Below are 55675 nucleotides of genomic sequence, written 5' to 3'. Positions count from 1 at the left end.
CACCCCCATGACGACGCCCGCGGTGTCACCGCCCGCCCCGCTCATCTCGCTGACCTGGACCGACCACGCCACCGGCCACCAGGGTCACCTCGTCGTCGACCGGCTGGTGCGCGGGGTGTCCAGCGGCGGGCTGCGGATGCGGCCCGGCTGCACGCTGGACGAGGTCGCGGGGCTGGCCCGGGGCATGACGATGAAGGAGGCCCTGCACTTCGACGCGGACCGCACCGGGGCCCGCTACATACCGCTCGGCGGCGCCAAGGGCGGCATCGACTGCGACCCCAGGGACCCGGCGGCCTACGGCGTCCTGGTCCGCTACCTGCGGGCGATGCGCCCGTACATCGAGAACATCTGGACCACCGGCGAGGACCTGGGCCTCAGCCAGGACCTGGTGGACCGCGCGGCGGCGGAGGCGGGTCTCGTCTCCACCGTGCAGGCCGTCTACCCGCTGCTGGAGGACGAGGCCGGGGCCCGCCGGCGCCTCGCCGACGCCTTCGCCGTCGAGGTGGACGGCATCGGCCTGGACGAGCTGGCCGGCGGCTGCGGGGTCGCCGAGGCGGCGCTCGCCGCGCTGGACCGCGACGGTGTCGCGTACGGCGACGCCCGGGTGGCGCTCCAGGGCCTGGGGACGATGGGCGGGGCGACCGCCCGGTTCCTGTCCCGGGCCGGGCTCGAAGTGGTCGCGGTCGCCGACGTCAAGGGCACGATCGCGAACCCGGCCGGGCTCGACGTCGAGGCGCTGCTCGCCGCCCGGGACCCGCACGGCACGGTGGACCGGGGGGTGCTGCGCCCCGGTGACCGGGAGCTGCCGGCCGGTGCCTGGCTCGGCCAGGACGCGGAGGTGCTGGTGCCCGCCGCCGTGTCCTACGCCGTGGACGCCGCGAACCAGGCCGGCGTCAAGGCCCGCTGGGTGGTCGAGGCCGCCAATATGCCGGTGCTGCCCGAGGCCGAGGCCCTGCTCGCCGAGCGCGGGATCACCGTGCTGCCCGACGTGGTCGCCAACTCCGGCACCAACGCCTGGTGGTGGTGGACCCTGTTCGGCGACATCGGCGCCGACGCGGACGAGGCGTTCGCGCACATCCGGCGCTCGATGCGGGCCCTGGTCGGCCTGGTGCTGGCCCGTGCGGAGGCGGACGGCTGCACGCCCCGGGCGGCGGCGCACGCGGTGGCCGCCGACCGGCTGCCGGTGATGGCCGAACGCTTCGGCTGGTACCGCTGACCCCCGGGCCGTGGAAACCGTGGCCCCGGAACCCGCCCGCGCATCCAGTGCCCGGACGGGCATTGGTTAGGGTGACGCCGTGGCAAGAGTGCGGTTGGGTGTGGCGGAGCGGCGCGAGGAACTGCTGCGCGCTGCCGTCGAACAGATCGAGGTGCGCGGCGTCGCGGCCGTGCGCATCGCGGATGTGGCGTCCGTGCTCGGCGTGAGCAACGCCCTCGTGCTGTACCACTTCTCCACCAAGGAGAAGCTGGTCGCGGCCGCCTTCGCGCACGCCGCCGAGATCGATCTCGCCCACCTGCGCAAGCTGTTGAGCCGCCGCACGACCGCCGTGCGCAGGCTGCGCGCGGCCGTCCGCTGGTACGCGCCGACGGGCCAGGCCAAGGGCTGGCGGCTGTGGATCGAGGGCTGGGCGGCCTCCCTGCGCGACCCGGCGCTGCGCAATGTGGCCGGCGATCTCGACCAGCAGTGGAAGGCGGAGCTGGCCGAGGTCATCGAGGAGGGCGCGGCGGCGGGCGAGTTCCACTGCGACGACCCGATGTCCGTGGCCTGGCGGCTGACCGCCCTGCTCGACGGGCTCGCGGTGCAGATGATGTCGTACGCGGGTCCGCTGTCCCGGGCCACGATGCTGGAGTGGACCGAGCAGGCGCTCGCCCGCGAACTGGGCATCGATCACGCGACCCTGACGGCCTGACGGGCCCGCGCGCGCCGGCTGCCCGACGGACGGCGCCCATCGGCGGGGCACGCCCGACCACCCCTGGCTCCGGTGCGCGGTCAGGTCTGCTGCAGCGGTGCGTAGGTCTCGCTCTGTAGCCCGAACGTCCAGGCGACCCCCTCCCTGGCGGTCCTGGTCGTGGGCGGCACCCGCAGCCAGTACGTGCGATGGGTCCCGTCCGGCTCGGGTGTCGAGTTGACCACCTCCACCATGACGACGTCCTCGTCACCGGCGAGCGCTATGCGCCAGAGGATGCCCGTCTCGTCCCGGTGTACCGGTTCGGCGCCCGACTCGGTGAGATAGCGGTCGTATCCGTAGAACTCCAGCATCACGCGGCGCAGTTCCGCGTTCTCCTCGGTGCGGATGCGCTGCGGCGTCAGCGCGGCCAGTTCGTCCAGGAAGGCCGGCGGGACGGGCATGCCGCGCCAGGCGTACAGGGCGAAGCCGTCCGGGTAGGAGAGCGCCGGTCCGTCGCCCCGGTCCAGCCGGCCCGCCTCGTCGCGCCGCAGGACCTGAGGGCGCTCGCTGATCACGACGACGCGCTCGTAGGGCCACCACCAGCCGGCGCTGCGCGCGACCGCCGCCAGTCCGTCGAGCCGGTCGCCCCGGCCGTCGAACGCGGCGAGCCAGGCCGCGTCGTGCTGCCCGAGGACCGCGTCGAGCAGGAGGAGCCGCACCCGGGAATCGGCGTCCGGGTCCCCGCCGAGATCGGCCACCACACCGGCCCGTATCCGCTCGGCGAGGCCGGCCGTGGTCTCCCACAGCTGGGCGCCGGTGGCGGACCAGAGGGCGGACCAGCCGGCCGGGCCCAACGCGTCGTACAGCCGGCGCCGTTCCTGCGCCCAGGGGCGGGTGCGCACCTCGTCGCGGACGGAGCGGCCCGCGTCGGTCAGCTGGGCCACGGCTTCGACGGCCGCCCTGGGCGAGTCGGCCCAGACGAATTCCTCCGGCTCCGCGAGTCCCGCGCCGCGGTAGGCGAGCCGCACCCCGTCCTCGGCCGCCGCCCGGTCCGCCGCGCCCGTCGCCGCCGCAACGGCCCGCCAAGAGTCCACGTACTGCATCGGTTTCCCCGTCCCCTGTTCCGCTCTGATCTCTGATCCCGCACTTCGGTCCTGCGGTACTTCCCGCCGCACGCCCGGCCGTCACGCCGGTGCGGCCCGCTCAGTCCGCGACGATGCGGACCGCCCCCGGCGCGTACTCCCGCTGGCGCACCACGCGGAACCAGCCCTGCGGCAGCGGGATCGTCGCGTGCTCCTCGTGCACCACGCGTCCACCCTCGGGGAGGTGGAGCAGCATCGGGCCGAAGACCCCGCGCTCCCGGATCAGCCGTCCGGGGCCGGGCACGGCATGCGCGTGTCCGGTCACCTCGCCGAGCGCGAGCACGAGCCGGCCCCGCGCGTCGCGCAGTTCACCCGGCGCCTCCAGGAGGTGCGCGGGCACCGCGGACTCCTCCAGCGCCACGATCAGTACATCGCCCTGCCGGTACACAGACCTCTCCCCTCCGCGGCGGCACCCGCCGTGCCGGCCACATCGAAAACGCTACGGCGGGGGTCTGACAATCGGCCGCCGAGTCGTCACGGGCAGGGGCCGGTCGGCCCGTTGTCAGTGGGCCTTGATAGACCTTGCGGACATCAATCCGTCGCCGTCATCAGGAGCTCAGGGCCATGTCCGTGGACCACCTGCACGAGTTGCTCGGCCTTCCGGCCGTCGATTTCCAGTCCGGGACGGACGGCGGCCCCCGGCCCGCTCCCGACGCCGCCGCCTGGCGGGTCTCGATCGACGCGTACGAGGACGAGGGCACCTGGGAGGAGGAGTTCAACGCCTTCCTGGAGGAGGTCGATCCGGCGGGCGTCCGCGCGCTGATCATCGGGCAGTGGGGCGAGTCGTACGAGGAGAAGTCGTCTTACCCGATCGGTCTCGTCATCGCCGCCGCCGACCGGCTGACCTCCCTGGAAGCGGTGTTCGTCGGGGATCTGACGATGGAGGAGGCGGAGATCTCCTGGATCGAGCAGAGCGACGTCACGGCACTGCTCAGCGCCTTCCCCGCACTGGTGGAGCTGGGGGTGCGCGGCGGGTCCGAGCTCGTCTTCCCGGCCACGCGCCACGAGCGCCTGCGGGCGCTGACCATCGAGACGGGCGGGCTGGCGGCGCAGGTGGTGCGCGGGGTGCTGGCCAGTGAGCTGCCCGCCCTGGAGCGGCTCGACCTGTGGCTCGGTGTCTCGGCCTACGGGGGCGACGCCGAGGTGGCGGACCTCGCGCCGCTGCTGTCGGGTACGCGTTTCCCGGCCCTGCACCATCTGAGCCTGCGCAACAGCGAGATGCAGAACGAGATCGCGGCCGCCGTCGCCTCGGCCCCGCTCGTGGCGCGGCTGCGCACCCTGGACCTGTCCTGCGGGACGCTCGGCGACGAGGGCGCCGCCGCGCTGCTGGAGGGCCAGCCACTGACCCATCTCGACGTCCTCGACCTGCACCACCACTTCCTCACCGAGGCGATGGAGGAGCGGGTCGCCCGGGCGCTGGAGCCGCACGGGGTGCGGGTGGACCTGTCGGAGCGCTGCAAGCCGTGGGGCGACCGCGGGGCCGCGGGCCGGTACGTCACGGTCTCGGAGTGAGGACGCCATGAACCGCATCGATCACCCCGCCTCGTTCCACGGCCTGCCCGTGTTCACCCTGCCGCTGCCGGACGAACACGGTCCGGGGCAGGGAGCGCTGCCCGCGGCGGACTCCGTCGCCTGGCGGCTGGACTGCGCCTGGGAGGGACCGGACTTCGCCGGTATCTGGCAGCACTTCCTGGAGACGGTCGACCCTGCCGGGGTCCGGGCCCTGCTGATCGGTCCCTGGTGGCCCGACGAGTACAGCTCGCTCGCCCCGGTGGTGGAGCTGATCGCCTCGGACGCGGACCGCCTCCCGGCGCTGCGCGCCTTGTTCCTCGCCGATGTCGTCGGTGAGGAGTGCGAGGTGTCCTGGCTCCAGATGTGCGACATCACGCCGGTGGTCGAGGCGTTCCCCCGGCTTGAGGAACTGGTGGTGCGCGGCGGCGGCAGCGGTCTGAACGAAGAGACCCTGGAACTCCAGCCGGTGCGGCACGAGGCGCTGAAATCCCTGCGGTTCGAGTCCGGCGGTCTGCCCGGCCAGGTCGTGCGCGCGGTCGGCGCCTGCGAACTGCCCGCGCTGGAGCGGCTGGAGCTGTGGTTCGGCTCCCAGTGGTACGCGGGGGACGCCACCGTGGAGGACATGGCTCCGCTGCTGTCCGGCGGGGGTCTCCCCCGGCTGCGCCATCTCGGGCTGCAGAACAGCGAGATACAGGACGAGATCGCGGCGGCCGTCGCGTCCGCCCCGGTCGTCGCGCAACTGGAGTCCCTGGCGCTCTCCATGGGCACCCTCAGCGACACGGGAGCCCTGGCCCTGCTCGGCGGCCAGCCGCTCACGCATCTGACCGCGCTGGACCTGCACCACCACTACCTGAGCGAACCGGTGATGGCCCGCGTCCAGGAGCTGTGCGCCCGCGAGGGCATCCGGATCGGTCTCGACGAGGCCGAGGACTGGGACCCGGAAGACGAGGACGAGCCCCGCTATGTCGCGGTCAGCGAGTAACGGCGCGCCGCGTCTCGCGGTCGTCGGCAACCCGGGCAGCCGCCGGGTCTCGCTCTTCCAGGACGCGGTGCGTGCCGCAGGGCTGCCCGAGGCGCGTACCGTCTCCTGGCTCGACGTGCTGAGGGGCGTGGCGGACTTCCTGCCCGGGGAGACCGTCCGCATCGAGTCGCCGGGCGAGGACGCCGAGGTCGACCGGTGGCTCCGCGGGGCCGACGACCCGACCAGGGTGGAGGGTTCGGCCCTCTGGTACGCCGGGTTCACCGCCGCCGTACGCGAGGTGGCGCGGGCGGCTGCTCGGGCCGGGGCCGGGCTGCTGGACGGCCCGGCCGACATCGCGGTGCTGTTCGACAAGCGGCTGTGCCACGGTGTGCTGGAGGCGGCGGGGGTGCCCGTGCCCGCGTCGCCGACCTCCGGCCCGGCCGCGCCCGCGGTGCGGGGCTGGGCCGATGTGCGTGCGCTGATGGCGGAGCACCGCATGCCCCGGGTGTTCGTGAAGCCCGCGCACGGGTCGTCCGCCTCCGGTGTGCTGGCCGTCGAGACGGCCGGGGCCGGCCGGGTCCGGGCCACCACCTCGGTCGAGCGGGATCCGGCCGGCCGCCTCTACAACTCGCTGCGGGTGCGCCGGTGCACGACGGAACGGGAGGTCGCGGCGATCGTCGACGCGCTCGCCCCGGACGGGCTGCACATCGAGCGCTGGCTGCCCAAGGCCGCGCAGGGCGGCCGGGTCGCCGATCTGCGGGTCGTCGTGGTCGACGGCCGGGCCACCCATGCCGTGGTCCGCACCAGCCGCTCCCCCATGACCAATCTGCATCTCGGCGGCGAGCGCGGTGACCTGGACCAGGTGCGCGCGGCCGTCGGGGCGGCGGGGGCCGACTGGGGCGCTGCCCTGGCCGTCTGCGAGCAGGCGGCCGAGGCGTTCCCGGACACGCTGTGCGTCGGCGTCGACCTGCTGCCCGTGACCGGCTGGCGGCGCTTCGCCGTCGGCGAGGTCAACGCCTTCGGCGATCTGCTGCCGCGCCTGACCGGCCTGCCCGGCAGCGGCGCCGAGGGCCTGGACACCTACGCGGCGCAGGTCGCCGCCGTACTGAACCGAGCAAGGAACACCCGTGTCACCCCAGCCCCCTGAGCCCTCCCCCGGCGTCGCGCACGCCGCGAACCCCGACATGAGCGAGGTCGTGGGCAGCCACGACCTGCTGCTCGTCACCCTGGACACCCTGCGGTACGACGTGGCGGCGGAGCTCGCCGCCACCGGGCGCATCCCCCACCTGGCCCGCCACCTGCCGGGCGGCGCCTGGGAGGAGCGGCACGCTCCGGGCAGCTTCACCTACGCCTCCCACCAGGCGATCTTCGCGGGGTTCCTGCCCACCCCCGCCGCGCCGGGGCCGCATCCCCGGCTGTTCGCCGCCCGTTTCGCCGGCAGCGAGACCACCGCGGAGCGCACCTTCGTCTTCGACACCCCCGACCTGGTCTCGGGCCTCGCGAAGGCCGGATACCGCACGGTGTGCATCGGCGGTGTCGGCTTCTTCAACCGGCAGGGGCCGCTCGGCTCGGTGCTGCCCGGGATGTTCCAGGAGGCGCACTGGGAGCCGGAGTTCGGTGTCGCCTCGCCGACCTCGTTCGAGGCGCAGGTGACCCGCGCCGAGCAGGTGGTGGCCGGGCTGCCGCCCGAGCAGCGGCTCTTCCTCTTCGTCAACGTCTCCGCGCTGCACCAGCCGAACTGGTTCCACCAGGCCGGGGCGACCCGTGACGCCGGCGACAGCCGTGCGACGCACGCGGCGGCCCTGGAGTACGTCGACGCGCACGTCGGCCGGCTCTTCGCCGCCGCGAGCAGCCGCCGCCGCGCCTTCGCCGTCGTCTGCTCCGACCACGGCACGGCGTACGGCGACGGCGGCTACACCGGTCACCGGCTCGGCCACGAGTCCGTCTGGACCGTTCCGTACGCCCATTTCTTCCTGGAGCCGGGGACCGCACGATGACCACGACGCACACCGTCCGCCCGTACCAGAGCTATGTGTACGCCTATCCGCACAAGACGGCCTACCGCCCGCTCGCCGAACATCCCGGCGGACGGCCGGTGCTGAGCGAGCTGTGGGCGGGGGAACGCAAGGACGCGCTCTCCCTCTATCTGCACATACCCTTCTGCGAGGTCCGCTGCGGCTTCTGCAACCTCTTCACCCGGATCGGCGCGCCCGACGAGCTGACCTCGCGGTATCTGGACGCACTGGACCGGCAGGCGAGCGCCGTGCGGGACGCGCTGGGCGACGGGGAGCCGGTCCGGTTCGCCGCTGCGGCGTTCGGCGGCGGCACCCCCACCTTCCTGGAGGCGGCCGAGCTGGAGCGCCTGTGCGACATCGCGGAGAAGCGCATGGGCGCCGACCTGAGGTCCGTGCCGCTGTCCGTGGAGGCGTCCCCGTCGACCGCGACCGCCGACCGGCTGGCCGTGCTCGCCGAGCGGGGCACGACCAGGATCAGCATCGGCGTGCAGAGCTTCGTGGAGGCCGAGGCCAGGGCGGCGGTGCGCCCCCAGCGCCCCGCCGACGTCGAGCGGGCCCTCGGCCTGATCCGGGACACCTCCATACCCGTCCTCAACATCGACCTGATCTACGGCATCGACGGCCAGACCGAGCGGACCTGGCGCACGTCCCTGGACGCGGCGCTGCGGTGGCGGCCCGAGGAGCTGTACCTCTACCCGCTCTACGTCCGCCCGCTGACCGCGCTGGGCCGGCTCTCCGCGGGTGCGGCGGACGCGGCCTGGGACGAGCAGCGCCTGCGCCTGTACCGGGCCGGCCGCGACCACCTCCTGGCCCACGGCTACGAGCAGGTGTCGATGCGGATGTTCCGCCGCGCCGACGCCCCCCGCACGGACGGGCCGGACGACCACGCCTGCCAGACCGACGGCATGATCGGCCTGGGCTGCGGCGCCCGCTCGTACACCTCGCGGCTGCACTACTCCTTCGACTACGCGGTGCGGATGGGCGAGGTGCGCGGCATCATCGACGCCTACACGGCCACCGGCGACTTCTCGCGCGCCGAGGTCGGACGGTACACCGACGGGGACGAGGCGCGCCGCCGCCATCTCCTCCAGTCGGTGCTCCAGGCCGAGGGCATGCCGGTGGACGGATACCGCGAGCGGTTCGGCACCTCGCCGTACGAGGACTTCACCACGGAGCTGGCCCGGTTCGAGGCCCTGGGCTGGCTCGATGAGGCGGCGCCGGCCGAGGGGCTGCTGCGCCTGTCGTCCGAGGGGCTCGCGCACTCCGACGCGCTGGGCCCCGAGCTCTTCTCCCCCGCTGTGCGGGCCGCGATGGCCGCGTACGAGCTGAAGTGAGTCACCCGTGGAACTGACGATTCTCTACCGGGGCCCGCTCGCCTCGTGCGACTACGACTGCCCGTACTGCCCGTTCGCCAAGCGGCGCGACAGCCGGGAGCAGTTGCGGGCGGACCGGGCGGCGCTCGAGCGGTTCACGGCGTGGGTGGCGGCGCAGACCGGCGACCGGGTCTCGGTGCTGTTCACGCCGTGGGGCGAGGGCCTGGTGCGCTCCTGGTACCGCCGGGCGATCGTGGAGCTGGCCGGGCTGGAGCAGGTGCGCCGGGTCGCGATCCAGACGAACCTGAGCGGGCGGACGCGGTGGCTGGCCGAGGCGCCGGCGGCGGCCCGCGAGCGGATCGCACTGTGGTGCACGTACCACCCGGGGCAGACCCCGTACGAGCGTTTCCTCGCCCGGTGCGAGGAGCTGAAGGGCCTCGGGGTGCGCCACAGCGTCGGCATCGTGGGCCTGGACGACCATCTCGGTGAGGCGCACCGGCTGCGGGCGGCGCTCGCGGACGAGGTCTACCTCTGGGTCAACGCCGCCGAGGGCCACACCTACACGGACGAGGAGGCGGACCGGTGGACGGCGATCGACCCGCTGTTCCCGTACAGCCGCCATCCGCACCGCTCGGCGGGGCTGCCCTGCCGGACCGGTGAGTCGGTGATCTCGGTGGACGGGGAGGGGACGGTGCGCCGCTGCCATTTCGTCCGGGCCGAGCTGGGCAATCTGTACGACGGCAGCTACCGCCGGGCGCTGGGTCCTCGGACCTGCCCGCTCGCCGTCTGCGACTGCCACATCGGCTATGTGCACCTGGAGACGCTGCCGCTGTACGACGTCTTCGCGGGCGGGGTGCTGGAGCGCATACCGGCCGCGCTGCCGCTGTCCCCGGTCGCGGCGACAGGAACGCGGGGCGACTGAGGACAGCGGACGGGTCCGTCAGAGCGGCAGCAGGTCCGGGCGCTTCGGCTCGACGTGGTCCCCGGAGGACTCGCCGCGCAGCCGTCGGCCGATCCACGGGACCAGGTATTCGCGCGCCCAGTGGATGTCGTCGCGCCGGACCTCGAGGGTGCCGCGCGGGGGCAGCGGCGGCCATTCCTGGTCCGGGTCGGCGGGCACGTCGAGGCCGAGGACCTGGGCGGCGCGGAGCGCGACCCGGGTGTGCCCCTCGGGCGACAGGTGCAGCCGGTCGCCGTCCCAGGCGCGCCGGTCCTGCACGGAGCGCAGCGACCACAGGTCGAGCACCGGGCAGTCGTAGCGGTCGGCGATGGCCCGCACGTGGGCGGTGTAGGTGGCGATCTTGCCGCGCAGATGGCGCAGCACGGGTACGCCGCGGGTGTCGAAGCCGGTGGTGACCATGACGGTGCCGACCGAACGGGTCAGGTCGGCGACCGCCCGCTCGAAGCGTTCGGCCACGTCGTCGGGGTCGGTGCCCGGCCGGATGATGTCGTTGCCGCCGGCGCAGAAGCTCACCAGATCGGGGGCGAGTTCCTTGGCGCGGGGCACCTGCTCCTCGACTATCTGGTCGAGGAGGCGTCCTCGTACGGCGAGATTGGCGTACCGGAAGTTCCCGTGGGCCAGAACGGGTGAGCCCTCGGCGCCCGCCGCCGGGCCGGGGTCCGGGAGCCGGTCCGCGAGAAGGACCGCGAGCCGGTCGGCCCAGCCGACGAATGTTCCGTCCGGGCCGGGGTCGCCGACTCCCTCGGTGAAACTGTCGCCAATCGCCGCGTACGACCCGATGGCGCCCTGTCGGTCGATGACGCCCTGTTGGATGTTGCTCGAATCGTCTGCCACAAGCGCATATCCTGCACCTTTCAATGTGACCTACGCGACCGTAATAAGGGGTTGACGGGTGGTGAGATAAACCACCCGGTCAGTTTTCGGTAAAGGGGGAATAAGCAGAGGGACGGTGCGCCGCCGCGCACCGTCCCTCTCTGTTCTGCCGCGACCCGGATCACCGGGCCGTAACCGCCTGGATCAGACGTAGATCCCGTGCGACGCCAGGTAGGCGATCGGGTCGATGTCCGAGCCGTACGCCGGGCCGGTGCGGACCTCGAAGTGGAGGTGCGGTCCGGTGGCGTTGCCGGTGGCGCCGGAGAGGCCGACCTGCTGGCCCGCGGTCACGGTCTGGCCCGCCGAGACGGAGAGCGAGGACATGTGGCCGTACTGCGAGTAGTGGCCGTCGGCGTGCTTGATGACGACCTCGTTGCCGTACGCGCCGCCCCAGCCGGCGGTGACGACGGTGCCGGAGGTGACGGCCTTCACGCTGGTGCCGGAGGCGACGGGGAAGTCGATGCCGGTGTGGCTGCCGCTGGACCAGCTGGCGCCGGAGGCGCGGTAGGCGGTGGTGTGGTTGCCGGGGACCGGGTGGACGTAACCGGAGGCGTTGTCCTGGGTGGCCGGGGCCTGGGTCTCCTGGGACGCGGAGGCGTCGGAGGAGGAGTCGGAGGCCGTGGACGCCTTCGTCTCGGTCTTCTCGGCCCCGGTCTTCGTCCCGGCCTTCTTCGCCGTCTGGGCGGGGGCCTTCGACGGGGCGGTGGAGGTGGTCGCGGCCGACTTGGCGCCGAGCGTCAGCTTCATGCCCGGGAGGATCAGGCTCGGATTGTCGCCGACGACCTCGCGGTTGTCCTGGTACAGCTTGTGCCAGCCGCCCTTGAGCTTGTGCTCGGCCGCGATCTTCGACAGGTAGTCGCCGGAGACCACGGAGTAGGTGGTGGTGCCGGTGCTCTTCGCGGGCTCGGCCGACGTGGTGTGCGCGGCGGCCGACTTGGAGGTGGCCGGGGCGGCCTGCTCCGCGGCGTGGGCACCGGTGGCGCCGAGCAGCGGAAGCGCGATGACGGCTCCGCCGGCGCTCGCGGCGACGACGCCACGGGCGATGGCGCTGGACTTGGGACGGCGGTGCTTACCCGAAATGGGCATGAAGGGTTTCCTCTCCGGCGCCTGCGAGGTGAGCTGTCGGGTTCGGGCTGGAGATGCCCGGCCGCGTCTGGCGCGACTTCACCCCTAGCCGGCCGGTTCTCCCGGTCGGCGGCTTACCTGGTTCCCCCGCTCCTGCCACACGGTGAGTGGGTGCGAATTCCGGACGGCGGCAGGATTGGGCGTTCCATCCGGATTGACATGGAACGTAAGCGAGCCGGGACGGCGGAAACAAGCCACGGGTTCCGCGCCGGATTCGGCACCGGAAATTCGGCGCGGAATTCCGGTCACACTCCGTGGATTACGGATCTTGGCATTCCGCGCGGCGTACGGACTACCCCGCCGCGGCGCCACCACACACCGTCACGGATATGATCCCGCTCACGAGCGGGTGATCATCTCCCTTGCAACCGGGGCATGTTCGGCAAACCGCCTCATTACGGACACGGCGTGCCCGTCATCCGCGTCGCAGCCGCAGCACCCGCGCGTCCAGATCGCCGCGCAGCCCCGTACGCAGCCCGTGGTGCAGCAGCACCGAACCGTGGTGCACGGCCCCCGTGTCCAGGCAGGTGTACACCGCCTCCGGGTCGAGCCCGCGCAGCCGCAGGGCCGGCGCCTCCTCCCCGTACCGCTGGGCGTGCAGCCACATCAGGACGACCGTGTCCGCGCCCCGCACGTACTGGACGGCGCCGAACCCGCTGCCCGGGGCACGCAGCCGGTACAGCTCCCCCAGCTGCACGACCGAGCGGATCTCCTTGTACAGCTCCACCCACCCGCGCGCCTCGTCCAGCTCGGCGTCGCTCCACTCGGCGAGGTCCCCGCCGATCCCCAGCACCCCGGCCATGGCGCTCACGAACCGGAACCGCAGCGAGGAGGAGCGGCCGTTCAGCTGGACGTTCGGGCTGTCGGTGACCCAGGCCGCCATCACCCGGGCCGGGTGGAGCTGCCCGAAGCCCTCCTGGATGGCGAGGCGGTCCAGCGGATCGGTGTTGTCCGACGTCCAGACCTGGTCCGTACGGGAGAGGATGCCCAGGTCGATCCGGCCGCCGCCGCCCGAGCAGGACTCGAAGGCGACACCGGGGTGGGCGGCGCGCAGCCGGTCGATCAGGGCGTAGAGGGCGTCCACGTGCTCGGTCCAGAGCCGCTGCGGGTAGTCCGCGCCCGGCCAGCCCGCGTCCGAGAAGCAGCGGTTGAAGTCCCATTTCACATAGTCGACCGGCGTGCCGGACAGCAGCGCGTCCAGTCGCTCCCAGAGATACGCCCGCACATCGGGGCGGGCCAGATTGAGGACCAGCTGATTGCGGAACTCGGTCCGCTCCCGCCCGGGGAAGTGCTGCACCCAGTCGGGGTGGGCGCGGTAGAGGTCGCTGTCGGGGTTGACCATCTCGGGCTCGACCCAGATGCCGAACCGCATGCCGAGGCCGTGCACATGCTCGGCGAGCGGGCCGAGCCCGTCCGGGAAGCGCTCCGGGTTCGGTGTCCAGTCGCCGAGCCCGGCCCGGTCGCTCACCCGCTGCCCGAACCAGGCGTCGTCCACGACGAACAGCTCGACGCCCATCACCGCGGCACGTTCGGCCAGCGCCCGCTGCTGGTCCTCCGCGATGTCGAACCCGGTGGCCTCCCAGGAGTTGTAGAGCACCGGGCGCGGCTCGGACGCGTCGGGGATCACATGGGCGAGCTGCCAGGCGTGCCAGGCGCGGCTGGCCCCGCCGAAGCCCGCCGCGCTCCACAGCCCGGCGAAGACGGGGCTCGTGTACGACCGACCCGGCGCGAGCCGCAGCAGCCCGGACTCGTCGTAGCCGGCGCCGCCGGTGATCTGCACGAGTCCGTCGGGCAGCCGCTGCACGGCGATGCGCCAGGACCCGGACCAGCCGAGCGCGCAGCCGTAGACCTCGCCGTCCTCCTCGGTCGCGGCGCCGTCCGGGTCCAGGGCGACCCAGGGCAGCCCCTGGTGGCCGGTGTGGCCGCGCCGGCTGGACAGGAGGTGTTCGCCGTACGCCAGCTCGGTGCGCTCCAGCTGGGTTTCCGCCGCCCAGCGGCCGTGCAGCCGGCTGAGCCGCCAGCGGTCGCGGGCCGGCAGGGACCATGCCGCCGCGTCGGCGCGGAGCAGTTCGAGCGGCGGACCTTCCGCTCCGGTGCGGATCAGCGTCGTCCAGCGCTCGATGACGTCGGAGTCGTCGCGCATCCGGTAGTGCAGGGTGACCGTGAGGTGGTGGACCGGGTCGTCGAAGGAGATCCGCAGCTCGTCGCCGTCCACGGTGTCGCCCGTGAACGCCCACGCGGTGCCGCGCACCTCGTCGGTGCGCACCGACAGGGCGGGGCGGACGAAACGGGGGCCGCCCTCCACCGGGTACTCCTCGCGGCCGTCCAGCGGGGATTCGAAGCCCCGGGCGGGAGGCGCGGGCGCGGCGGCGAGGGCTTCGGCGGCGGCCAGGGAGATCCGCGGGCCCCAGTGCAGGTGCAGCAGCTCGTGCCGGTCGGTGAGATGGAGGGCGTAGCTGCCGCTCGCCCCGGTCAGCAGCCAGGTCCGGCCCCGGTCGCCCGTCTCGATCATCGCGCCCCCGTCCGCGTGCCCACAGATTCACACAGTTCCGCACATCATCGACCGTGGGGCGACGGAGGGCAACGGTACGCACCCGGAAATCGAGCTCCGTACACCGCTGAAGAGGGCCGATGACCGAGATGGTTGCCCCGGGAATCGATGTCGTATCGTCGCGGGCGTGGGCCCGTCGGCGACACGCGCCGGGGCAGAGCCTTCAGGAGTGACCGTGACGCAGCAGCTGCCGCAGACCCCGCCGACGGAGCCCGTGCTGGCCGGCATCCGCAACTTCCGCGACGTGGGCGGACTGCCCACCACCGACGGCCGCCGGCTGCGGTACGGAATCCTCTACCGCAGCGGACACCTGGCGCACGCGACGGCGGAGGACGCGGCCTTCCTCACCGGGCTCGGCCTGCACACCGTCTTCGACTTCCGCAACGCGGCGGACCACAAGCTGGACGGCCTCGACATCGCGCTGCCGGGCGTCCGCAACGTGAGCATCCCGCTCAGCGACCCGGCGGACGGGGCCGCGTTCTGGCGGATGGTGCGCGACGGCAACATGGAGGAGCTGCGCTCGATCCTCGCCGACGGGAAGGGGACCCGCCGCATGGTCGACTCCTACCGGGCGATCATCCTGGACCGCACGGCCGAGCACAGCCGGGTCCTGCACGCCCTGGCCGAGGACAGCGTCCCCGCCCTGATGCACTGCGCGGCCGGCAAGGACCGGGCCGGGCTCTCCATCGCGGTGACGCTGCTGGCGGTCGGTGTCGGGCGCGAGACCATCGAGGCCGACTACCTCAAGTCCAACGACGCGCACCGCCGCTACCGGGTCCACCGCAGCGACACCTCGCCCGCCGGGACGTCGCCGGAGGTCATGGAGCTGTTGAACCCGCTCTTCGGCGCCCAGCCCGCCTACCTCGCCGCCGCCTTCGAGACCATCGACGAGACCTGGGGCGGCACCGACCGCTACCTCGCCGACGGGCTGAAGCTCACGCCCGCCACCCGGGAGCGGCTGCGCGAACGGCTCCTCGAAGAGAGCTGAGCCGGCGGGCCTACTGGTTGTGCATCCCGACCGCGAACAGCAGATAGAGGAACCCGGCGATGACGTGTCCGGCCACCAGGTAGGCGAACAGCCGGATGACGAGCCCGCGGGGCATCTTCTTCTCATGCGTGTCGGCGTTCGCGCGCTTGGCCGGGGTGAGCGGGTCGTAGTTCTCGGAATCGGACATGACTGGCCTCTCTGGCGGCCGGGGGCACCGGACGCGGGGACGTCTAGCGTCGGTGGATCCCGCCGCCGAGGCACAGCTCGGCGGCGGGACTCTGCAGCAGGGTGTGGACGAAGAGCAGCTCCGAGCCGTCCGGCTCCGGGGCCGCGATCCGGTGCGGGGTGAGCGAGTCGAAGTGCGCGCTGTCCCCGGGGGCGAGGTCGTGCACCGTCTCACCGAGGGTCACCCTGAGGCGGCCTGCCAGGACGTACAGCCACTCCTCGCCGGGGTGGACGCGGACCAGGTCGCCCTGGGCGCCGTACGGGACGCGGACGCGCAGCGCCTGCATGGCCCGGCCTGAGCCCCCGGCCTGCTGGTACAGCCAGCCGTCGGCCGCCGCACCCTCGAACGGGCGGCCGCGGACGATCGCGTCACGTTCCGGGGAGCTCTCGCCGAGCAGCTCGGAAACCGTCGTACCGTAGATCCTGGCCAGCTGGAGCAGCATCGGCAGCGAGGGCTGGCGCCGGCCCGTTTCGAGCCGGGAGAGATGGGCGGGCGAGAGCCCGGCGCGCTGGGCCGCGGTCTCCAGGGTGAGACCGCGGCCGCGGCGCAGGTCGCGCAGACGTGGGGCGACGCCGGGGAGCTCGTCGGCCACCTGGTCGTCCGGAGGATTCATGCCTCCATTGGGCCAAAATCTTTCCTCGGAGGCAAATTTCTTGCCTCCGAGGCAAACCTCAGCGGTTCGCGACCGCCTGCTTCACCAGGGTCCGGCCGAAGTCCCACATCAGCCCGCCGCCGTGCGCGTCGTCCATCACGGCGGTGAAGGCGCCCACGAACCGGTCCACGTCCGCGTCGTCGATCACCAGCGGCGGAATCAGCTTGATCACTTCGAGGTGGTCGCCGGAGACCTGGGTGAGGATCCGGTGCTTCTGCAGCAGGGGCACGACCACCATCTGCGCGAAGAGCCCCTTGCGGGCCGCCTGGAGCATGGTCCAGCGGCTGCGCAGCTTCAGCGAGGACGGGCGGCCGAACTCGATGCCGATCATCAGCCCGCGCCCCCGCACCTCGTGCAGAAGCTCGTAGCGGCCGACGAGCGCGGACAGCCGCTCGCGCAGCAGGTCGCCGGTGCGGCGCGCGTGCGCCACGGTCTCCTCGTCCTCCATCACCGAGAGCACCGCGAGTCCGGCCGCCATGGCCTGCGCGTTGGAGCCGAAGCTCGCGGAGTGGACGAGGACCCGGTCCATGGAGGAGTAGACCCGCTTGAAGATCCAGTCCTTGCCGAGCGTCGCCCCGACCGGGACGTAACCGCCGGAGAGCGCCTTGGCCACGCAGACCAGATCGGGTTCGACGCCCTCCTCGTGCTGGTACGCGTAGAAGTCGCCGGTCCTGCCCAGACCCGTCTGTACCTCGTCGGCGATGAGGAGGGCCTTGTGCTTGTGCAGCAGCTCCTGCGCCTCGCGCAGGAACCCGGGCGGCGGGGCGAGCACGCCCTTGCCCTGGATCGGCTCGACCACGAGTGCGGCCACATCGCCGCGCTTGAGCTCCCGCCGCAGCGCGTCGAGGTCACCGAGCGGGATGGCGGTGTCGGGCAGCAGCGGGGCGAAGCCGTCGCGGAAGCCGCCCTCGCCGTTGACCGAGAGGGAGCCGGTGGTCAGGCCGTGGAAGGCGTGGTCGCAGTAGAGGATTCTCGGCCTGCCGGTGGCGTACCGGGCGAACTTGAGCGCCGTCTCGACGGCCTCCGTACCGCTGTTGCCGAAGAACACCCGGTCCAGGTGCGGGCTGTGGCTCAGCAGCTTCTCGGCCAGCAGCCCCGGCAGCGGCTGGCAGTCGAAGCGGGTCAGGTCGGCGAGCGAGGCGTCCAGGACATCGTGCAGCGCCTTGCGTACGACGGGGTGGTGCCGGCCGAGGCCCATCACCCCGAAACCGGCGAGCATGTCCAGGTAGTCGTTGCCGTCCGCGTCCCAGAAGTGCGCGCCCTCGGCCCGTTCGTAGACCTTGTCGAAGCCGATGGTGTGCAGCATGCGCGGGAGCTGGTGGTTGAGGTGCTTGGTGTGCAGCTCGTAGCGTTCGGCGCCGCGCTCGGCGAGAAGCCGCGCCAGATCGAAGCCCTTGGGCTCGTCGTCCTTCATGCCCCGCTCTCCTTGTGCCCGTTGCCCGGGGCTCCGTGCCCCGTGCCGCCGGCCGCCTTCCGGGCGGCCGTCGCGGCGCTGATCCGGCCCGCGATCTCGACCGGTGTGAGTCCGATGTCGGCCAGCACCTCGGTCCGTTTGCCGTGCGCGAGGAACTGCTCGGTAATGCCGAAGGTCCGCAGCGGTACGTCGACGCCGGCGTCCCGCAGCGCCTGGCCGACCGCCGAACCGAAGCCGCCGGCCCGGCTGTTGTCCTCGACGACGGCGACGAGCCGGTGCTCGGCGGCGAGCGGCGGCAGCTGCGCGTCGACCGGTTTGACCCAGCGCGGGTCCACCACGGTGCAGCGGATACCGGCGCCCGCGAGCAGTTCGGCGGTACGCAGGCAGACGGACGCCATCACGCCGACGGCGACGAGCAGCACATCGGCGTCCTCGGCGCGTTGCAGCACGTCCATGCCGCCGATCCGACCGAGCGCGGGGACCGGCTCGCCCACCGACTCCTTCGGGAAGCGGACCAGCGTCGGCGCGTCGTCCACCGCGACGGCCTCGCGCAGCTCCTCCCGCAGCCGGTCCGCGTCGCGCGGGGCCGCGATGCGCAGCCCGGGGACGACCTGGAGCACGGACATGTCCCACATGCCGTTGTGCGAGGCGCCGTCCGTACCGGTGACCCCGGCCCGGTCCAGGACGAAGGTGACGCCGCACTCGTGCAGGGCGACGTCCATCAGCAGCTGGTCGAAGGCCCGGTTGAGGAAGGTGGCGTAGACGGCGACGACCGGGTGGAGCCCGCCGGTGGCGAGCCCGGCGGCGCTGACCGCGGCGTGCTGTTCGGCGATGCCCACGTCCCAGACCCGGTCGGGGAACGCCTCGGCGAACTTCGTCAGCCCGACGGGGTCCAGCATCGCGGCGGTGAGCGCGACGACGTCCGGCCGCTCCGCCCCGATCGCCGCGATCTCGTCCCCGAACACGGAGGTCCAGGACGGGCCTGCCGCGGGGGCGAGCGGGACGCAGGTCAGCGGGTCCATGGCGCCGACGGTGTGGAAGCGGTCGGCCTCGTCGAGCAGGGCGGGGGCGTAGCCGCGCCCCTTCTCGGTGAGGCAGTGCACGAGCACCGGGCCGCGGAAGCGCTTGGCGCGCCGCAGCGCCGCCTCGACGGCGGCGGTGTCGTGCCCGTCGACCGGGCCGACGTACTTCAGCCCCAGGTCCTCGAACATGCCCTGCGGGGCGATGAAGTCCTTGAACCCCTTCTTCGCCCCGTGCAGCGACCCGTACAGCGGCTGACCGATGACGGGGGTGCGCTCCAGGAGGTCCTTGCCCCAGGCGAGGAAGCGCTCGTAGCCGTCGGTGGTGCGCAGGGTCGCCAGGTGGCGGGCGAGGCCGCCGATGGTGGGCGCGTAGGAGCGTTCGTTGTCGTTGACGACGACGATGAGCGGGCGGTCCTTGGCGGCGGCGATGTTGTTCAGCGCCTCCCAGGCCATGCCGCCGGTCAGGGCTCCGTCACCGATGACCGCGACCACGTGGTCGTCCTTGCCCCGCGCCTCGTTGGCCTTGGCGAGGCCGTCGGCCCAGCCCAGGACGGTGGAGGCGTGCGAGTTCTCGATGACGTCGTGCTCGGACTCCTCGCGGGACGGGTAGCCGGACAGGCCGCCCTTGCCGCGCAGCTTGGAGAAGTCCTGGCGCCCGGTGAGGAGTTTGTGCACGTAGCTCTGGTGGCCGGTGTCCCACAGGATGCGGTCCGCGGGCGAGTCGAAGACCCGGTGCAGGGCGATGGTCAGCTCCACCACCCCGAGGTTGGGGCCGAGGTGGCCCCCGGTCCTGGCGACTGCCTGCACCAGGAACGTACGGATGTCGTCGGCGAGTTCGCCGAGTTGCGACGCGTTCAGTGCCTTGAGATCGTGCGGCCCCCGGATGGTCTGCAGCAGCGTCATGCCCGGGCCCCCTCTCTGCTCCTGTTCCAGCTCAAGTGACGGCCGGGACCCCCCGGAGGGGGCCCCGGCGCCGTCCATGCCGACGGGCGCGGCACCGGCCACGCCCGCCGGCTCGGCGACCGGCTCTCAGCTCACCGGGTCCCGCCGACGGTCTCGCGCGCGGCCCGCAGGGACTCCTTCAGCGACCCCATGGTGGCGAGCACGGCGGTGGGCTCGTAGCCGCAGTGCGCCATGCAGTTGGCGCAGCGCGGGTCCTTGCCCCGGCCGTACTTGTCCCAGTCGGTCTCCTCGATGAGCTGGCGGTACGTCGGCACGTAGCCGTCGCTCATCAGGTAGCAGGGCCGCTGCCAGCCGAACAGCGAGTAGTTCGGGATGGCCCACGCCGTGCACGGGAAGTCCGCCTTGCCCTCCAGGAAGTCCAGGAAGAGCGGCGAGTGGTTCAGGCGCCACCTGGCGCGGTTGCCGCCGGCGAAGGACTTCTTGAACAGCTCGCGGGTCTGCTCGACCCCGAGGAAGTGCTCCTGGTCGGGCGCCTTCTCGTACGCGTAGGCGGGCGAGATCATCATCTCGTCGACCTTGAGGTCGTCGTTGAGGTAGTTGAGGACCTCGATGATGGTCTGCGGGGTGTCGGTGTTGAAGAACGTGGAGTTGGTGGTGACCCGGAAGCCGCGCCGCTTGGCCTCCTTGATCGCCGCCACGGCCTCGTCGAACACCCCTTCCTTGGCGACCGACTCGTCGTGCCGCTCGCGCAGCCCGTCGATGTGCACGGCGAACGCGAAGTACGGCGACGGCGTGAACTTCTCGATCTTCTTCCGCAGCAGCATCGCGTTGGTGCAGAGGAATACGTACTTCTTCTTCGCCACGAGCTGGCGGACGATCTCATCGATCTGCGGGTGCATCAGCGGCTCGCCGCCCGCGATGGAGACCATCGGGGCGCCGGATTCGAGCACCGCGCCGACGGCCTGGGCCACCGGCATGCGCTGCTTGAGGACTCCGGCCGGATGCTGAATCTTCCCGCAGCCCTCGCAGGCGAGATTGCAGGCGAACAGCGGCTCCAGCTCGACGATCAGCGGGAACTTCTCCCGCCTGCGGAGCTTCTGTTCGGCAAGGTACGTCGCAACCTTGATGGTCTGACGAAGCGGCATGGCCATCTAGCTCACCTCCTGGGGAGCAGCAAAGATCGGTGCCATTCATAAAAGGCCGGTAGTACGGCACGGAGAACGCGGAAAGCCGATATTCCACCGCGGACCGTGCCGATGCGGACGAGCTCGTGCTCCGGAGCGTCCACGACCACCCGTACGGCCGCAACCGGGCGGGGCCCGGAGCGCAGGGCGGTGCGCAGAGTGGCGGCGGACTCCATGTCCACCGCGATCGCCCCGGTGGCCCGCAGCTCGACCCGCTCATGCCCCCGGACGACATGGTCGGACCCGGTCAGCGGGCCGGTGTGGACGGTGCGGCCCGGTACGGCCCTGGCCAGCGCGTCGGCCAGCAGGTCCGTGCCCGTGCAGCGGACGGGGTCCCCCGCCGCCCGGGTCTCCTCGGCCACCACCAGGTCGCCCGGGTGCATCCCGGGCGCGAGGCCGGCGCAGAACCCCGACGCGATGACCGCGGTGCCCGGCGCCCCGCCCCCGCCCGGACCGAGCACGCGCGCCACGGCGGCCTCGGCCGCCCTGGGACCCATGCCGGTACGGAGCACGGTGACCCGTTCCGGGGCGCCCGCCGCCCTCCCCCTGCCGGTGCGCAGGGCGAGCTGTTCGATGCCGAGCGCGCAGGCGATCAGCAGCGGGGCTACGGGGCCGGCCTGCCCCGGTCCATCGCCCATCAGACCTCCTCGCGCGTCGCCGTGCGGTCCGCGAACGGGTCGCCGTGCACGTACCGCCCGAGGGCGGTGAGCGGGAAGACCTGCCGGTAGAGGTGGTAGTTGATGGAGAAGTCCCAGGGGAAGCCGGTGCCGGTGAAGTACGGCTCGTCCCAGGAGCCGTCGGCCTGCTGGGTCTCGGTCAGCCAGGCGATGCCGCGCGTCACGGCGACGGTGTCCCGCCGACCCGCGGCGAGCAGTGCGAGCAGCGCCCAGGCGGTCTGGGACGCGGTGGAAGCCCCCTGGCCGATCCACTTCTCCTCGATGTAGGAGCGCAGGTCCTCGCCCCAGCCGCCGTCGTCGTTCTGGACGGATTCCAGCCAGTCGACCGCGCGCCGGATCGCGGGGTGTGTGGCGGGCAGTCCGGCGGCGATCAGCGCGGGGACCACCGACCCCGTGCCGTAGACGTAGTTGACGCCCCAGCGGCCGAACCAGCCGCCGCCCGCGTCCTGTTCGGCGAGCAGCCACTCGATTCCGCGCCGGGTGACGGGGTGGCCGGCGTGGCCCTCCATGGCGAGCATCTCCACCACATGGCCGGTGACGTCGGCGGACGGCGGGTCGATGACCTCGCCGAAGTCGCAGAACGGCAGCCGGTTGGGGAAGGGGCTGGTGTTGTCCGCGTCGAACGCCCCCCAGGCCCCGTTGCGGGACTGCATGCCCACGTTCCAGCGCACGCCGCGCGCGATGGCGGCGTCCACCCGGGCGGGTTCGGGGTGGCGGACCCGGCGCAGGGCGAGGACCACCTCCGCGGTGTCGTCGATGTCGGGGTAGTTGTCATTGTGGAATTCGAAGGCCCAGCCGCCCGGCTGCAGTCGGGGCCTGCGCACCGCCCAGTCGCCCGGCCGGTCGATCTCCTCGCCGAGCATCCAGTCCGCCGCCTTCACGAGCGCCGGGTGGTCGGGGGCGACCCCGGCGTCGGCGAGCGCGATGGTGGCCAGGCAGGTGTCCCAGACCGGCGACTGGCAGGCTTCGATCATGCGGGCGCCGTCCTCGCGCCACACGGCGAAGCGGTCGAGCGATTCGAGACCGGCGCGCATCACCGGGTGTTCGAGGTCGTAGCCGAGGAGGTGCAGGGCGATGACCGAGTAGACGGCGGGCGGCTGGATACCGCCCCAGCAGCCGTCGTTCTCCTGGCGTTCGATGATCCAACGGGCGGCCGCGTTCATGGCGACGCGGCGCAGCCGTCGCGGCGCGAAGCGGTGGTAGACATGCAGCGCCTTGTCCAGGCGCTGAAAAAGGCCGTCCCAACTCGCCGCCGGGGCGGGGCGCTTGGGCGGATTCGGGTGGTCGGGGTCGGTGTGCAGCTCGTCAAGGGCGAACGGGGCCGGGCGTACCGGCCGCTTCGCCGAGACGACGGTCAGCGGCACAATGGTCTGGCGGGCCCAGCAGCCGAAATCGTAGATATTGAGCGGGACCCACTTGGGAAAGAACATCAGCTCGGGCGGCAGCTCCGGCAGGTCGTCCCACTTCCACCAGCCGAAGAGGGCCAGCCAGATCCGGGTGAAGACCCGGCTCGCCGCGATCCCGCCCTGTTCCCTGACCCAGCCGGCGGCCCGGGTCATATGGGGGTCTTCCGGCCGGTCGCCGGCCAGCCGCAGCGCCACGTACGCCTCGATCGTGGCGGAGAGGTCCCCGGGGCCGCCGTGGAAGGTGGCCCAGGTTCCGTCGCCGAGCTGCTCGCCGCGGATGTAGCGGCCGGCCGCCCGGACGGTTGCCGGGTCCTGGATGCCGAGGAACTGGCGGAGCAGAAGGTCCTCGGCGTCCATGGTGACGTTGGTGGCGAGGTCGCCCTTCCACCAGCCCTGTTCGTCCTGCCTGCCGAGGAGGTGCTCCACCGAGCGCTCCGCGGCCCGCCGCGCGGCGGCCAGTACAGCGTCCGCGGCGATGGTTGATTCGGTTGTCGGTCTACTGGCCGAGGCCACTCGGGGATCAACAGCCCCGGTGCTTCCGTCGGTCGTCGCTGTCATGGCTTCCCCTCCGTGCAGTTCGTCCTCTGCTGTGCTGGGGTCTCCGTCGGCCGGCGCCCCGTGCGGGACGCCGGCCGGCGACTGCGAGTCATATGGACCAGATGGTGATCATCTCTTTCGTACAACAACGAAGTCCGCGAGCGCGGTGAGCTGCGCCCGCACGGTTTCCGGCATGTCGACACCGTGCAGCACCTCGATGGCGACCGCATGCTGACGACGCGCCTCCTGGGCGGTCCACTCGCGGCCGCCCGCCTCCTCGATGAGCGCCGCACGGGCGGCGAACTCCTCTTCGGAGAAGCTGTCGAAGTCGGTGCTCTTGGCGTCCGCGGCGAGCAGTTCGCCCAGGCGCTCGGAGGCCGGGCCGCCCGCGGCGAGCGCGGCGACGACCGGCAGGGACTTCTTGCGCTGGCGCAGATCGCTCCACGTCTGCTTGCCCGTGGACTCGGGGTCGCCCCAGATGCCGAGGAGGTCGTCGACCGCCTGGAAGGCGAGCCCGAGGTGGTGGCCGTACGCCTCCAGGACGTCGGCGGTGCGGTCGTCGGCGCCGCCGAGCACCGCGCCGATGGAGCAGGCACAGGCGAGGAGGGCGCCGGTCTTGTTGCCCTCCATCTCCAGGCATTCCTCGACGGTGACGCGCTCGCGGTGCTCGTAGGAGATGTCCTGGGCCTGCCCGTCGATGAGCTTGCGGGTGGCCGATGTCAGCCGCCGGGCCGCGCGGCCCGCCTCGGCCGTGCCGAGCTCCAGCAGCACCTCGTTGGCCAGGGCGAACAGGGCGTCGCCGACCAGGATCGCCTGGGCGGGGCCGTGCACCTTCCATACGGTGTCGCGGTGGCGCCGCTGCTCGTCGCCGTCCATCAGGTCGTCGTGCAGCAGCGAGAAGTTGTGCACGAGTTCGACGGCCACGGCGCCGGGGACGCCGGCCTCGGCCGCGGCGCCGGCCGCCTCCGCGGACAGCAGGGCCAGCGCCGGGCGGACGGCCTTGCCGCCGTCGCCGTCGGAGGGCCTGCCCTGGGCATCGATCCAGCCGAAGTGATAGGCGGCCACGGTGTCCATGGGCGGTGCGAGCCGGTCGACGGCGGCCCGGAGCACCGGCGCGGAAAGGGCCCGTCCGCGCTCCAGAAGCGCGGTGACGTCCGTGGTGTTGTCCGCCACGGTGTCGGAAGCCGGATTCGCCGGGGTCACTGACTCTCCTCTTGTTCCGGTGGTACTGCTCATGCCGCCTCCTGCAGCGGATGTTCTTGGGGGCGGCCGAGCGCCTGGAGCGCGGCGTCCGCGGCGCCCGCGCCGCTGCGCACCGCGCCCTCCATCGTGGCGGGCCAGCCGGTGGCGGTCCAGGCACCTGCCAGGAACAGGCCGGGCGCGCGGGTGTGCGTCCCGGGCCGCAGCCGGCCGACGCCGGGCGCGGGCGCGAAGGTCGCGGTGCGCTCGCGGGTGACGAAGAAGTCCCGGATTCCCGCGCCGCGGGCGGCCGGCAGCAGCCGCTCCAGCTCCGGCAGGTAGCGGGCGCGCAGTTCGGCGACGGGCAGGTCGATCTCGTCGCCGGCCGCGGACTGGGAGACCGCGAGGTACTGGCCGGGGCCGGTGAGGCCGGAGGTCGCGGTGCGGTCGAAGACCCACTGGACCGGCGAGCCGAGCGCGGCGAAGAACGGCCGCTTCAGCACCTTGCGGTCGTAGACGACGTGCACGTTGAGGATCGGCGAGGTGCCGATGTCCAGCAGCCGGTCCGGTGCGTCGAGCGCGCCCTCGGGGAGCAGGTCGTGGGTCTCGCGCTGCGGCACGGCCAGGACGACGGTCTCCGCCTCGATGTGTTCGGCGCCGGTGTCGACCAGCCAGTGTCCCTCGTCGGTACGGGTGAGGGCGCCGGCCTTGGTGCGCAGTTCGGTGCGTACGCCCGCGGAGTCCAGGGCCTTGCGGCTCATGGTGTCGTGGATCTCGCCGAGCGGTACGGCGGCCCAGCCGATGTCGGCGGCGCCCGGTTCGGAGAGCAGCCCGGTCTTGAAGACCTTCGCCGCCAGCGCGAGCGAGGAGTTCGGCGCGGTGGCGTTGAGGGTGGCGACGCCGACCAGGTCCCACAGCGCCTCGATGGTGCGGGGCGACTGGCCGTGGTGGGCGAGCCAGCTGCCGAAGTCGTCCTCGTCGAGCGCGGGGTCGTCCGGGTCGAGCCGGCCGAGCGCCAGCGCGGCCCGCGCGACACCGGCCCGTTCGGCGAGCGACAGGTGCGGATACCCGGCGAGCCCGGCGGCCAGGTGCAGCGGGACCGGCAGCGCGTTGCGGCGCAGCCGTCCCAGCCGGGGCCCCGCGGGCCGCCCGACGTCGAGAACGGGCACGTCCAAACGGTTTTGCAGGGGTGCGAGCCGGGCGCTGTCGACCCGGTCGAGGAACCAGCGGTAGGCGGTGCAGCAGCGCAGGTAGACGTGCTGGCCGTTGTCGACGGTCAGCCCGCCGCGCCGGAAGGAGAAGGCGAGCCCGCCGAGCCGGGGGCGTCCTTCGAGCAGGGTCACGTCAAGCCCGGCGTCGGCGAGACGCAGCGCCGCCGTGACGCCGGCGATCCCGCCGCCGACCACGACCGCCCGGGACGAGCGCGGCGCGTCGTCACTCATGCGTCCCCCTCTCGCCAGGTCTTTTCCCATCGGCTCTGTCCAGTCAGGGACGCGGTCGCCGGGCCGGGGGTTGCCCGCCGTCCGATCCGTTCATCCTTGATGCACATGGTGCGTGAGATGTACGTGAGGCGCATTCAGACACGCCCTCGGGCCGTGCGCCGGGAGATGTGGCGGGCGTCGAGACCGGACAGGCCGCGCACCGCCACATACGCCTTCTCGTGGCCCGGCAGCGAGACCCGGCCGCGCAGCACCGCCTCGGGGTCGCGCTCGATGCGGTCCAGGAGCCTGCGGTAGATGCCGGCCATCGCCGCCACGCAGGCTCCGCTGCGCCGGTCGAGCATCGGCAGGAGCCGGTACCCCTCGGCGAACAGGGCGCGGGCGCGCCGGACCTCGAAGTGGATGAGGCCCGCGAAGTCGGAGCCGGGCGGCGGGGTGGCCCGGTGGAAGCCCGCGGAGCAGCCGAACTTGGCGAGGTCGTCGGCGGGCAGGTAGGTGCGGCCGTTGCCCGCGTCCTCGCGGACGTCGCGCAGGATGTTCGTCAGCTGGAGCGCGAGGCCGAGCGTGTCGGCGTACTCCGGGGCGCGCTCGGCGCCGGGTGCGCCGGGTTCCGTGCCGAAGACGCCGAGGCTGAGGCGGCCGATGGCGCCCGCGACGCACCGGCAGTAGACCTTGAGGTCGTCCCAGGTCTCGTAGGTCGCGCCGCGCACGTCCATCAGCACGCCGTCGATGAGCTCGTCGAGCCCTTCGAGCGGCAGCGGGAACCTGCGGGCGGCGTCGGCGAGCGCGACGGCCACCGGGTCGGTGTCGTCCTCGTCCACCGCGCCGGCGCGGACGCGGTCCAGCAGGGTGCGGGTGCTCTCCAGGCGGACGCGCTTGGTCTCCGGCTCCAGCTCGCCGTCACCGATGTCGTCCACACGACGGGAGAAGGCGTACAGGGCCGACATGGCCTGCCGCTTCTCGGCCGGCAGCAGCCTGATGCCGTACGCGAAGTTACGCGCCTGCTGTCCGGTGACCGCCTCGCAGTAACTGTATGCGGCCTGTACCGGTGCCGACATGTACGTCGTCTGTCCCTCCACGGTCCGGCTCACCCCTCTCTACGCGCTCTTCGCAAGACAACTCCCACCTCGCGCAGCAGGCTGGGCTTTGTGGGTCCGGGTGGTCCGGGCAGTACGTCGAAGCCGGCGGCCGCGATGGCGGTGAGGGCTGCGCGTCCTCCTCCCACGAATCCGGCGAGAAGCAGCCTGAGTCTGCCGTGGACGCTACCCACGAGGGGGGTGCCTTCATTCAGCAGGTCCCGGGCGCGTTCCGCTTCGTACGCGATCAGCGTGCGCACCGAGGCGTTCGCGGTGGGCGCCGCCAGGTCGGCCTCGCCGACGTGGAACCGGGCCATGTCCTCGGCCGGCAGGTAGACGCGGTCGCGGCCGAGGTCCTCGGCGACGTCCTGGAGGTGCTCGACGATCTGCAGTGCGGTGCACACGGCGTCGGAGCGGCGCAGCCGTTCGGGGCTCGCGGTCCCGGTGAGCTGGAGGACCAGGCGGCCGACGGGGTTGGCGGAGAGCTCGCAGTAGGCGAGCAGTTCCTCGTACGTCCCGTAGCGGCGGACCTTCTGGTCCTGGCGGTTGGCCTCGATGAGGCCGAGGAAGGGCTCGGGGGTGAGGGCGCGGTTGCGGACGGTGGGGCGCAGTGCGCGCATCAGCGGGTGGTGCGGGGTCTCGCCGGTGGCGGCGAAGACGCGGCGCAGGTCGCTCTCCAGGGCGTCGAGCATCGCGAGCCGGTCGTCGGCCGCGTCGGGGTCGAGGCCGAGGTACGTGGCGTCGGCGCCGCCGGGGGCGAGGTCGCCGTCGCCGATGTCGTCGACGAGCCGGGCGAAGCCGTAGACGGCCATCAGGTCGTCGCGCCAGGCGCGCGGCAGGAAGAAGGGTGCGACCGGAAAGTTCTCGTCGGCGGCCTTGTCGAGCGTTCCGGATGCGGCGGTATCGAGCCGCGCCTGCCGGGTACGGGTCACTGCGGACCGCCCTGCGCGGGGACGGCGTGAGCACCTCGGAGCTGGAGATCTTCCGTCATAGCCGTCACATCTCCCGTTCTACACTGCTGACCCAAAACATCCCATTCCGGACACGCCGCCCGCCGTCCCGAGTGCGGAGGACGGCTACGGGCCGTCCGCCCAGGCGGTATCGCCCCACTTGCGGCGAATCAGCACCGGTACAGCTTACGTTGTACAACGCTCATCCAAACGCCGGGGTACGGGCCGCACGGTGCGGAACCGGTAGCCCGCGTCAACTTTGCTACCGCTGGGGCGCATTCACGTCATCCGGCGGTAGGAGATCGCGCCCGAAGCCGTACGACGAGGCGTGGACGTCCGGGCTCCGGTCCACGATCCGGACATGGCACGGCCCCCGCCGGAAGGGTCCGGCGGAGGCCGCCCGGTGCGTGGCGCGAGGCGCGTCCTACTTGCCGGTCTCCCGCTCGTATGCCTTGAGGACCTCTTCGGTCGGGCCGTCCATGAGGAGTTCGCCCTTCTCCAGCCACAGCACCCGGTCGCAGGTGTCCCTGATCGACTTGTTGCTGTGGCTCACCAGGAAGACGGTCCCGGCCTCCTTGCGCAGCTCCCTGATCCGGGCCTCGGAGCGGATCTGGAACTTGCGGTCGCCGGTCGCCAGCGCCTCGTCGATCATGAGGACGTCGTGGTTCTTGGCGGCCGCGATGGAGAACCGGAGCCGGGCGGCCATGCCGGAGGAGTAGGTGCGCATCGGCAGGGTGATGAAGTCGCCCTTCTCGTTGATGCCGGAGAAGTCGACGATGTCCTGGTAGCGCTCGCGGATCTCCTCGCGGCTCATGCCCATCGCGAGCCCGCCCAGGACCACGTTGCGCTCACCGGTCAGGTCGCTCATCAGCGCCGCGTTGACGCCGAGCAGCGAGGGCTGTCCGTCCGTGTAGACGTTGCCGCTCTCGGTCGGCAGGAGGCCGGCGATGGCGCGCAGCAGGGTCGACTTGCCGGAGCCGTTCGTCCCGATGAGACCGATCGCCTCGCCCCGGTAGGCGGTGAAGGTGACGCCGCGCACGGCGTGGACCTTGCGCACTCCGCGCTCCGCGCCCTTGTCGCGGCGCAGGATCCGGCTCAGGGCCGCGGTGGCTCCGCCCTTGCCACCGCCGCCGCCGTTGACCCGGTACACGATGTGCACGTCGTCGGCGATCACGGTGGGGACGCGCCCCGCGGTGTTGTCGTCAGCCACGGCCGTACCGTTCCTCTGCCTTCCAGAAGTACACGAAGCCCACCAGGCCCACCACGATCGACCAGGCCAGGGCGACCGCCCAGACGTGGTCGGGCAGGTTCTCGGAGCCGTAACCGTCGATCAGGGCGAACCGGACCAGGTCCATGTAGATCGCCGCCGGGTTGTACTGGAGCACGTCGGTGATCCAGGCCGGCTTGTCCGCGAGCATCACCGGGATGGAGAACATGACCCCGGACGCGTACATCCAGGTACGCATGACGAACGGCATCAGCTGGGCCAGGTCGGGGGTCTTGGCCCCCATCCTCGCCATGACGAGCGCCAGTCCGGTGTTGAAGAAGAACTGCAACGCCAGGGCCGGGATCACCAGCAGCCACGACAGGCGCGGGTAGCTGCCGAATCCGACCGTGACCGCGATCAGCACGATCAGCGAGTACAGCAGCTGCTGGAGCTGCTGGAGCGAGAAGGAGATCGGCAGCGAGGCCCGCGGGAAGTGCAGCGCCCGGACCAGGCCGAGGTTCCCCGAGATGGCGCGGACGCCGGCCATCACGGAGCTCTGGGTGAAGGTGAAGACGAACACCCCGGTCACCAGGAAGGGGATGAAGACGTCCTGCGTAAAACCCTTCTTCGTGCCGAGGATCAGCCCGAAGATGATGAAGTAGACCCCGGCGTTCAGGAGCGGGGTCGCCACCTGCCACAGCTGCCCCAGCTTCGCCTGGCTGTACTGGGCGGTCAGCTTCGCCCGGGAGAACGCCAGGATGAAATGGCGCCGCCCGCGGAGCTGGCTCACGTACTCGCGGAGTCCGGGCCGGGCGCCGCTGACCGCCAGACCGTACTTCGCGGCCAGCTCGGCCGCGCTCAAGCCGTCGTCGGCCGATGGCGGGCTGCCCAGCGCAACCGCACCACCATGGGTTGTGTCACTCACCAGAAGAAACTCTCGTATTCAAAATGCGCAGCCAGTCGCGGGCGCGGCTCAGGGCGGACAGGTCCCGACAAGAAAAATACGCCTCATGCTCCCAGAGGCGAGCCTCTCAGATCACCGGAGGGCGGCCTAGCCTGGTCAGTCGCCACACCGTACGCCACTTCATCGGACGGCGGGGTCCGCACGGCGTCGTCCAGCCCTCCCGGAAGCCGCCGAACCATGCCTTCAGCGCGGTGCCGGACGGCCTGCGCAGCAGGGTCAGCAGCATCCACACGCCCAGGTACACCGGGACCAGGGGCGCGGGGAGGTTGCGGCGGGCCAGCCAGACCCGGTTGCGGGCCACCATGCGGTGGTAGACGGCATGCCGGGACGGGGCCGTGGCGGGGTGGTGCAGGACCATGTCCGCGCGGTAGTCGATCAGCCAGCCGGCGTCCAGCGCCCGCCACGCGAGGTCGGTCTCCTCGTGCGCGTAGAAGAAGTCGCCCGGCAGCGGGCCGACCTCGGCGAGGACCCGGGTGCGCACCGCGTTGGCGCCGCCCAGGAACGTCGTCACCCGCGACGAGCGCATCGGGTCGGCGGCGCGCAGCCGCGGCACGTGCCTGCGCTGGGTGACACCGGTCTCCGGGTCGGCGATCCGGAAGCTGATGATGCCGAGCCGGGGGTCGTCCGCGAATGCCCGCCGGCACAGCTCGGCGGTGTCGGTGAGGGGCAGCAGCCCGTCGTCGTCGAGGAAGAGGAGGGCGTCCACATCGGCCCCGGACGGCCCGAAAGCCTCGATGCCGACGTTCCGGCCGCCGGGGATGCCGAGGTTCTCGGGCAGCTCGACGGTCCGCACGCCCGCGGGGACGTCGGGGACGGGCGAGCCGTTGCCGACGACGACCACCTCGATCCGGTCGCCGTCCTGGGCGGCGACCGAGTCGAGCAGGGCGCGCAGTTCGGCCGGGCGGTTGCCCATCGTGATGATGACCGCGCCGAGTTTCATGGGTGTGCTCACTTCAGCCTGCTCGATGCCATGACCGATACGAGGTGCAGCAGGGTCTGCAGCAGGGCGATGCCGGCCAGGACCGCGACCGCGAGACGGCTGAAGAAGAAGTCGTCCCTGACCTCGTCCAGGACCGCCGCGACCAGGATGACCAGCGACGCCTCGACGCACAGGATCAGCCGGTGGAACTTGAGCGCACCGGCGGCCCGGCGGGCGAGCGCCATGCCGGAGGAGCGCGGCTCGGAGGCGGACTCCTTGACGGGGGGCAGCCCGCCCTGGTGGCGGGCGACGCCGACCAGGTCGGTCTCGGCCTTGATCAGGATCGCGCCGAGCGCGGCGAGCGTGCCGAGGAACGCCCAGAGCCAGTCGATCCGCCCGGTGCCCCACAGGTCGGCGGCGCGCAGGCCGAAGCCGACGAGCACGGCCGCGTCGCACAGGTAGGCGCCGACCCGGTCCAGGTAGACCCCGCCGAGCGAGAACTGCTTCTTCCAGCGCGCGATCTCGCCGTCGACGCAGTCGAGCAGCAGGTAGAGCTGGACCATGACGACGCCGAGCACCGCGCCGGTGATGCCGGGCACGAGCAGCGCCGGGGCGGCGAGCACACCGGCGACGGTCATCAGGTAGGTGAGCTGGTTGGGCGTCACCTTGGTGTTCACCAGGTACCGGTCCACGCGCAGCGAGACCTCGCGCATGTATATCCGGCCCGCCCAGTGTTCACCGCTGCGCCGGTCCTTGACGCCCGGGGGGTGAACGACCGGGCGGAGTTCAGCTACTGATGGTCTTGGCATAGTCGGCGTACGCGTCCCTGATCTGGTCGGTGGACAGGCTGAGGTGTTCCAGGACCGTGAAGCGTCCCGGACGGGTCTGGGGGGCGTACTCGACGGCCTGGACGAACTCCTCGACGGTGAAACCGATCTCCTCGGGGCGCACCGGCAGGCCGTGCCTGCGCAGCACCTCGGCGAAGAGGCCGGACTCCTGGTGGGCCCCGCGCAGGTGCATGGCGAAGGCGGCGCCGAGGCCGACCTGCTCGCCGTGGCTGGCGGCCCTCTTGGGGAAGAGCAGGTCGAAGGCGTGGCTGATCTCGTGGCAGGCGCCGGACGAGGGCCGGGTGTCGCCGCTGATCGAGATGGCGATGCCGGAGAGCACCAGCGACTCGGCGAGGACGGTGAGGAACTCGTCGTCCGCGACGGTGCCGGGGTGGCGCAGGACCGCCTCGCCGGCGGTACGGGCCATGGCGGCGGCGAGGCCGTCGATCTGCTCGCCGTTGACCTGGTGCGAGAGCTCCCAGTCGGCGATGGCGGAGATGTTGGAGATGGCGTCGCCGATGCCGGAGCGCACGAAGCGGTCCGGGGCCTCGCGGATCACCGACAGGTCGATCACCATGGCGATGGGCATGGGTACGCCGTAGGAGCCGCGGCCGTTGTCGTTGTCCAGGGTGGCGACGGGCGAGCAGAGGCCGTCGTGGGCGAGGTTGGTGGCGACCGAGACCAGCGGCAGGCCGACCCGGGCCGCGGCGTACTTCGCCACGTCGATGATCTTGCCGCCGCCGAGGCCGACCACGGCGTCGTAGCGCTTGCCCTTGATGTCGTCGGCCAGCTGCACCGCGGCGTCGATACTGCCGCCCGCGACGCAGTACCAGTCGGCGCCCGGCAGGGCCGGCGCCAGCTTCTCGCGCAGGGCCTGGCCCGAGCCGCCGCTGATCGCGATGGCGAGCTTGCCGGATGCGGAGATCCGCTGGTCGGCGAGGAGGCCGGCCAGGTCGTGCATGGCGCCCCGGCTGATGTCGACGAAGACCGGGGAGGGGATGAGTCGGGTCAGTACCGGCACGCGATCTCCCGGCCCTTCGCGAGGTCGTCGTGGTTGTCGATCTCGACCCAGCTCACGTCACCGATGGGGGCGACGTCGACGGTGAAGCCGCGGTTGACGAGCTCCTGGTAGCCGTCCTCGTAGTAGAGGTCTGGGTCGCGCTCGAAGGTGGTCTTCAGGGCGTCGGCCAGTTCCTCGGCGGCCTCGGCCTCGATGAGGGTGAGGCCGATGTACTCGCCGGTGGCCTCGGCCGGGTCCATCAGCTTGGTGATCCGTCGGACGCCCCTGCCGTCCTCCACGACGACCTTCATCTCCTCGTCGGCGAGGTCCTTCACCGTGTCGAGGGCGAGGATGATCTTCTGGCCCCTGCCGCGCGCGTCCAGCAGGGTCCGCTCGACGGAGACCGGGTGCACGGTGTCGCCGTTGGCGAGGAGCACCCCGCGCTTCAGCACCTCACGCGCGCACCACAGGGAGTAGGCGTTGTTCCACTCCTCGGCCTTGTCGTTGTCGATGAGGGTGAGCTTCAGGCCGTACTGCGCCTCCAGCTTCTCCTTGCGCTCGTAGACGGCCTCCTTGCGGTAGCCGACGACGATCGCCACCTCGCTGAGCCCGATCTCGGCGAAGTTGGCCAGCGTGAGATCGAGGATCGTGCGGTCGCCGTCCACCGGCACGAGCGCCTTGGGCAGCGTGTCGGTGTAGGGGCGCAGGCGCCGTCCTGCGCCGGCTGCCAGTACGAGGCCGATCATGCGGGTTCTCCTTCGTCGTGGACGGCGGGCGCCCCGGAGGACACCCAGAAGCGGATGGACTCCACCAGCACGACCAGTGCAACGGCCACGGCGAGCGCGGTGAGCGCCGTGGTGAAGCCGGAGGCTGTGGTGAGAGCGGCGGCGAGCACGGCCACGACCAGGGTCCGGCCCTCGTGTCCGCCGATCGTGCGCACCAGCCACCGGGGCGGGGCGCCGGTTCCGCCTCGGATGCGGTACACCGTGTCGTAGTGATGGTAGGCGACGGCCGAGACGAGCCCGAAGGCCGCGGGGAGCGCCCCGTCGACGTCGCTGCGGGCGGCCAGGATGAGGATCGTGCAGTACTCGGCGGCGCGGAAGACGGGGGGCACGAGCCAGTCGAGCGCGCCCTTGAGGGGCCGGGCCACGGCTATCCCGGAGCAGAGCGCGTAGAAGACGGCGGCGATGATCGTCTGCCGGCTGCCGAAGGGCTGCTGGAGCGCGGCGGCGATCAGCGCGCCGGCTCCGACGACGGCCGCCACGGGGGCGCTCCAGGCGCCGGGGATGCGCGGGCCGCGGGCGGCGACGAGCTCGGCGATCGGGCCGGAGTCGGCGAGGTCCGCGAGGGCCTGGGCGGCACGGTCGGTGCGGCGGGCCTTGCGGGTCAGGGAGCGCAGGAGGCGTCCTGCGGTGGTGTAGCAGGCCGCGAAGGCGCATCCGATCAGCAGGGCGTAGAAGACGATGCGCGGCGTGGTGACCGCGGTGAGCACGGCGATCATGGCCCAGCGCTCGCCGATGGGGAGCACGATCATCCGGCGCACCCAGACCGTCCAGCCGACGCTGTCGAGCTTGTCGGAGAGGGCGGCCGTGGGGCTGGAGTTCGCCACCGCGTCGTGGTTGGCCTCGTTGAACGAGAAGTCGATGACGTGGCGGCAGGACTGGAGGACCATCGCGCCGAGCGCCAGCGCCCAGACGTCGTCGCCGCCGCGCGCCGCACCGAGGGCGAGGCCCGCGTAGTAGGCGTACTCCTTGGCGCGGTCGAAGGTGGCGTCCAGCCAGGCGCCCATCGTGGAGTACTGGAGCGAGTAGCGGGCGAGCTGCCCGTCGGTGCAGTCCAGCACGAACGAGAACAGGAGCAGGACGCCCGCCGCGATGTAGCCGCCGCGGGTGCCGGTGGCCGCGCAGCCGGCCGCTATCAGCGCGGTGAGCAGCGAGGCGGTGGTGACCTGGTTCGGGGTGAGGCCCCGGCGCGCGCACCAGCGGGCGATGTAGCGCGAGTAGGGGCTGATGAAGTGCGTGGTGAAGAAGCCGTCGCGGGCCTTCACGGCGCTGCGCAGCCGGATCGCCTCGTCGTCCACGGCCTCGACGCCGGAGCGCGCGGCGGCGCGGCCGGCCTCGTCCGTGGGCACGGTGGCGACGAGCGAGCCGAGTTCGGGGCGCTGCACCTCGGTGCCCCCGGCCTCCATGGCGGCCGCGAGCCGGCCGGGCACGGTGCGGTCGGTGACCGTGGCGGTGCTGGCGCCCGCGGGCACGCCGGCGCCGACGGCCTCGGTGGTGGCGCGCAGGGCGCCGACGAGGGCGGGGCGCGCCTCGGCCTGGGCGGTCAGGGCGCCGGGCACGGCCGCCGCCGGGAAGCGCGGGTCGGTCAGGGCGAGCCGCAGGGCGTGGCGGTGGCCGACGAAACGGGGGTCGACGAGGGCGACCCGGTCACCGGCCGGGACGGCGGAGAGCAGCCCGGCGGCTTCGGTGACATCGGCGGCTGCCCGGACGTCGAAGCCCAGCGACCGCAGATCGTCCTCCAGTGACGATCCGGGCAGCGGAGCACCTGTGAGAATGGCGGTCGACAGACGAACTCACTCCTTGGGTGCTGACACGGATCGGCACGCGACAGTGCGGCCTGATGCGGCCGGCGGCATGTCGGCAGAGGCTATCGGATGAACGGAAGCGGGAGTTCACTGCCCGTTTGTGCTCCGTTCCGGGCGGAAGCCGGATCATGCGCGCCGCCCGACGATCATCATCGTTGATGGCCGCCTCACCTGACAAAACACCGGCTCCCGCCTACTGCGCGGGCGACCGTCGAGCGGGCTGCCCCACCCGGCTGACCTGCGGGCATTTCCGCAGGTCAGAGCCAATGACAACGGTGTTCAGTGCCGTGTTGCCCGATACCCCCCGCCCGTAGTTGACTGGGCAGGGCCCGGGGCGACCGCGCCGGGCCGGCGAGACGACCGGGAGGCGTCCCCATGGGGGCTGGGCACGACCACGGACATGTACACGGCGGGCCCGCGCCCACCGGCACCGCGGCCGCCGCGCACAGGGGGCGGCTGCGCGTCGCGCTGTGCATCACCCTGGCCGTGACGGTCATGGAGATCGTCGGCGGTGTGCTCTCCGGCTCCCTCGCACTGATCGCCGACGCGGCGCACATGGCGACCGACGCCCTGGGGCTCGGCCTGGCGCTGCTGGCGATCCACTTCGCCAACCGCCCGGCCGGTCCGAACCGCACCTTCGGTTACGCCCGGGCGGAGATCCTGGCCGCGCTCGCCAACTGCTGCCTGCTGCTCGGGGTGGGCGGTTACCTGCTCTTCGAGGCGGTGGAGCGCTTCGTCAGCCCGGCCGAGACCCGGGGCGGGCTGACGATCGCCTTCGCCCTGGTGGGTCTGGTCGCCAACGTGGTGTCGCTGTCGCTGCTGACGCGCGGGCAGAAGGACAGCCTCAATGTGCGCGGCGCCTATCTGGAGGTGCTGGCGGACACGCTCGGCTCGGTCACGGTGCTGGCCTCTGCGGGCGTCGTGATGGCGACCGGCTGGCAGGCGGCCGACCCCATCGCCTCGCTGGTCATCGGCCTCATGATCGTCCCGCGTACGGTACGGCTCCTGCGCGAGACGCTGAACGTGCTCCTGGAGGCGGCCCCCCGGGGTGTCGACATGGGCGAGGTGCGCGACCACATCATGGCCCTGCCCGGTGTCCTCGGCGTCCACGATCTGCACGCGTGGACGATCACCTCGGGGATGCCGGTGCTCTCCGCCCATGTGGTGGTGCATCAGGACCTGCTCGACTCGATGGGCCAGGAGAAGCTGCTGCACGAGTTGCAGGGCTGCCTCGGCGACCACTTCGACGTCGAGCACTGCACCTTCCAACTGGAGCCGAGCGGGCACGCCGAGCACGAGGCGAGGCTCTGCCACTGACCCCCGGCCGGAAGAAGCCGAGGTGTAGGGTTTCGCAGCGGTGTACGAACCGGCGTATCGGCCGGTGCCCGCCCACCCGAGGGTTCTCACGTTGACTGACATCTCCTGGCCCGCCCGTCCCGAGACGGCCGCCGACGCCGCGGCCGTGCACGCGGTGAACGCCGCCGCGTTCCCGACGGAGGCGGAGGCCGATCTGGTGGACGCCCTGCGCGCCGACCCGTCGGCCTGGCTGCCCGGTCTCTCGTACGTCGCCGACGCCCCCGACGGGACCGTGGCCGCCTTCGCCCTGCTGACCCGCTGCCGGGTCGGCGGCGCACCGGCCCTGGCCCTGGCCCCGGTCGCCACGGCTCCGGAGCACCAGCGCCGGGGCGCGGGCCTGGCGGTGGTAGGGGCCGTGCTCGACGCGGCCCGGCTGCGCGGGGAGCCGCTGGTCCTGGTGCTCGGCCACCCCGAGTACTACCCGCGGTTCGGTTTCGTCCCGGCGTCGCGGTACGGGATCCGGGCGCCCTTCGAGGTTCCGGACGAGGCGATGATGGCGCTCGTGCTCGATGATTCCGCGCCCGTCGCGCGGGGCACGATTGAGTATCCGGCAGCTTTCGGGGTCTGACGCGCCGCTGGGGGCGGGGCGGACATGCCAGGACCCGAAGTACGGACAAGCCGCTTTTGTACGGCAGACTTGAGCAGACTCGACGGGACCGGCGCACGGGGCCGGGACCACAGCGAAGGATGGGTATGCCGACCACACCAGTCACCGCGGCGAACACCTCGTCGAACGGCACAGCGGAAGCGATCATGCTCGAACTGGTCGACGAGAACGGCACCACCATCGGCACGGCGGAGAAGCTCGCCGCCCACCAGGCGCCCGGGCAGCTGCACCGCGCGTTCTCCGTGTTCCTCTTCGACGAGCAGGGCCGGCTGCTTCTCCAGCAGCGCGCCCTGGGCAAGTACCACTCCCCCGGTGTCTGGTCCAACACGTGCTGCGGCCACCCCTACCCGGGCGAGGCGCCCTTCGCCGCCGCCGCCCGGCGTACGTACGAGGAGCTGGGCGTCTCGCCCTCGCTGATGGCCGAGGCGGGCACCGTCCGCTACAACCACCCGGACCCGGCGTCGGGCCTGGTGGAGCAGGAGTTCAACCACCTCTTCGTGGGCCTGGCGCAGGAGCGGCTGCGGCCCGACCCGGAGGAGGTCGGCGAGACGGCGTTCGTGACGGCGGCCGAGCTGTCCGAGCGGCACGCCCGGGAGCCGTTCTCCGCCTGGTTCATGACCGTGCTGGACGCCGCCCGGCCCGCGATCCGCGAGCTGACCGGGCCGGCCGCCGGCTGGTAGGTCCTGTCCGGCGGGAGGGTCAGAGGGCGGCGCTGAGCGGCAGGGCCGCCCAGATGACCTTTCCGCCGCCCGCGGTGTGCTCGACGTCGCAGGTGCCGCCGGCTTCCCGGGTGATCTCCCGGACCAGCATCAGGCCGCGCCCGCCGGTCTGCGCGTAGTCGGTCTCCAGCGCCGTGGGCCGGTAGGGGTGGTTGTCCTCGACGGAGACCCGGACCCACTCCGCGCCCACGGCCACCTCGACGGCGAGCTCGGGCGAGAGCAGTGCGGCGTGCTTCACGGCGTTGGTGACCAGTTCGGAGACGATGAGCAGCAGGCCCTGGGTGATGTCGTCGTCGATGGGGACGTTCTGGCGCTTCAGCAGGTCCCGTACGGCATGCCGGGCCCGGGGTACGGAGACGTCCGTGGCCGGGGCGGTGAACCGCCAGACTCCTTCGTACGGCACGGGCCGGGCGGGGACACTCCCGCGGCTCTCCATAGTCCGGTACCCGCTTCCCACTCGAAGTGACTGCACGTGGAGTACAGAGTGCGGGGCGTAGTTGGTCCGGTCCGCACTACTGAACACAAGTCGATTCCTATCGACTGAACTTGACTGATTTTGCGCGAAAGCATCAGCTTTCAAACCGCTTCTGTTTTTCCCTGCCTTCGCGTTCGGAACCGTCCACGGATGGCCCCTCGGGGGCGTGCCTGCTTCGCGGCCCCTTCTTGATCACAGGTTCGACAGCACGGATAGCATCCGGCCATGGACCGTACGGAACCCCGGCTGGAGCACGGCCTCGCGGACGGCGTCGCCACCGTCGTCATCAGCAACCCCGCCAAACGCAACGCGATGACGGCCGACATGTGGCAGGAGCTGCCGCCGCTGCTGGACCGGCTGGCCGCCGACCCCTCGGTGGCCGCCCTGGTCCTGACGGGTGCGGGCGACACCTTCTGCGCGGGCGCCGACATCTCCTCGCTCCGGGAGCCCTCGCGCGACCCGCAGGGGCTGGCCGTGGCGGCCGAGGAGGCGCTGGCGGCCTTCCCCCTGCCGACGCTCGCGGCGGTGCGCGGCACTTGCGTCGGCGGTGGCAGCCAGCTCGCCGCCGCCTGTGATCTGCGCTTCGCGGCGGAAGGGGCCCTGTTCGGTGTCACGCCGGCCAAGCTCGGGATCGTCTACCCCGCCTCGTCCACCCGGCGCCTGGTCGCGCTCACCGGCCCGTCGACCGCCAAGCACCTGCTGTTCTCCGGGGAGCTGATAGGCGCGGAGCGGGCGCTGCGGACGGGCCTGGTGGACGAGGTGCTGCCGGACGATCAGCTGGACGAGCGGGTCGGCGCCTACGTACGGACGCTGGTCTCCCGTTCCCGGATGACACAGGCCGCGGCCAAGGAGTTCGCGGCGGGGCGCGAGGACCGGGACGAGCACTGGGCCGGGCAGGCGCGCGGCAGCGGCGACACCGCGGAGGGTGTCGCCGCCTTCCTGGAGCGCCGCACGCCCCGCTTCACCTGGCGGGCCGGGGCGCCTACTGAAGGATGAAGCGGCTCCGGCCGCGCCACTCCTCGACCAGCGCGGCCGGGGCCTTCTCCGGCGCGCCCGCGTCGTACGGCGGCTGCGGGTCGTACTCGGTGAGCAGTTGTACGGCCTGGGCGGTGCGGTCGCCGGCCAGGCGGCCGAGGAGGGCGAGGCCCATGTCGATGCCGGACGAGACGCCGGCGGCGGTGACGTACTTGCCGTCGAAGACCACGCGTTCGCCGGTGGGCTCGACGCCGTAGTCCTTCAGCGTGTCGAGGGCGAGCCAGTGCGAGGTGGCGCGCCGCCCCTTCAGGAGCCCGGCGGCGGCCAGCAGCAGGGACCCGGTGCATACGGAGGTGGTCCAGGTGCTGGTGGCGTCCGCCCGGCGCAGCCAGCCGAGCAGGTTCTCGTTCTCCATCTGGTAGTGCTGCCCCGGGCCGCCCGGGACGATGACGAGGTCCGGGGTGGGGACCTCCTCCAGCGTGTGGTGCGCGACCAGGTCGAGGCTGCCGCTGTCGTTGCGCACGGCGCCCGCCCGCTCGGCGACGAAGACGGTCTCGGCGCCGGGGGTGCGGGAGAGGATCTCGTAAGTGCCGACGGCGTCCAGTGCGGTGAAGCGGTCGAAGAGGACGATGGCGATCTGCATGGGTTCCTGCCTGTCTCTGGGCTTCTCGGGCTGGGGTTCTCGGTCTGTTTCTCGGTCTGGGGTTCAGGAGTGGCTGGGGCCGGTGTCCCGGTCCGCGGACCGGGAGCCGAAGCGGCGGCGGTACTCGGCGGGGGCCGTGCCGAGGGCCTTGACGAAAGCCCGGCGCATCGCCTCCGGGGTGCCGTATCCGCAGCTCCGGGCGATGCCGGCGACGCCGTCGGTGGTGTCCTCCAGGAGCCTGCGGGCCTGTTCGAGGCGGACTTGGTCCACGTACCGGCCGGGCGTCGTCCCGGTCTCCGTGCGGAACGCGCGGGCGAAGTGGCGCGGCGAGAGGCGGGCGCGGGCGGCCAGGGCATCGACGGAGAGGTCGGCCGCGGGGTGTTCGGTGATCCAGTGCTGGACCTCGCGCAGCGGTTCGCGGCGGGCCGTCTGGGCGCTGAGCTGGGCGCTGAACTGTGACTGGCTGCCGGGCCTGCGCAGAAAGACCACGAGGTGCCGGGCGACCGTGAGGGCGACATCCCGGCCGTGGTCCTCCTCGACCAGTGCGAGCGCGAGGTCGATGCCCGAGGTGACGCCCGCGGAGGTGGCGATCCTGCCGTCGCGTACGAAGATCGGCTCGGGGTCGACGTCGACGGCCGGGTAGTCGCGGGCGAGGCTGTCGGACACGTTCCAGTGCGTCGTCACCCGGTGCCCGTCCAGCTGTCCGGCGGCGGCGAGCAGCAGCGCCCCGCTGCAGACGGAGACCAGTCGCTCCGGCAGCGGGCCGTGGTCGCGCAGCCAGTCCACGAGAGCGGGGTCCGGTGTACGGGTGCCCCCGCCGCCGGGGACCAGGAGGGTGTGGGGCGTCGGGGCGTCGGCGAGGCTGCCGTCCGGGACGAGGGTGAGGCCGCAGGACGAACGGACCGGGGCGCCGTCCAGCGAGGCGGTGCGCAGTTCGTACGAGACCTCCGGGAACCGGGAGGCGCCGGCGAAGACCTCCATGGGGCCGGTCACGTCGAGGCTCTGGATGCCGTCGAAGAGGACGACGAGCACGGATCGCTGCTTCATGCCCGCCATCCTGGGCGGCCCCCGTTCATGGCCGCAATGACGGGCTTCCCACTTTTCCTGCCATGATCGGCTGCGGCGCAGGTCACGTGGCCCGGGGACTTCCTGCCCGTACCGACCAGTCGGTAACGTGCCGGGCATGAGTACTCTCCCGCCCCGTGCCGGACGGCGCTGCCACAACGCCCTCAACCCGCTGCACTCCTCGCTCTTCTTCTCCCCCGACCTCGGCAAGGAGCTCGGCGGGATCGGGATCGACGACCCCGCCGCCGCCTACTTCGCCACCCGCGCGGCCGCCATGGGCGCGGTCGGCGCGGACACGGTCACCGCGACGTTCTACAACTTCAACCACGCGCTGGTGAGCCGGCACGTGCCCGCAATCTGGGACATCGCCTCGCCCGCGAAGGTCCTCGGCGCACGGCTGCGCGCCGCCGACGCGACGCTGCGCCGGCTGCTCGGCGAGGAGGTCATCGCCTCCCCCGAGATGGCCGAGGCCGCGCAGCTCGCCCTGCGCGCCACCGAGGGCTGCACGCGGCACGCCCGGCCGCTGTACGCGGCGCACGCCGGTCTCCCGGTGCCGGAGGAACCGCACCTGGCGTACTGGCACGCGGCGACGCTGCTGCGCGAGCACCGGGGCGACGCCCATCTCGCCGCGCTCCTCGCAGTCGGTCTCGACCCGGTCGAGGCGCTGGTCAGCCACACCGCCACCGGCAAGGGCATGGCGGTCCGCTGGATCCTCGCCACCCGGGGCTGGCGCCGCACCGACTGGGAGGACGCGTCGGCGCGGCTGCGGGAGCGCGGGCTGCTCACGGCGGAGGGCGAGTTGACGGAGGCGGGCACCGCGCTGCGCAAGGAGCTGGAGGAGGCCACGGACCGGATGGACCTGGGCCCGTACGAGCGCCTGGGCGGTCCGGGCGTGGCCCGGCTGACCGAACTGGGGCGCGGATTCCTCGCCACGGCCTGGGCGGCGGGCGCCTTCCCGGCCGACGCGACCGGCTGACACGGCGGCCGGTACGACCGGCGGGCGTCGAAAACCGGCGGCCGCTCTCTGGGGTGGCCGGGCGACACGGCGCCCGGCCACCCGGCACAATGCAGGCGTGTGACTCCGGGCCGGTCCCAGGCCCTGTCCGGGGCCCGACCAGCACAACCAGCAGGAGAAGGCGAGTCGGTAGAACCGTGACGACGTCCATCGAAGGCAGGATCGCCGAGGAGCTCGGCGTACGCGAGCGGCAGGTGAAGGCGGCCGTCGAGCTGCTCGACGGCGGGTCCACCGTGCCGTTCATCGCCCGCTACCGCAAGGAAGCGACCGAGATGCTCGACGACGCGCAGCTGCGCACGCTCGAGGAGCGGCTGCGCTATCTGCGGGAGCTGGAGGAGCGCCGGACGGCGGTCCTCGAATCCGTACGGGAGCAGGGCAAGCTCGACGCGGCGCTGGAGGCGCGCATCCTGGCCGCCGACACCAAGGCACGTCTTGAGGACATCTACCTGCCGTTCAAGCCGAAGCGGCGGACGAAGGCGCAGATCGCCCGGGAGGCCGGTCTCGAACCGCTCGCCTCGGGCCTGCTGGACGACCCGTCGGTGGAGCCGCTCGCCGCGGCCGCCGCCTTCGTGGACGCGGACAAGGGCGTCGCGGACGCGGCGGCGGCCCTGGAGGGGGCCCGTGCCATCCTCACCGAGCGCTTCTCGGAGGACGCGGACCTGATCGGCGAGCTGCGTGAGCGCATGTGGTCGCGCGGGCGGCTGGTGGCCCGGGTGCGGGACGGCAAGGAGGAGGCGGGCGCCAAGTTCGCGGACTACTTCGACTTCGCCGAGCCGTTCACCGCGCTGCCCTCGCACCGGGTGCTGGCGATGCTCCGGGGCGAGAAGGAGGACGTCCTCGACCTGGTGCTGGAACCGGAGGAGCCGTCGCAGGCGCCCGGCCCGTCGAGTTACGAGAACATGGTGGCCCGGCGCTTCGGCGTCAACGACCGGGGGCGCCCCGGCGACAAGTGGCTCGCCGACACCGTCCGCTGGGCCTGGCGGACCCGCATCCTGGTGCACCTCGGCATCGACCTGCGGCTGCGGCTGCGCACGGCGGCGGAGGACGAGGCGGTACGCGTCTTCGCGTCGAACCTGCGCGATCTGCTGCTCGCCGCACCGGCCGGGACCAGGGCCACGCTGGGGCTCGACCCCGGTTTCCGCACCGGTGTGAAGGTCGCCGTCGTGGACGCGACCGGCAAGGTCGTCGCGACCGACGTCATCCACCCGCACGTGCCGGCCAACAAGTGGGACCAGTCGCTGGCGACCCTGGAGCGGCTGGCGCGGGAGCACCAGGTCGATCTGATCGCGATCGGCAACGGCACGGCCTCCCGCGAGACCGACAAGCTCGCCGGTGAACTGTGCGAGAAGCACCCGGAGCTGAAGCTCACCAAGGTGATGGTCTCGGAGGCGGGCGCCTCCGTGTACTCGGCCTCCGCCTTCGCCTCGCAGGAACTCCCCGACATGGACGTGTCGTTGCGCGGGGCCGTCTCGATCGCGCGCCGGCTCCAGGACCCGCTGGCCGAGCTGGTGAAGATCGACCCGAAGTCGATCGGCGTCGGGCAGTACCAGCACGACCTGTCCGAGGTGAAGCTCTCACGGTCGCTCGACGCGGTCGTGGAGGACTGTGTGAACGGCGTCGGCGTCGACGTCAACACCGCATCGGCGCCGCTGCTCTCCCGGGTCTCCGGCATCGGCGCCGGGCTCGCGGAGAACATCGTGGCGCACAGGGACGCCAACGGCCCGTTCCGCTCCCGCAAGGGCCTCAAGGACGTGGCGCGGCTGGGGCCGAAGGCGTACGAGCAGTGCGCGGGCTTCCTGCGTATCCGGGGCGACGACCCGCTGGACGCCTCCAGCGTGCACCCCGAGGCATACCCGGTGGTGCGGGCGATGGTGAAGCGGACGGGCGGTGACGTCGCCGCGCTGGTCGGCAACACGGATGTGCTGCGGTCGTTGCGGGCGGACGACTTCGTGTCCGAGAAGTTCGGGCTGCCGACGGTCACCGACATCCTGAAGGAGCTGGAGAAGCCGGGGCGCGACCCCCGTCCCGCCTTCAAGACGGCCACCTTCAAGGAGGGCGTCGAGAAGATCGGCGACCTGGTGGCCGGGATGGTGCTGGAGGGCGTCGTGACCAATGTCGCCGCGTTCGGCGCGTTCGTGGACGTCGGCGTGCATCAGGACGGGCTCGTGCACGTGTCCGCGATGTCCCGGACGTTCGTGAAGGACCCGCGCGATGTCGTGAAGCCGGGCGACGTGGTCAGGGTCAAGGTGATGGAGGTCGACATTCCGCGCAAGCGGATCTCGTTGACGCTGCGGTTGGACGATGAGGTGGGGAGCGGCGCGGGTGCGGCCGGTGGCCGGGGCGGCGGTGCGTCCTCGGGGGGCGAGCGGGGCGGGCGGCCGCCTCGGCCCCGGCAGGGTGGCGGTGGCGGTGGCCGTGGGGCCGGTGGGTCGTCGCGTGGGTCCGGGGGCGGGTCCGGGGGCGGTGGCGGTCGGCAGGCGCCGGCCGCGGCTCCGGCGAATGGGGCGATGGCTGATGCGTTGCGGCGGGCGGGGTTGTTGAAGGGGGATTCGGGGGGCGGTCGGCGGTAGGCCCCGGCGGGGTGGGGCGCCTGCGGCGGGCCTTGTCCCCTACCCGCCCCTTCCCGTAACCGGGGCTCCGCCCCGGACCCCGCTCCTCAAACGCCGGAGGGGCTGGGTGGGTGGGAAAGGCTGAGTGACGGGCGGGCCTGGGTGGTGGGAGGGGCTGGGTTCTGGGCGCCTCTCATGCCTCTGTCACTCTGCCCTCCGCCACCTCGATCCGGCGCGTCGTGCGGACCGCCTCCAGCATCCGGCGGTCGTGCGTGACCAGCAGCAGGGTTCCGGTGTACGAGTCGAGCGCCGCTTCCAGCTGTTCGATCGCCGGCAGGTCCAGGTGGTTCGTGGGCTCGTCCAGGACCAGGAGGTTGACGCCCCGGCCCTGGAGCAGGGCGAGCGCCGCCCGCGTGCGTTCGCCGGGCGAGAGGGTGGTCGCGGGCCGCATGACGTGGTCGGCGCGCAATCCGAACTTGGCGAGGAGCGTGCGGACGTCGGCGGGTTCCGTTTCGGGGACCGCCGCGCAGAACGCCTCCAGGAGGCTTTCCGAGCCGTGGAACAGCTTCCGTGCCTGGTCCACCTCGCCGACGACCACACCGGACCCCAGGCTCGCGTGGCCCGAGTCCAGCGGGAGGCGGCCGAGCAGCGCTGCCAGCAGGGTCGACTTGCCCGAGCCGTTGGCGCCGGTGATGGCGACCCGGTCCGCCCAGTCGATCTGGAGCGAGGCCGGGCCGAACGCGAAGTCGCCGCGCACGGCCCGCGCGTCGCGCAGGGTGGCGACGACCGAGCCGGAGCGGGGCGCGGAGGCGATCTCCATGCGCAGCTCCCACTCCTTGCGCGGCTCGTCCACGGCGTCGAGGCGTTCGATCATGCGCTGGGTCTGCCGGGCCTTCGCCGCCTGCTTCTCGCTCGACTCGCTGCGGAACTTGCGGCCGAGCTTGTCGGAGTCGGTGGCCTTGCGGCGGGCGTTCCTGACGCCCTTGTCCATCCAGGAGCGCTGCATCAGGGCGCGGCTCTCCAGCGCCGAGCGCTTGTCGGCGTACTCCTCGTACTCCTCGCGGGCGTGCCGCCGGGCGCGTTCGCGTTCCTCCAGGTAGGCCGCGTAGCCACCGCCGTACAGGTTGATCTGCTGCTGAGCCAGGTCGAGTTCGAGGACCTTGGTGACCGTGCGCATGAGGAATTCGCGGTCGTGGCTGATGACGACGGTGCCGGAGCGCAGCCCGGAGACGTACTTCTCCAGGCGTTCGAGACCGTCCAGGTCGAGGTCGTTGGTGGGCTCGTCGAGCAGGAAGACGTCGTAGCGCGACAGCAGCAGCGAGGCGAGTCCGGCGCGGGCGGCCTGGCCGCCGGAGAGTGCGGTCATCGGCAGGTCGAGGCCGACGGTGAGGCCGAGTTCGGCGGCGGTCTCCTCGGCGCGCTCGTCCAGGTCTGCGCCGCCGAGTGAGAGCCAGCGCTCCAGGGACTCGGAGTAGGCGTCGTCCGCGCCGGGGGCGCCGTCGACCAGGGCCTGCGTGGCGGTGTCCATGGCCGTCTGGGCCTCGGCGACGCCGGTGCGGCGGGCCAGGAACTCCCGTACGGTCTCGCCGGGGCGCCGCTCGGGCTCCTGGGGCAGGTGGCCGACGGTGGCGGTGGGCGGGGAGAGCCGCAGCTCGCCCTCCTCCGGCTGGTCGAGCCCGGCGAGCAGCCGGAGCAGTGACGATTTTCCGGCGCCGTTGGCTCCGACGAGACCGATCACGTCGCCGGGGGCGACCACGAGGTCGAGCCCGGCGAACAGCGTGCGGTCGCCGTGTCCGGCGGCGAGGTCCTTGGCGACGAGGGTGGCAGTCATCAGGGTGCCGATCCTAATCGTCGCGACGGGCCCCCGGAGACGGGCAGGGGCCGGCCGGTGACGGCACGCCGAGAGCACTCACCCGACGCCGCTCCTCCCGGGCGAACCTCGGCTGCCGCGGGACTAGAGTCCGGCCGTGGACGCACATCCGGAGGCGAAGGGCGGGCAGCGGTGTCGGACGTGATCGTGGTGGGCGGCGGGGTCAGCGGGCTGACCACGGCGATGGTGCTGGCCGAGCGGGGCCACCGGGTGCGGGTGTGGTCCCGGGAACCGGCCGGCGACACGACGTCGGCGGTGGCGGGGGCCCTGTGGTGGCCCTACCGGATCGAGCCGCTGGACCGGGTCGGCGACTGGTCGCTGGCCGGGCTGCGCTGGTACGAGGAGCTGGCCGCCCGACCCGAGGAGACCGGGGTGCGGCTGGTCGACGGCCTGCACCGGGGCGAGCGGCTCGCCGCCCTCGGGTCGTGGGCCGGGGAGCTGAAGGACGCCGTGGAGAGCGCCGAGGGGCTGCGGTGCCGGCTGCCACTGATCGACATGCCGGCCCATCTGGGCTGGCTGGAGGGGCAGGTGCGGGCGGCCGGGGGTTCGGTCGAGCGGCGCACGGCCACCTCGTTCGACGAGGCTGCCGCGGAGGCGGGGACGGTGGTCAACTGCGCCGGGCTCGGTGCCCGGGAGCTGGTGCCGGACGCCGGGGTGCGGCCGGTGCGCGGGCAGCTGGTGCTGGTCGAGAACCCGGGCATACGGGAGTGGTTCACCGAGGCCGATCCGGCGTCGAGCGAGACCACGTACTTCTTCCCGCAGCCCGGCCGGCTGGTCCTCGGCGGCACGGCGGTGGCCGACGACTGGAGCACCGTGCCAGACCCCCGTACGGCCGAGGAGATCGTGGCACGGTGCGCCCGCATCCGGCCGGAGATCGCCGGGGCGCGGGTCATCGGACACCGGGTGGGGCTGCGGCCGGCCCGGGACGCCGGGGTCCGGATCGAGGCCGAGCCCCTGGCCGGGGGCGGGCGGCTGGTGCACAACTACGGCCACGGCGGCGCGGGCGTGACGGTGGCCCCGGGCTGCGCCCGGGAGGCGGCGCGGCTGGTGGGCTGAGCCCCGTGCGGCCCGGCGGCGGCCGCTGTTCCGCACGGCCCCCCGGCCGGTCAGGCCGGGGTCGAGCCGCCGGGCCCGTCGTGGCGTTCGGTGGTGATCTGGCTGCCGCCGGGGCCGATCCGGATCTCGAAGTCGCCGTCGTACTTGGCGTGGCCCTCGATGACCGCGGACTCGACGGCCTCCACGCCGAATTCGCGGCGGACGATCAGCGGGTCGTGGCGCAGATCCCGCATGAGGGCCACGCACATGCAGATCATCACCAGGGTGAAGGGCGCCGCCACCAGGATGGTCAGGTTCTGGAGCCCCGCCAGGGCGTCGCCCTTGCCGTTCCCGATCAGCAGCATGACGGCGGCCACCGCACCGGTGACGACGCCCCAGAAGATGACGACCCACTTGGCCGGTTCGAGGATGCCCTTCTGGGAGAGGGTGCCCATGACGATGGACGCGGCGTCGGCGCCGGAGACGAAGAAGATGCCGACGAGGACCATCACCAGCACGCTCATCACCGTGGCGATGGGGTACTGCTGGAGTACGCCGAAGAGCTGGGCCTCCTGGGTGTCGGCGCCGCTCAGCCTCCCGCCCTCCTGGAGCTTGATCGCGGTGCCGCCGAAGACGGCGAACCAGATCAGGCTCACCGTGCTGGGCACCAGGATGACGCCGCCGATGAACTGCCGGATGGTCCGGCCGCGGCTGATCCGGGCGATGAACATGCCGACGAAGGGCGTCCAGGAGATCCACCACGCCCAGTAGAAGACGGTCCAGGTCCCCAGCCAGTCCGCGACCTTGCCCTCGCCGGTGGCCTCGGTGCGGCCGGCCAGTTGCGGCAGGTCACCGAAGTAGGAGGCGATCGAGGTGGGCAGCAGGTCGAGCACGATGATGGTGGGGCCCGCGATGAACACGAAGACGGCGAGGATCAGAGCGAGCACCATGTTGATGTTCGACAGCCACTGGATGCCCTTCTCCACGCCGGAGATCGCGGAGGCGATGAAGGCCAGCGTCAGCACGGCGATGATCAGGACGAGAAGGCCGGTGCCGGTCTTCTCCTTCCAGTTCAGTTCGTGGAAGCCGCTCCCGATCTGCAGGGCCCCGAGGCCCAGCGAGGCGGCCGAGCCGAAGAGGGTCGCGAAGATGGCCAGGATGTCGATGAACCGGCCGAGCCCGCCGTGGGCGTGGCGGGCTCCGATGAGCGGCTCGAAGACGGCGCTGATCGTCTGCCGCCTGCGGCGCCGGAAGGTGCTGTACGCGATGCCGAGGCCGACCACCGCGTAGATCGCCCACGGGTGGAGCGTCCAGTGGAACAGGGTGGTCGCCATCGCCGTCTGCATCGCCTCGGCGGCGTCGGCGGGATGGGTGCCGGGGGGCGGGTCGGTGAAGTGGGCCAGCGGCTCGCTGACCCCGTAGAACATCAGACCGATGCCCATGCCGGCGCTGAACATCATGGCGACCCAGGACACGGTCCGGAATTCCGGCTCCTCGCCCTCCTGGCCGAGGGTGATGTTGCCGTACCGGCTGATGGCGAGCCACAGGGCGAAGACCACGAATCCGGAGGCGGCCAGCATGAAGGCCCAACCACCATTGTGGATGAGGCCGTTGAGGGCCTTGTCGGAGACGTCCTCCAGCGAATCGGTGGCGACGGCGCCCCAGACCACGAAGGCGAGGGTGAGGCCGGCGGTGACGCCGAAGACCACCCGGTCGGTGATGGGGCGCCGGTTCTGGGTCGGGTCGCCGGGCAGATCCGCCGTCACCGACAGATCCCCCCTGCCGCCCGTTCTCTGATCGTCCTGCGACACGAATGGCACCTTTCACGGAAACAGACAATTCGCTCTCCGTAGGCAGTACCACACCAAACAAGCATCTACCGGGATCAACAAGCAGTATCGGGTTGACCGTTTGTGAGGTGATATGCCGCCCGCACGTCCAGCAGGAGCGGGATCAGCTTCCGGGCGGGCTGCCGCAGGGGCACGTACACCCCGTCACCGTCGGGCCGGGAGGTGACGCCGTGCAGGGCGAGTTCGTCCCCGACCCGGGCGGCCTGCTCCCGTGTGAGCCGGTAACCGCAGGGCGGGTCCGCCAGCGTCTCGCCCGGCCCCGGGGTCTCGTTGTCCGCGCCGGCGAGGTGGACGGGCCCCCGGTCGGCGGACCCGGCCGCGCGGGAGGCGGCGGTGGCGGCGGCGATGCTCCCGCGCCGCTCGTCCGCGTACCGCAAGAGCGCCTTGAGCGCCGTGAGTTGCGAGGTCACGCGGCGGCGGTCGCCGAGGAGGGGGTCGGCGCGCTCGGCCGCGGTGAGCGCGTCCGTGCGGGATTCGACCAGCAGTCCGATCGCGTGCTTGAGACCGGCCATGTTGCGCAGGATGCGCTCCTGGCCGTCGCCCGCGCTCTGCTTGACCGGGCGGCCGGTGGCCGGGTCCGTCCACACACCGTAGACACCACTGCTGAATCCGGCGTCCAGGGCGGCGGGGCGCACCCGCCGCTCGGCCAGATCCCGCGCCTCGTCGTGCAGCCGGCCGTCGGTGTTGGGGTTGCGCGGCCACAGGACGTACAGGTCCTTGTCGTAGTACGGCGCGGTCGCCCCGTACTCGTGCAAGTCCTCGATGACGTCGGGCTCGTGGTCGCGCAGTACGGCGGCGAGGGCACGGGCCTCGGCGGTGCGCAGCGCGAGGTGGTCGCGGTTGATGTCCACGCCGTCCGCGTTGCCCCGGCTCCCGGCGGCCAGGCCGTCGGGGTTGGCGGTGGGCACGACGAGGATCTCGGTCCGGGCGAGGAGGGCGCGGGTGCGCGCGTCGGTGGCGTAGGCGAGATCGCGGACCGTGGTCAGGCATGCCTCGCGCGCGGCGGGCTCGTCGCCGTGCTGGCCGCAGACCAGGAGCACCGTGAGCGCGTCCGGGTCGCGGCTGCCGACGCGGACGAGGCGCAGCGGTCGCCCCTGCGCGGTGGTGCCGATCCGGCGTACGGAGACCCGGTCGTCACCGCGCCGCCCGAGGCCCGCGAGGAAGGCGGCCTCCTCGGCCTGCCGGGTCCAGCGGGTCCCGGCCGATGCCTCGAAGCCGGTACGGGGCGCGGCGGTGCGGGCGGCGTCCGAGGGCACGGCGATCAGGGGGGCGGCCAGGGCGGCGGACGCGGCCGCCAGTGCGAGATTGCGGACACGGCCGCGCCGGGGCGGCCGCCGTCCGCCGCCTGTCGGCGCGATCGGCATGGGCGGAAGATACTCCGGCCGGGGCCCGCGCAACAGACCCCTGCGCGTTGCGGTTCCCGGAGCCGGCCAGAGGTGCGGGGCCGTTAGGCTGGCGGGGTTCGCGCCGACCGGCCGGCCCCGGCTGTTCCCGGCCCCCTCCGCGCCCTTGAGGAGCGTCCCTTGCCCGGTCCGACCCCCGATGCCCCGCTTCCCGCGCGGCCCACGCTGGAAGCGGTGGCGGCCCGCGCCGGAGTCTCCCGGGCGACGGCCTCCCGGGTGGTGAACGGCGGGGCGGGGGTCAGGCAGCCGCTCGTGGACCAGGTGCGCAAGGCGGTCGAGGAGCTGGGCTACATCCCGAACCATGCCGCCCGGACCCTGGTGACCCGGCGCAACGGCGCGGTGGCCGTCGTCATCGACGAGCCCGAGGCCCGGATCTTCTCCGACCCGTTCTTCTCCCAGCACATCCGTGGCATCAGCCGCGAACTCAACGCCCACGACGCGCAGTTGGTGCTGCTACTGGTGGAGGGGCGCGGTGATTTCGAGCGGGTCAGCCGCTATCTGGCCGGGGGCCATGTGGACGGGGTGCTGGCGTTCTCGCTGCACACCGACGACGAACTCCCCGCCGTCATCCGCAGGTTCGGGGTTCCGGCCGTGTACGGCGGCAGGCCGGGGCGGCCGGGCGCCGCGTCCGGGACCGCGGTGCCGTTCGTGGACTGCGACAACCGGGGTGGGGCCCGGGAGGCCGTACGCCATCTGGTCTCGCTCGGCCGCCGGAACATCGCGCACATCGCGGGCCCGCGCGACCAGACCTCGGCGCTCGACCGGATCGACGGCTACACCGACGTCCTGCCCGACGCCGGTCCCGGGCTGGTCGCGGACGGCGACTTCACCGTGGAGGGCGGTGCCCGGGCGATGACCGCGCTGCTGGAGCGGCGGCCGGATCTGGACGGCGTGTTCGCGGCCAACGACCTGATGGCCTCGGGCGCGCTGCGGGTGCTGCGCGAGCAGGGGCGGCGCGTACCGAAGGACGTGGCGCTGGTCGGTTTCGACGACATGGAGTCGGTCGCCGAGGCGACGGACCCGCCGTTGACGACGGTCCGTCAGGACGTGGTGGGTATGGGCCGGTTGATGGTGCGGCTGCTGATGGAGCGGCTGGGCGGCGGGGGCGCGGGGCCGGAATCGGTGATCACGCCGACGGAACTGGTCCGCCGCGCCTCCGCCTGACACCTCGGCCGGGCCTCATCCGGACACCGCTCCCCCGCGCCCGCCGGCCGCCCGGCGGGCCGCCCGCGCGCGGCGCGCCCGGGGCAGATAGCGCAGGCGCCCCGGCAGGACCGGGACCACCACCCGCACCACCGCGCAGAACCGTCGCAGCGCGCGCTCCTGCGCGTCCGTCCATTCCAGCCCGATGGCCTCGCGGGCGTCGGGCGGCATCAGCCCCACGGCCAGGAAGGCGCGGAACCGGGCCAGCGGCGGCAGCAGCACCGGCCACAGGGCCCTGAGCAGAAGCCGCAGCACCCAGGGGCCCCGGTCCGGCGGCGGCACGGCGGTGTCGGTGGCGGCCAGTTCCGCCACGACGGCCGTCTTCTCGATCTCGTCGGCCAGCATGGCCCGGTAGTAGGGCCAGAACTCCTCGATCGTCCGCGGCATGTCCCGGTCGTGGATCCCGAGCACCCGGCCCACCTGGAGCCATTCCCGGTACAGGGCGCGTTCCTGGTCCCCGGTGAGCGGGCGCAGCAGGTAGCGCGCCCCGTGCCGGTAGACGGGGAAGCCGGTGGCGTGCACCCAGGCGTAATTGGCCGGTGACAGGGCGTGGTAGCGGCGGCCGCGGGTGTCGGTGCCCTGGATGGCGCGGTGCAGCCGGCGAAGCCTGCGCCCCTCCTCGGCGGCCTGCTCGCCCCCGTACACCCAGAGCTGGAGCGAGCTGAGGGAGCGCTCGCCGCGCCCCCACGGGTCCGTGCGGAACACGGAGTGCTCGTCGACGCCCGCACCGACCGCGGGGTGGGCGACCTGGAGGGTGAGGGCGGCGGGCAGCATCAGCAGGGCGCGTACGTCGCCGGACAGGCTCCAGAGGACACCGCCGGGCGGGGGCGGCGCGGGGTCGTCGTTCCTGGCTGCTGCGCTGCTCATGCGGTGCTCCCGGCGGCTCGGCGGTCAGCCGGACCGAAGCGCCCGGCCCCGCCCGGTCCAGTATGCGAGCCGCGCGCGGTCCCTGCGCGGCGGCCCCTCGCAAGGGTGCGCTCGCGGTGTTGACGGAACCGATGAAACAAGTCGATAGTATTTGTAACTTTGACTCCCCGCACCCGATGGCCCGTCACACTCCTTTCAACACAGAGGAGTTGTGGCACCTGACCGTCCTCGACGGGGAGCCGGACACGGACAGGAGGGCGCACCATGGGCCGGTACAGCCGCCTGCGTGAGATCCGCCGGATGGATCCGGCGCGGGACTACGCCGAGATCCTCCGGCTGATCTCTCAGTACGAGTTCCCCTGGGACTACCGCCAGGGTGTGAGCGTCGCGTTCCTGCGCGACTACGGCGTCCCCCGGATCTCCGTACTCCTGGACCGAACCCAGGAGTTCGAGCGCCAGGGGCAGAAGCGGTACGACGACACGGTGCTGCTCGCTTACGAGATGGCCGCCGACGGCTTCGACTCGGAGCGGGGGCGGGCCGCGGCCCGGCACCTGAACCGCATCCACGGCAAGTACCGCATCCCGAACGACGACTTCCGGTACGTCCTGGCGACCACGGTGGTGGGACCGAAGCGCTGGATCGACCGCTACGGGTGGCGCCCGCTGTGCGCGCAGGAGGTGCAGGCCCTGGCGGAGGCGGGGCGCAAGACCGGGGCGATGATGGGCATCGAGGACGTCCCCGACACCTACGAGGGGTTCGAGCGGCTCCTCGATGCGTACGAGGAGCGCATGTTCGCGTACGACCCGGCGAACCGGCGGGTGGCCGGCGCCACGTTCCGGGTGATGGCGAGCTGGTACCCGCGCCCGCTGCGGCCGCTGATCGCGCGGTTCTCGCTGGCGCTCCTGGACGAGCCGTTGCTGAAGGCGCTCGGCTTCCGGCCGCAGCCCCGCTGGGTGCAGACCTCGGCGTCGGCCGCGCTGCGGCTGCGGGCTCGGTGCGTACGCAGGATGCCGGCCAGGCCGCGCCGCTTGCCCTCGCGCCCGCAGCCCCGTTCGTACCCGTTCGGCTGGCGGCTGGACGACCTCGGGCCGCACTGGGCCCGCAGCCGGCCGCTGGAGCCGCTGCCGGACGAGGCGGCCTAGGTGTGTTGGTCGGACAGCTTCAGGCGGCGAGCAGCGGGACCAGGCAGCGGCGGGCGAAGTCGCGTACCTCGGTGTCGTCGTCCAGCTCGAAGCAGCTGACGGGGTTGAGGAGGAAGGAGACGGTGATCCGCACCATGAGTTCGGCGACGGGGGTCGGGTCGCTCTCCGGCCGGCCCTCCAGGCGGCGGGCCTCGCGGAGCCGGCCCGCCAGGTAGCCGCGGATCGCGAGGAAGGCCGGGCCGCTCTCGACGGTCAGGAAGGGCAGCATGGTCTCGGGCTCCAGCCGCAGCAGCCCGCCGATGAGCGGGTGCTCGCGGATGTGCCGCAGCACCGCGGCGAAGCCCTCGACCAGCCGGTCCTCCGTCGTGGGCAGCGCCGCCACGGCCTCGTCCACCTCCACGACGAACCGGCGGTACTCGCGCAGCAGGCACGCCGAGACCAGGCTGTCCTTGTTGCCGATCCGCCGGTACACGGTCACCCGGGAGACACCGGCGCGCTTGGCGACGTCATCGACGGTCGAGCGGCGCAGGCCGAAGGTCATGAACTGCTCGCGCGCGGCATCCAGGATCTGCTCGCCCAGCGCGTCGGAGGGCGCGGCCGCCCCGCCGAGCCCCGGGACCGGGGGCATCTCGTCGGTGCTGCGTGCCGTCATGGGCCCTCCCCGTTCCGCCGGTCCGCCCCACGAGAGGAGGCCGGAACAGAGTGACACGCTCCGTATTCCTGTACCAGGCCGGGGCGGGGAGCAGCCGTACCGGGACGGCCGACCCCCACCGCCCGTACGAACGCCCCGCCCGGGTCTCAGTCGAAGTCGTACACGCTCACGGACAGACCCCGGTCCGTCCATCGGGTTTCTATCAGCGGCGCGAGAGGGGCACCACTGACACCCGCCGGGCAACCACTTTCACATCGATGGTGAGACAGCAATACTGTTGCACCCAGTGGGACGCCCGCCCGGCGGCCCGTTCACGAGGCCGGACACGAGGAGCGGACATGGCGACCGAGGCCGAGGAGCCGAAGCTCACCGTCGACGAGCTGGCGGCTCGCGCCGGGGTGACCGTGCGTACGGTGCGGTTCTACAGCACCCGGGGGCTGCTGCCGCCCCCGGTCATCGGGCCCCGCCGCGTGGGGCACTACGGGCACGGGCACCTCTCGCGGCTGGCGCTCATCGAGGAGCTTCAGCACCAGGGCATGACGCTCGCCGCGATCGAACGTTACCTGGAGCAGCTGCCGCCCGATCTCAGCGCCCACGATCTGGCCATCCACCGGGCCCTGGTGGCGTCCTGGGCGCCGGACTCGGCGGAGGACGCCTCGCGGGCGGAGCTGGAGCGGCGGGCGGGGCGGCCGCTCAGTGAGCAGGATCTCGACCGGCTGGCCGCGATGGGGGTGCTGGAGCGGTCCGCGCCC

At 72.5% G+C, this 55675-nt stretch carries 50 protein-coding genes, 1 pseudogene and 1 riboswitch (1 of these 52 running past the window's edge); of the genes and pseudogenes, 20 read left to right on the top strand and 31 right to left on the bottom strand.

Going from position 1 to position 55675, the window contains the following annotated elements; genetic code table 11:
• Positions 1-7 precede the first annotated feature (7 nt).
• Together E6R18_RS10865 and E6R18_RS10860 are read left to right on the top strand one after the other, a co-directional pair.
• Positions 8-1216 (top strand): Glu/Leu/Phe/Val dehydrogenase dimerization domain-containing protein, encoded by a 1209-nt coding sequence (locus tag E6R18_RS10865; RefSeq protein ID WP_136316660.1) that lies wholly within the window; start codon positions 8-10, stop codon positions 1214-1216.
• Between the two features lie 100 nt (positions 1217-1316).
• Entirely contained in the window at positions 1317-1907 is a 591-nt protein-coding gene (locus E6R18_RS10860) for a TetR/AcrR family transcriptional regulator (RefSeq protein WP_136316702.1), read from the top strand.
• Positions 1908-1987: 80 nt separating this feature from the next.
• On the opposite strand, the gene E6R18_RS10855 is transcribed toward E6R18_RS10860, so the two are convergent.
• Both E6R18_RS10855 and E6R18_RS10850 read right to left on the bottom strand, forming a co-directional pair.
• A complete protein-coding gene (locus tag E6R18_RS10855; protein WP_136316659.1) occupies positions 1988-2989 on the bottom strand; it encodes a DUF6745 domain-containing protein in 1002 nt (333 codons plus the stop codon).
• A 100-nt stretch (positions 2990-3089) separates the two neighbouring features.
• The gene (locus tag E6R18_RS10850; RefSeq protein ID WP_136316658.1) at positions 3090-3416 is read right to left on the bottom strand and encodes a hypothetical protein; all 327 of its coding nucleotides are present in this window, start codon (positions 3414-3416) and stop codon (positions 3090-3092) included.
• 176 nt (positions 3417-3592) lie between these two features.
• Between E6R18_RS10850 and E6R18_RS10845 the strand changes: the two genes are divergently transcribed.
• The 6 genes from E6R18_RS10845 to E6R18_RS10820 are packed head-to-tail and all read left to right on the top strand — an operon-like array spanning position 3593 to position 9751.
• Entirely contained in the window at positions 3593-4540 is a 948-nt protein-coding gene (locus E6R18_RS10845; protein ID WP_136316657.1) for an STM4015 family protein, read from the top strand.
• A gap of 7 nt (positions 4541-4547) precedes the next feature.
• Positions 4548-5522 carry an STM4015 family protein gene (locus tag E6R18_RS10840; protein ID WP_136316656.1) on the top strand — a complete coding sequence of 325 codons (975 nt, stop codon included), beginning with the start codon at positions 4548-4550 and terminating at the stop codon, positions 5520-5522.
• The gene (locus E6R18_RS10835) at positions 5503-6648 is read left to right on the top strand and encodes an STM4014 family protein (RefSeq protein WP_136316655.1); all 1146 of its coding nucleotides are present in this window, start codon (positions 5503-5505) and stop codon (positions 6646-6648) included. Before E6R18_RS10840 ends, E6R18_RS10835 begins: the two co-directional genes overlap by 20 nt.
• A 37-nt stretch (positions 6649-6685) precedes the next feature.
• Positions 6686-7498, top strand: coding sequence for an STM4013/SEN3800 family hydrolase (locus E6R18_RS10830; protein WP_136316701.1), 813 nt, complete (start codon positions 6686-6688; stop codon positions 7496-7498).
• Positions 7495-8850, top strand: coding sequence for an STM4012 family radical SAM protein (locus tag E6R18_RS10825; protein WP_136316654.1), 1356 nt, complete (start codon positions 7495-7497; stop codon positions 8848-8850). The genes E6R18_RS10830 and E6R18_RS10825 overlap by 4 nt, the downstream gene beginning before the upstream one ends.
• Before the next feature lie 7 nt (positions 8851-8857).
• A complete protein-coding gene (locus tag E6R18_RS10820) occupies positions 8858-9751 on the top strand; it encodes an STM4011 family radical SAM protein (RefSeq protein ID WP_136316653.1) in 894 nt (297 codons plus the stop codon).
• Between the two features lie 18 nt (positions 9752-9769).
• Here the strand turns inward: E6R18_RS10820 and E6R18_RS10815 are convergent, their stop codons facing one another.
• From E6R18_RS10815 to E6R18_RS10805, 3 genes are all read right to left on the bottom strand, one after another.
• A complete protein-coding gene (locus tag E6R18_RS10815) occupies positions 9770-10624 on the bottom strand; it encodes an SGNH/GDSL hydrolase family protein (RefSeq protein WP_136316652.1) in 855 nt (284 codons plus the stop codon).
• Positions 10625-10807: 183 nt separating this feature from the next.
• On the bottom strand, positions 10808-11749 hold the full coding sequence (locus E6R18_RS10810) for a M23 family metallopeptidase (RefSeq protein WP_136316651.1): 942 nt from the start codon (positions 11747-11749) through the stop codon (positions 10808-10810).
• 5 nt (positions 11750-11754) lie between these two features.
• Positions 11755-11912: riboswitch (cyclic di-AMP (ydaO/yuaA leader) on the bottom strand.
• Positions 11913-12203: 291 nt separating this feature from the next.
• Positions 12204-14300, bottom strand: a complete 2097-nt coding sequence (locus E6R18_RS10805; protein WP_136316650.1) for an alpha-galactosidase — start codon at positions 14298-14300, stop codon at positions 12204-12206.
• Between the two features lie 214 nt (positions 14301-14514).
• On the opposite strand from E6R18_RS10805, the gene E6R18_RS10800 reads away from it, so the two are divergent.
• On the top strand, positions 14515-15327 hold the full coding sequence (locus E6R18_RS10800) for a tyrosine-protein phosphatase (protein ID WP_136316649.1): 813 nt from the start codon (positions 14515-14517) through the stop codon (positions 15325-15327).
• Positions 15328-15337: 10 nt separating this feature from the next.
• Here the strand turns inward: E6R18_RS10800 and E6R18_RS33990 are convergent, their stop codons facing one another.
• The 18 genes from E6R18_RS33990 to E6R18_RS10715 form a co-directional block, all read right to left on the bottom strand.
• Positions 15338-15514 (bottom strand): DUF6126 family protein, encoded by a 177-nt coding sequence (locus E6R18_RS33990; RefSeq protein WP_168712320.1) that lies wholly within the window; start codon positions 15512-15514, stop codon positions 15338-15340.
• Between the two features lie 43 nt (positions 15515-15557).
• Positions 15558-16166, bottom strand: coding sequence for an XRE family transcriptional regulator (locus tag E6R18_RS10795; RefSeq protein ID WP_136316648.1), 609 nt, complete (start codon positions 16164-16166; stop codon positions 15558-15560).
• A gap of 58 nt (positions 16167-16224) precedes the next feature.
• Positions 16225-17619 carry an aspartate aminotransferase family protein gene (locus tag E6R18_RS10790; RefSeq protein WP_136316647.1) on the bottom strand — a complete coding sequence of 465 codons (1395 nt, stop codon included), beginning with the start codon at positions 17617-17619 and terminating at the stop codon, positions 16225-16227.
• Positions 17616-19544 carry a 1-deoxy-D-xylulose-5-phosphate synthase gene (gene dxs, locus E6R18_RS10785; protein WP_136316646.1) on the bottom strand — a complete coding sequence of 643 codons (1929 nt, stop codon included), beginning with the start codon at positions 19542-19544 and terminating at the stop codon, positions 17616-17618. Before dxs ends, E6R18_RS10790 begins: the two co-directional genes overlap by 4 nt.
• A gap of 131 nt (positions 19545-19675) precedes the next feature.
• Positions 19676-20695: an adenosyl-hopene transferase HpnH gene (hpnH, locus tag E6R18_RS10780; protein WP_136316645.1), complete on the bottom strand. Its 1020-nt coding sequence runs from the start codon at positions 20693-20695 to the stop codon at positions 19676-19678.
• A 5-nt stretch (positions 20696-20700) separates the two neighbouring features.
• On the bottom strand, positions 20701-21366 hold the full coding sequence (locus E6R18_RS10775) for a 1-hydroxy-2-methyl-2-butenyl 4-diphosphate reductase (protein ID WP_136316644.1): 666 nt from the start codon (positions 21364-21366) through the stop codon (positions 20701-20703).
• Positions 21366-23369 (bottom strand): squalene--hopene cyclase, encoded by a 2004-nt coding sequence (gene shc / locus E6R18_RS10770; RefSeq protein ID WP_136316643.1) that lies wholly within the window; start codon positions 23367-23369, stop codon positions 21366-21368. Before shc ends, E6R18_RS10775 begins: the two co-directional genes overlap by 1 nt.
• A gap of 108 nt (positions 23370-23477) precedes the next feature.
• Complete coding sequence (locus E6R18_RS10765) at positions 23478-24584, bottom strand: polyprenyl synthetase family protein (protein ID WP_168712319.1); 1107 nt, start codon at positions 24582-24584, stop codon at positions 23478-23480.
• The gene (hpnE, locus tag E6R18_RS10760) at positions 24581-25969 is read right to left on the bottom strand and encodes a hydroxysqualene dehydroxylase HpnE (protein ID WP_136316642.1); all 1389 of its coding nucleotides are present in this window, start codon (positions 25967-25969) and stop codon (positions 24581-24583) included. Before hpnE ends, E6R18_RS10765 begins: the two co-directional genes overlap by 4 nt.
• 134 nt (positions 25970-26103) lie before the next feature.
• Complete coding sequence (gene hpnD, locus E6R18_RS10755; RefSeq protein WP_206308258.1) at positions 26104-27024, bottom strand: presqualene diphosphate synthase HpnD; 921 nt, start codon at positions 27022-27024, stop codon at positions 26104-26106.
• A gap of 29 nt (positions 27025-27053) precedes the next feature.
• Positions 27054-27974, bottom strand: a complete 921-nt coding sequence (gene hpnC, locus E6R18_RS10750) for a squalene synthase HpnC (protein ID WP_136316640.1) — start codon at positions 27972-27974, stop codon at positions 27054-27056.
• A 442-nt stretch (positions 27975-28416) separates the two neighbouring features.
• On the bottom strand, positions 28417-29202 hold the full coding sequence (locus tag E6R18_RS10745; protein ID WP_136316639.1) for an ABC transporter ATP-binding protein: 786 nt from the start codon (positions 29200-29202) through the stop codon (positions 28417-28419).
• Positions 29195-30124, bottom strand: coding sequence for an ABC transporter permease (locus E6R18_RS10740; RefSeq protein ID WP_136316638.1), 930 nt, complete (start codon positions 30122-30124; stop codon positions 29195-29197). The genes E6R18_RS10745 and E6R18_RS10740 overlap by 8 nt, the downstream gene beginning before the upstream one ends.
• A 106-nt stretch (positions 30125-30230) precedes the next feature.
• The gene (locus E6R18_RS10735) at positions 30231-31103 is read right to left on the bottom strand and encodes a glycosyltransferase (RefSeq protein WP_206308260.1); all 873 of its coding nucleotides are present in this window, start codon (positions 31101-31103) and stop codon (positions 30231-30233) included.
• An 8-nt stretch (positions 31104-31111) separates the two neighbouring features.
• Positions 31112-31891 (bottom strand): CDP-alcohol phosphatidyltransferase family protein, encoded by a 780-nt coding sequence (locus tag E6R18_RS10730; RefSeq protein ID WP_136316636.1) that lies wholly within the window; start codon positions 31889-31891, stop codon positions 31112-31114.
• Complete coding sequence (locus E6R18_RS10725) at positions 31869-32930, bottom strand: iron-containing alcohol dehydrogenase family protein (RefSeq protein WP_136316635.1); 1062 nt, start codon at positions 32928-32930, stop codon at positions 31869-31871. Before E6R18_RS10725 ends, E6R18_RS10730 begins: the two co-directional genes overlap by 23 nt.
• Positions 32918-33655, bottom strand: a complete 738-nt coding sequence (locus E6R18_RS10720; RefSeq protein ID WP_136316634.1) for a phosphocholine cytidylyltransferase family protein — start codon at positions 33653-33655, stop codon at positions 32918-32920. Before E6R18_RS10720 ends, E6R18_RS10725 begins: the two co-directional genes overlap by 13 nt.
• Entirely contained in the window at positions 33652-35364 is a 1713-nt protein-coding gene (locus E6R18_RS10715) for a DUF5941 domain-containing protein (RefSeq protein ID WP_240799683.1), read from the bottom strand. The genes E6R18_RS10720 and E6R18_RS10715 overlap by 4 nt, the downstream gene beginning before the upstream one ends.
• On the opposite strand from E6R18_RS10715, the gene E6R18_RS35235 reads away from it, so the two are divergent.
• From E6R18_RS35235 to idi, 4 genes and pseudogenes are all read left to right on the top strand, one after another.
• The gene (locus tag E6R18_RS35235) at positions 35302-35436 is read left to right on the top strand and encodes a hypothetical protein (RefSeq protein WP_276607259.1); all 135 of its coding nucleotides are present in this window, start codon (positions 35302-35304) and stop codon (positions 35434-35436) included. The two genes, E6R18_RS10715 and E6R18_RS35235, sit on opposite strands and share 63 nt — an antisense overlap.
• Positions 35437-35871: 435 nt before the next feature.
• Complete coding sequence (locus tag E6R18_RS10710; protein ID WP_136316632.1) at positions 35872-36813, top strand: cation diffusion facilitator family transporter; 942 nt, start codon at positions 35872-35874, stop codon at positions 36811-36813.
• 115 nt (positions 36814-36928) lie between these two features.
• Positions 36929-37420 (top strand): annotated as a pseudogene (locus E6R18_RS10705) (N-acetyltransferase); the annotation flags it as partial.
• Positions 37421-37545: 125 nt separating this feature from the next.
• A complete protein-coding gene (gene idi, locus E6R18_RS10700; RefSeq protein ID WP_136316630.1) occupies positions 37546-38139 on the top strand; it encodes an isopentenyl-diphosphate Delta-isomerase in 594 nt (197 codons plus the stop codon).
• Between the two features lie 19 nt (positions 38140-38158).
• Here the strand turns inward: idi and E6R18_RS10695 are convergent, their stop codons facing one another.
• Positions 38159-38614, bottom strand: coding sequence for an ATP-binding protein (locus E6R18_RS10695; RefSeq protein WP_136316629.1), 456 nt, complete (start codon positions 38612-38614; stop codon positions 38159-38161).
• A 264-nt stretch (positions 38615-38878) separates the two neighbouring features.
• Here E6R18_RS10695 and E6R18_RS10690 point away from each other — a divergent pair, with 264 nt between their 5' ends.
• Entirely contained in the window at positions 38879-39649 is a 771-nt protein-coding gene (locus E6R18_RS10690; RefSeq protein WP_136316628.1) for an enoyl-CoA hydratase/isomerase family protein, read from the top strand.
• Here E6R18_RS10690 and E6R18_RS10685 read toward each other — a convergent pair.
• Together E6R18_RS10685 and E6R18_RS10680 are read right to left on the bottom strand one after the other, a co-directional pair.
• The gene (locus E6R18_RS10685; RefSeq protein WP_136316627.1) at positions 39636-40271 is read right to left on the bottom strand and encodes a DJ-1/PfpI family protein; all 636 of its coding nucleotides are present in this window, start codon (positions 40269-40271) and stop codon (positions 39636-39638) included. The two genes, E6R18_RS10690 and E6R18_RS10685, sit on opposite strands and share 14 nt — an antisense overlap.
• Positions 40272-40334: 63 nt before the next feature.
• A complete protein-coding gene (locus tag E6R18_RS10680) occupies positions 40335-41318 on the bottom strand; it encodes a GlxA family transcriptional regulator (protein ID WP_136316626.1) in 984 nt (327 codons plus the stop codon).
• 136 nt (positions 41319-41454) lie between these two features.
• Here E6R18_RS10680 and E6R18_RS10675 point away from each other — a divergent pair, with 136 nt between their 5' ends.
• Both E6R18_RS10675 and E6R18_RS10670 read left to right on the top strand, forming a co-directional pair.
• Complete coding sequence (locus E6R18_RS10675; RefSeq protein ID WP_136316625.1) at positions 41455-42312, top strand: hypothetical protein; 858 nt, start codon at positions 41455-41457, stop codon at positions 42310-42312.
• Between the two features lie 176 nt (positions 42313-42488).
• On the top strand, positions 42489-44921 hold the full coding sequence (locus tag E6R18_RS10670) for a Tex family protein (RefSeq protein WP_136316624.1): 2433 nt from the start codon (positions 42489-42491) through the stop codon (positions 44919-44921).
• A gap of 172 nt (positions 44922-45093) precedes the next feature.
• Here E6R18_RS10670 and E6R18_RS10665 read toward each other — a convergent pair whose 3' ends face one another.
• Positions 45094-46731: an ABC-F family ATP-binding cassette domain-containing protein gene (locus E6R18_RS10665; protein ID WP_136316623.1), complete on the bottom strand. Its 1638-nt coding sequence runs from the start codon at positions 46729-46731 to the stop codon at positions 45094-45096.
• Between the two features lie 171 nt (positions 46732-46902).
• Between E6R18_RS10665 and E6R18_RS10660 the strand changes: the two genes are divergently transcribed.
• Positions 46903-47826 (top strand): FAD-dependent oxidoreductase, encoded by a 924-nt coding sequence (locus E6R18_RS10660; RefSeq protein ID WP_136316622.1) that lies wholly within the window; start codon positions 46903-46905, stop codon positions 47824-47826.
• Positions 47827-47876: 50 nt separating this feature from the next.
• On the opposite strand, the gene E6R18_RS10655 is transcribed toward E6R18_RS10660, so the two are convergent.
• Positions 47877-49616 (bottom strand): BCCT family transporter, encoded by a 1740-nt coding sequence (locus E6R18_RS10655; RefSeq protein WP_168712318.1) that lies wholly within the window; start codon positions 49614-49616, stop codon positions 47877-47879.
• 74 nt (positions 49617-49690) lie between these two features.
• The gene (locus E6R18_RS10650; RefSeq protein WP_136316621.1) at positions 49691-51019 is read right to left on the bottom strand and encodes a M14 family metallocarboxypeptidase; all 1329 of its coding nucleotides are present in this window, start codon (positions 51017-51019) and stop codon (positions 49691-49693) included.
• Positions 51020-51178: 159 nt separating this feature from the next.
• Here E6R18_RS10650 and E6R18_RS10645 point away from each other — a divergent pair, with 159 nt between their 5' ends.
• Complete coding sequence (locus E6R18_RS10645) at positions 51179-52222, top strand: LacI family DNA-binding transcriptional regulator (RefSeq protein WP_136316620.1); 1044 nt, start codon at positions 51179-51181, stop codon at positions 52220-52222.
• A 15-nt stretch (positions 52223-52237) separates the two neighbouring features.
• On the opposite strand, the gene E6R18_RS10640 is transcribed toward E6R18_RS10645, so the two are convergent.
• Positions 52238-53128, bottom strand: coding sequence for an oxygenase MpaB family protein (locus E6R18_RS10640; RefSeq protein ID WP_136316619.1), 891 nt, complete (start codon positions 53126-53128; stop codon positions 52238-52240).
• A 264-nt stretch (positions 53129-53392) separates the two neighbouring features.
• On the opposite strand from E6R18_RS10640, the gene E6R18_RS10635 reads away from it, so the two are divergent.
• Entirely contained in the window at positions 53393-54271 is an 879-nt protein-coding gene (locus E6R18_RS10635) for an oxygenase MpaB family protein (protein ID WP_136316618.1), read from the top strand.
• Positions 54272-54290: 19 nt separating this feature from the next.
• On the opposite strand, the gene E6R18_RS10630 is transcribed toward E6R18_RS10635, so the two are convergent.
• Positions 54291-54899: a TetR/AcrR family transcriptional regulator gene (locus E6R18_RS10630; RefSeq protein ID WP_136316698.1), complete on the bottom strand. Its 609-nt coding sequence runs from the start codon at positions 54897-54899 to the stop codon at positions 54291-54293.
• A 362-nt stretch (positions 54900-55261) separates the two neighbouring features.
• Between E6R18_RS10630 and E6R18_RS10625 the strand changes: the two genes are divergently transcribed.
• Positions 55262-55675, top strand: the 5' portion of a protein-coding gene (locus E6R18_RS10625; RefSeq protein ID WP_136316617.1) for a MerR family transcriptional regulator. Its footprint extends 318 nt past the window's final position; only the first 414 of its 732 coding nucleotides appear in the window; its start codon is at positions 55262-55264; its stop codon lies beyond the right edge, outside the window.

This window comes from Streptomyces sp. A1277, assembly GCF_004795015.1.
Taxonomy (GTDB): domain Bacteria; phylum Actinomycetota; class Actinomycetes; order Streptomycetales; family Streptomycetaceae; genus Streptomyces.
Note: the sequence above shows the minus strand (reverse complement) of the source record. Positions and strands in the feature narration are given on the sequence as shown.

Excerpts from the sequence above, each read along its gene's own strand:
- E6R18_RS10635 (WP_136316618.1), top strand. The coding sequence starts at position 53,393 with ATGGGCCGGTACAGCCGCCTGCGTGAGATCCGCCGGATGGATCCGGCG.
- E6R18_RS10685 (WP_136316627.1), bottom strand. The coding sequence starts at position 40,271 with ATGCAGATCGCCATCGTCCTCTTCGACCGCTTCACCGCACTGGACGCC.
- E6R18_RS10765 (WP_168712319.1), bottom strand. The coding sequence starts at position 24,584 with ATGAGCAGTACCACCGGAACAAGAGGAGAGTCAGTGACCCCGGCGAAT.
- E6R18_RS10830 (WP_136316701.1), top strand. The coding sequence starts at position 6,686 with ATGAGCGAGGTCGTGGGCAGCCACGACCTGCTGCTCGTCACCCTGGAC.
- shc (WP_136316643.1), bottom strand. The coding sequence starts at position 23,369 with ATGACAGCGACGACCGACGGAAGCACCGGGGCTGTTGATCCCCGAGTG.
- E6R18_RS10840 (WP_136316656.1), top strand. The coding sequence starts at position 4,548 with ATGAACCGCATCGATCACCCCGCCTCGTTCCACGGCCTGCCCGTGTTC.
- hpnE (WP_136316642.1), bottom strand. The coding sequence starts at position 25,969 with ATGAGTGACGACGCGCCGCGCTCGTCCCGGGCGGTCGTGGTCGGCGGC.
- E6R18_RS10665 (WP_136316623.1), bottom strand. The coding sequence starts at position 46,731 with ATGACTGCCACCCTCGTCGCCAAGGACCTCGCCGCCGGACACGGCGAC.
- E6R18_RS10690 (WP_136316628.1), top strand. The coding sequence starts at position 38,879 with ATGGACCGTACGGAACCCCGGCTGGAGCACGGCCTCGCGGACGGCGTC.
- E6R18_RS10835 (WP_136316655.1), top strand. The coding sequence starts at position 5,503 with ATGTCGCGGTCAGCGAGTAACGGCGCGCCGCGTCTCGCGGTCGTCGGC.
- E6R18_RS10845 (WP_136316657.1), top strand. The coding sequence starts at position 3,593 with ATGTCCGTGGACCACCTGCACGAGTTGCTCGGCCTTCCGGCCGTCGAT.
- E6R18_RS10865 (WP_136316660.1), top strand. The coding sequence starts at position 8 with ATGACGACGCCCGCGGTGTCACCGCCCGCCCCGCTCATCTCGCTGACC.
- dxs (WP_136316646.1), bottom strand. The coding sequence starts at position 19,544 with ATGACGCTGCTGCAGACCATCCGGGGGCCGCACGATCTCAAGGCACTG.
- E6R18_RS10775 (WP_136316644.1), bottom strand. The coding sequence starts at position 21,366 with ATGGGCGATGGACCGGGGCAGGCCGGCCCCGTAGCCCCGCTGCTGATC.
- E6R18_RS10790 (WP_136316647.1), bottom strand. The coding sequence starts at position 17,619 with ATGAAGGACGACGAGCCCAAGGGCTTCGATCTGGCGCGGCTTCTCGCC.
- E6R18_RS10810 (WP_136316651.1), bottom strand. The coding sequence starts at position 11,749 with ATGCCCATTTCGGGTAAGCACCGCCGTCCCAAGTCCAGCGCCATCGCC.
- E6R18_RS10695 (WP_136316629.1), bottom strand. The coding sequence starts at position 38,614 with ATGGAGAGCCGCGGGAGTGTCCCCGCCCGGCCCGTGCCGTACGAAGGA.
- E6R18_RS10735 (WP_206308260.1), bottom strand. The coding sequence starts at position 31,103 with ATGAAACTCGGCGCGGTCATCATCACGATGGGCAACCGCCCGGCCGAA.
- E6R18_RS10640 (WP_136316619.1), bottom strand. The coding sequence starts at position 53,128 with ATGAGCAGCGCAGCAGCCAGGAACGACGACCCCGCGCCGCCCCCGCCC.
- hpnH (WP_136316645.1), bottom strand. The coding sequence starts at position 20,695 with ATGGCCATGCCGCTTCGTCAGACCATCAAGGTTGCGACGTACCTTGCC.
- E6R18_RS10710 (WP_136316632.1), top strand. The coding sequence starts at position 35,872 with ATGGGGGCTGGGCACGACCACGGACATGTACACGGCGGGCCCGCGCCC.
- E6R18_RS10855 (WP_136316659.1), bottom strand. The coding sequence starts at position 2,989 with ATGCAGTACGTGGACTCTTGGCGGGCCGTTGCGGCGGCGACGGGCGCG.
- E6R18_RS10650 (WP_136316621.1), bottom strand. The coding sequence starts at position 51,019 with ATGCCGATCGCGCCGACAGGCGGCGGACGGCGGCCGCCCCGGCGCGGC.
- E6R18_RS10680 (WP_136316626.1), bottom strand. The coding sequence starts at position 41,318 with ATGAAGCAGCGATCCGTGCTCGTCGTCCTCTTCGACGGCATCCAGAGC.
- hpnD (WP_206308258.1), bottom strand. The coding sequence starts at position 27,024 with ATGTCGGCACCGGTACAGGCCGCATACAGTTACTGCGAGGCGGTCACC.
- E6R18_RS10795 (WP_136316648.1), bottom strand. The coding sequence starts at position 16,166 with ATGAATCCTCCGGACGACCAGGTGGCCGACGAGCTCCCCGGCGTCGCC.
- idi (WP_136316630.1), top strand. The coding sequence starts at position 37,546 with ATGCCGACCACACCAGTCACCGCGGCGAACACCTCGTCGAACGGCACA.
- E6R18_RS10630 (WP_136316698.1), bottom strand. The coding sequence starts at position 54,899 with ATGCCCCCGGTCCCGGGGCTCGGCGGGGCGGCCGCGCCCTCCGACGCG.
- E6R18_RS10825 (WP_136316654.1), top strand. The coding sequence starts at position 7,495 with ATGACCACGACGCACACCGTCCGCCCGTACCAGAGCTATGTGTACGCC.
- E6R18_RS10675 (WP_136316625.1), top strand. The coding sequence starts at position 41,455 with ATGAGTACTCTCCCGCCCCGTGCCGGACGGCGCTGCCACAACGCCCTC.
- E6R18_RS10730 (WP_136316636.1), bottom strand. The coding sequence starts at position 31,891 with ATGCCAAGACCATCAGTAGCTGAACTCCGCCCGGTCGTTCACCCCCCG.
- E6R18_RS10720 (WP_136316634.1), bottom strand. The coding sequence starts at position 33,655 with ATGATCGGCCTCGTACTGGCAGCCGGCGCAGGACGGCGCCTGCGCCCC.
- E6R18_RS33990 (WP_168712320.1), bottom strand. The coding sequence starts at position 15,514 with ATGTCCGATTCCGAGAACTACGACCCGCTCACCCCGGCCAAGCGCGCG.
- E6R18_RS10805 (WP_136316650.1), bottom strand. The coding sequence starts at position 14,300 with ATGATCGAGACGGGCGACCGGGGCCGGACCTGGCTGCTGACCGGGGCG.